This window comes from Paenibacillus sp. sgz302190, from assembly GCF_059820445.1.
In genome coordinates this window covers 56,822-113,962 of the sequence record NZ_JBZYAO010000014.1, presented here as the reverse complement: position 1 = coordinate 113,962, position 57,141 = coordinate 56,822, and the positions used below count along the sequence as shown (strand labels likewise).

Sequence of the window (57,141 nt, the reverse complement as noted above, 5' to 3'; positions counted from 1 at the left end):
GCCAAACGGCTGCTTATTACGACGGAGTGGCCCATCGCCCAAATTGCCGAGTATGTCGGCTTTTCCTATACGCCCTACTTTTCAAGCTGCTTCCAAAAGAGCGTCGGACTGCCCCCGCTCCGGTTCCGCAAGCAGTATTTTGCGCTGGCGGCGCGCTGATTACCGCGATGCTACGTCGCGGGCGCGGCGGGTTGCGGCGCTGCGCGGCAGGTATCATGGCGGGCGCGGTGGGTGCGGCGGGTGCGGCGGGGTGTGGTAGGTGCACGGCGGGAGCAGGCAAGGCTACGCCGCGGGCGCGGCGGGGTGCGGTAGGTGCACGGCAGGATCATCAGGCAAGGCTACGCGGTGGGTGCGGCGGATTGCATCGCAGGATCAGACAAGGCTACGTCGCGGGCGCGGCGGATTGCGGCCGGTGCACGGCAGGATCAGGCAAGGCTACGTCGCGGGCGCGGCAGGTGCACCGCAGGTATCAGGCAAGGCTACGCCGCGGGCGCGGCGGGGTGCGGTAGGTGCACGGCGGGTTGTGGCGGGTACACGGCAGGTATCAGGCAAGGCTAAGGGGAAAGCCTGCGATTGTGCAGGAGGCTTTTGGCGAAAAGCCTGCGGTTGTCAGAGTGTCGAGAAAGTCGCGACACTTTGTCAGGGCAGCCGGAGGGGGTAGCGGCTTGGCAAACTTAAAAGCCTGCAAAAGTGCAGGCTTTTTCTGTGCATGAGGCTCATTTTGAGGAAAAACCTGCAATTGTGCAGGAATTCCCGATAAAAATGAGCCTGAGCTCGTGCTGCAGCTAAAAAGCCTGCACATTTGCAGGAATTTTTCGCTGAAGGCGTATCCGCGAGCAAAAACCTGCACTTTTGCAGGCTTTCTCCGCATTTTCAATCAGATGTTCTGTCAGACTGTTGAGAAAGTCCAACTGAATTCCCCTCAGATCAATTTGTATGCGGGTGGCTCTCAGCTCGAAGAGGAAAAATTGATCTAAACCGATCTGAGAAGGGGTATTTCGGCTCGCTGCCAGCGCATGAACGGCTGCGCCGTCTTTGGGCGGCTTCCCGGGGGTCGCTGCGTAGCAAAAAAACCGCCGCCGGACCCACGATGGATCCGGCGGCGGCCTGCCTGCAACGCTCTTTTATACCTCGCGGCTTGTATGCCACTTGATTTCCCGAATAAATTCCGCAACCGATTCATGCAGGCGCGCGGCAATTTCTTCATCCAAAATGGCCTGCCCCTGCTCGCCCCAAGTTACCTGCTTATCGAGCACGTAAACGCCCTGCAAAATGTTTTGCGCGCCCAGCGAAGACAATACCGGTTTGAGCGCATAGTCGATCGCCAGCAAATGCGCGATCGTTCCGCCGACTGCAAGCGGCAGCACGATTTTGCGGTCGAGCCCTTTTTGCGGCAGCAGATCGAGGAACGCTTTCAATACGCCCGTGTAGGAAGCTTTGTACACCGGGGTAGCGACGAAAACGGCATCCGCTTCGGCAACCAGCGCGTTAGCTTTGACAATCGCCTCGCTGTCAAATTTTGCATACAGCAAGTCCTCGGCCGGAATGTCCCGCACTTTAATCCATTCCACTTCCAGGCCTGCTTGGAGCAGCTCGCTTTTGGCCGTTTCAATAACGCCGTGCAGACGGGATGTCGGGGTCGGACTTCCGGAAATAATAACCACTTTTGCCATGCCAGTTCACTCTCCGCATGTGATAGTTGATGAAAAAGAGACTCCGCAGCTTTGTTTGTAATCAAAGGGGGGAGTCTCCAGAGGTCCGGTCGACTTGCTCGTATTAATTCACAGTAAATAACTTGGTTTTATCTTACCACCGGCATTCCGGCCCGTCAACCATTATTTGCACGCCCCCGGCCGCTCCAGAGGCTTGCGGGCAGCTCCGGCCGCCGGCCGCACTAGAAAAAGTTCCAGCCCGGCAGCCATCTAAGGAAATGCGAGTAAGCCGCAGGAATAACCATGCCCGATAAAATCGGGTAAAATAGCGCGAACATGACGAACACGGCTCCCAAATATCCGTACACCCATCTCCGTCTGCCGGCGGTGGCGGATTCCTGCATGTATCCCTTGATGTAGTAAGTCAAAATCAAGATGAGGAACGGCACCATCGCGAAATAATGATAAATAAAAGTCAGCCGCGGCACGAGCATCCACGGCAAATACTGCGAGCCGTAGGCGATGAGCAGCATGCCCAGCTTTTTATCGCGCCGCTTCACTGCGACATAGAGCGAAACGATCACCGCGGCGAAGCCGGGCCACCAAACAAGCGGGTTGCCGAACGATATGATGCTGGACAGCATGCCTTCCGGCAGCATTTTGCCTTGATAATACCAGATCGGCCTGAGCATCAGCGGCCATTCCCACCAAGGCGAAGAGAAGGGATGCGTCGCGACGAGATCTTTGTGGTATTTGTACATGTGCACCTGATAAGTAACGACATCCTTCAGGCTGTGGCCCGGACCCGGCACCATCATGAAAGGGATATAGGACAGCGTGTAAATAATCGCAGGCACGATAGCGAACATCAGGATGCAGTAAGCCAGCGTAAGGAGCGTATACTTCGGAAAAAGACGCCTCACCTGCTGCAGCCTGCCGCGGTCTTCGTCCGCAAGCGTCTCGCCTTCCAGCGCGCTCCGCGCAAGCCGGTATTCGCGGAAGCGCTCCAGGAGCGTCAGGAACAGCAGCAGAGCGAGCCCTGCGCCGCCGTAGATGACGATCCATTTGGACGCGGCGCCGATGCCGAAAAACAAGCCCGACAAGCCGAGGGGCACGAGCGTCTTCCACAGCCGTTCCCGATAAAAGCTGAGCGTCGTGTAGCGGTACATGAAGTAGAACATCAGCATGATGAAAAACACGCCGTACACATCGATCGTAGCAATCCGCGTCTGGGCAAAATGCATGAAATCGAACGTCATCAAAAACGCGGCGATAAACCCGAACTCGGAGCGTCCGAACATCCTTTTGGCAAACACGTAGATGACAGGAATCATGCCGATTCCGAATACCGTGCCGACGATTCTCCAGCCGAACGGATTCAGCCCGAACAGCCAAATGCCGAGCGAAATAAGTATTTTCCCAAGCGGAGGGTGGGTGCTCTCATACGGTTCGATCTTGTGAAGATGCTCGTAGGCCGTCCGCGCGTGATAAATTTCGTCGAAATAGCTGCCTTCCATAAACGTTGGCGTGTACGGAACTACGGCCGGCTCGTCGAACACGTTTTCCGGCTTGCCCTGATCGGCGGGGTTCGCCTCCTGTGCGGTCACCGCTTGAACCGGCACAATCGTGCTGCTGCCGTCGGCGAAAATGCCGACTTCATGCAGGCGCAGCCCCGAACTTTCCAGCGAATCGGCCGTAATTTTCACGTATCTCGCCTGTACTTTCGGCTCCACCGTATTCCAGGTTAACACTTTCGTGTGATCGGATTTGACGGTCGTTTGCTGGCTCCACGCTTGGCCGTCCGTGGAAAACCAGAACGAATACGAGCCCTCGCCGACGCCGGCAAAGCTGTTGATCCTCGTAATGCTGCGCGTGCTGCCGAGATCGGCGACGACCGCCTCTCCCGTCTTGGCAGGCTTCCAGAACGTGACCGGATCCTCGTGCCCGCCCAGACGGTACAAGGCGATGATCGAATAAACCAAAATCAGTCCGCCCAAATACCAGGCATCTTTTTTGGAAAAAAAGCGCCCTTTGCCGCTTCGCTCCAGTTCGTCCTCCGCAGGCTGGAAAATCGTTTTCCAGCGGTCGGCAGGCTCGCCCTCCTCGTTCTCCGCCCCGGCATCCGTCTGCTGTGCCTGGCCTTCGGGCTTTTCGAACGTTTGGTGCTGTACGAAGTACCGCCATCCTAATACAGCCGCGTATGCAAACAAAATAACGTTGACGGCCGAGACGACGAGCATCAGCGGATCGAAACGGGGGATGTGGTAATCCTGATGGAAGCTGCGCAGCAGCACATCGGCCACGTTGATAAAATGCGTAAGGCTGAAGCCGATAAACAAGCCGAGTACCCGCCTGTCCTTCAAATAAATGAAACTCGCCAGCGCCAAAAGCAGCCCGTAATGCAAATACCGCTCGTGCATTTTGGTCGAACAGATGAAAACGGCCGTAATGAACAAAAATGCGACATACAGCAGCGCCCCCTTCCGGTCTTTGCTGCGGATGTACAAGTAGCAGCAGTAAAGCAGCGATGCGGCCATCAGCACCCAGCCCAGCGATTGGTACGATACGTGCAGCATGCTTTTGGTCATTTCGGTAAAATTGCCGCCCAACAACGCCATGAGATTAAACGCATTGAGCGAAGCGTATGGATATGAAGACAGTGTGCTTATGTACAGTTCGAACAGCCAGCCGTACCCTCTGCCGATGGCAAAAGGCAGCGCCAGCACGGCTATCGTGGCCGCGCCGCTCAAGCAGCTTAATGCGAATGTCATCCAGCTGCGCTTTTTGATGACGTCAATCAGCAGGAACGGCCCGAACAGCAGCGCCTGCGGCTTGAGCAAAATCGCCAGTGCCAGAAATACCGCAGCCTGCGGCAGCTTCCCCTTCTGCTGCTGCAGCAAGGCGGCGAGAATGAACATCATAAAAAAGGAGTCGACCTGCCCCCATACCGCCGAATTGACCCACATCGCCGGATTGAACGCGAACAATGCGGCGAGTCCGAGAGCGGGGAGCCAGGCCCGGCTGCCGCCTCCAACCTTGACGGCGATCCGGTACACGGCGTAGGCCAGCCCGATATCGGCGAGCATCGCAGGGAGCTTCAAAATCGTCAACGATAGCCCGCTTTCCCATGGAATATGGAACAGATGATGAATGAGGCCGATCAGGTATAGCACATACATATACCCAGGGGGGTAATCAAGAAAAAAATTGGCGGCATCCGTGTACAATCCCGAAAGACCTGCGGTATATGCGCGGTCCGCCCAAGCCATAAACGTGCGTACGTCCGTATCGTAACCGGTCCATACCGGTGCAATGACGATCCGCAGAAGCAGCGCCAGGATTAACATGCATCCTAGCAAAAGGTGCCTTTTTGAAGCCAAGCTTTGAATTTGCCTGAATCGGCTGAACATGCAGCAATCTCCTTTTCCCCAACATGACTATATCCATTATACCCGCCGCTTCCTCCGCAGAAAAGCATGAGAAAAGAAGCACCGACAACAGGTGTCAGTGCTTCGGTTCAAGTTTCTCGATGCGTTCGCAAATTTCATGCAGCCACTCGTAGTCATGAGTCAGCGATGCGCACAACGATAAATTATCCAGCTTCAGCCGGTTCCACACATACGTCGCGTTCGCTTCCAGACACAGCATCAGCTCATCCTGCTCCGCCTGGGTCAACTCGCGCGCTCTGCGCATTGTCCATAATTCTGCCATACGTTGATGAACGGCCAACATGATCCGACATCCCCCTGCCCAAAAAAATTGCTGCTATTATGCATTATGGACAAAGAATGCCGGTTTATAACCCGGAGGCCAAAACTGCCGCACAGTTTTGACGTCATTGCGCCTGCCGGGCGCCAACCCGCTCAATCACGCTGCCGAGATCCATATCCAGCATGGAGTTTAATGTCAAATGGACGCCCGCAGGCGCCTCCAGACCGCTTGTAACTTCGTTCGGGACGACGACGCATTTCATGCCCGCGCGTATGGCGGCCAGCGCACCGTTCGGCGAATCCTCAAAAGCGACGGCTTCTTCCGGCCGAACCCGAAATTCGGCAAGAACCTGAATGTACAATTCGGGGTCGGGCTTTACGTTTTGCGCATCCTCATGTGTGCGGATACAGTCGAAATACGTTTTCAAGTTCCACTTTTCAAGAAACGGAAAAATCCAGTCCTTCGGCGCACTTGACGCAAGCCCGATTCTTAGCCCCATCTCCCGCGCGCAATCCAAATACTCTCGCACCCCCGGCCTCGTTCCTTCATTCCCGAACAGGACATCAAACTTGTCCCGCCTCAGCTTTCTCAGCAGCTCCCGATCATGCTGAACGCCTGTCTGCTCCTGCAAATAGCGGTAGGGGTCAAAAGTGTCGGCATCCCCTCCGATTCGAGTGCAATAAAGCGCAAGCGGCAAATCTACTCCGTAATCTTTCAAAAGCTCCCGAAACGAATAGTATTCAAAAGTTTCCGTATCCATCATAAGTCCGTCAAAATCGAAAACTACCGCTTTAATCAAAAATAACCGCTCCTCCGCAATTTGCTTTATTACGGTATCACTGTACCATTTTATCTAACTAAAGTAATGATAAAGTAAATCTTCGCGGTTGTAAACTGCGAGTCAGGCGTGGGATTCGCGTCACTCGGGATTGGGGGGCTTGCCCCCTGAGTACCGCACCACGCGCTGGGAACCGCTCGCGATACGGCGGGGGTATGGTGGCGGTGCATCGCTGTGTCACGGCTGCATAGCGTTACCGCATGGCGGTGCTATGGCGGCATAGCGGTACTGTATGGTGGTGCTGCATGGCGGTACTGCATGGCCGTGCTTCATGGTGGGGGGCATGGCCGGGCTACATGGCTGTACGGGGTTACTGTCTGGCTGGGCTACTTTGTGACAGTGCGATGGCGGCATAGCGGTGCTGCATGGTGGTGCTGCATGACCGTGTTTCGTGGTGGGGGCATGGTGGCGGTCGCATCTTTTGGTAGCGGTTTCAAACACTTCGTCGTGGGCCAATGCTGGAGCATAGCTCGGTTCGCCCGCCCCGGCAGCCGTTCTTGAACCTGCCTGGACTCGGGCGAGCCGAAAAGCCTGCAAAAGTGCAGGCTTTTTCACTAAAAGTGGCTCGTTTTGGCGAAAAGCCTGCGATAGTGCAGGAATTTTCGCTGAAAATGAATCTGAGCCCATGTTTGCGGCGAAAAACCTGCACCTTTGCAGGAATATTTCGTCCCAAGCGCATCGTCGAGCAAAAAACTGTACTTTTGCAGGTTTTCCTCACGCTGCCATGCATGCCATGCCACGCCAAGTATCTGCCGCTGCCTCGAGCCATTGCAGAGCTACGCAAGGCCAGGCCAAGTATCTGCCGCTGACTCAAGCCGCTTTGCCGGGCCGACCCGGGCTGTGGCGCCGCATGGAAAACCCGCCCTCAAAGCCCGGGCGGGTTCGGCAAAAAACCCCCTTTCACGTCCAACATTCAAGTTGTACGTAAAAGGGGGTTCGCGATTTATGCCGGCGAAGCTACTTCATCTTCTCCCGAAGATGCGGCGTCTGTGCCCTCCAGGAAAAACTGGACGAGTTTGACATGCTTTTTCAGCGATTTTTCGTGAATCAGGTTGATTTTGCCGTTATCGAGCGTTCCGAATACGTAAATCAATTCCTCATTATCGTGCGACCAGTCGAAGCCTTCGAGAATGCTCAACGACTGCGTCCATTCCTCGTTGTACTGTCCCTCCGGGAATAAGAACCGGTTGGCGTACAGCGCGATGCTTTCCTGAATGACGCGGTTGGCGGAAGTGTACGAAGCCAGTCCCGGCTGTTCAGGCATCATCGGAAGGATCGTGTTAAAGAACTGATGCAAAATTTCCACGTAGGTGGACGGGTCTTGACGAATTTTGCGCTGCAGCTCGTAGGAAGGCTGCATTCTGCCGGAGAACAGCATCGTTGCCGTCGAATACAACCAGCTGAAGCACGTAAAGTTGCGGTTGAACGCCGTCAAGTTGCTGCGGCGCTCCACGCCGGCCGCTTTGAGATAAATGTTATGGTCCACTACCTGCTGAATGACCAGATTGAGCGGATCGATCGAGTCGAAGGAATGGCCCAGTTCTTTGCTCACAAGCTGTACTTTGGAGTTAATATCGCCGAACAACTGCTGCTCTTCTTCCTCGGACAGGCCGATATAGATTTGCACGGCAAGCTCCGTTTCCATCAAATCCAGCCGTCTGCCTTCCAACTGGCTCACAACGCCTTCGGTTTGATCCACTTCCTGTTTCAGCTCGGCATCTTCCGGAAATCTGCGCTGTTTGATTTTTAACAGAGCGAGCTTTTTCTCGTACCGCCGCACTTCCTTTTGCATCTGGTCGTTGACGTAACCTAGCGCCAGAATCCGGTGCTGCCCGTCGAGGATGCTCAATTTGCTGCCGTGTCTCAAGAGAAACTCCTTGTCGCCCTTGGACAGCTGGTTCACCTCGCGCAAAGACAGCGTTACCGGTCCGAAAAATACATGATCCAGCTCGCGCTCCTGCAAATACGTAGAAATTTTCCGTCTTTGCATATTGCTGAGCTTCCGTTGAACCATCGGATCGATCATCGTGTAGTTAAGCAAATCCTGTACGCGAAGAGCGACCGTGGCCAGCCCGAATTTGTCACAAAATGGATGAATCGTCATCCGCAAACGCAAACCTTCCATTAGCCCGCATCCTCCTTATCGCTGATGAGAAAAACATTTTGCTCCTGGTAGAAGCCTTTGATGAATTGATATGCTTTCATAATCCGCGAACGTCTTGGAAGACGGTCCTTTTCATCGCCCGCATAAATGCCGTTCCAGTTCACATGCGGCAATATTTTCAAAGCGTGCTCCAATGCGTACCGGTTGAATTTCCCGGTTTTTGTCGCTTCTTCGTGGATGAAGTGCGCCAGCGCGATTTGAATGTTTTCGCTCCAGACCAGCTCGCCTTTGGTCGGCGTCGGCAAATAGTTTAGCAATCCGCTGAAATAAGAAGCCGCTAACGACACATGCTCCTGCAGTTCCTTGTCTTCGTATTGATACCCGTTGTTTCGCGCCGCCGATTTCATCCGGCCTTCAAACAGAGCGACCAAAATTTCAATCAGCAGGTGATAGGAAAACAAATATTCAGGCGCTTTGCCGCGCTCGGAAAACATATCAACCGTCAGCGTCTGCATAGCCGGCGCTTTGGCGGCCAGCTCCGTTGCGGCGACATGATAAAATCTGCGCTGATCGCGAAGAACGGCCAGATTTCCGCCGATTTTGCGCGGAAGCTTGTTGATGTCGGAAAATAACTGGCGCTCTTGCCGGGCGTTAATGTCCAAATAAGTCATCGTCGAGATCGGGAATGCGTACAATCTGCGCAGCTTCTCCGTAATCTCTTCCATTTTATCGTATTCCCGGCGGTCTTTGGCCCGCGCCATTTGGCTTTGCAATGTTTCCATAATGCGCTGAAAAGCGGCCAGGCGATGCTGTCCGTCGACGACATACAGCTTTTCGATTGGCTGCAAGCGAAGCATCCGCTGCTCCTCGTCATAATGGCCCGCTCCCCGTGCCGAAAAAATAATGCCGGGGAAATAAATCGGCTGCCGGTCTTCCAAATACAAATTGACATAATCGATCAGTTTGGACAGATTGCGCGGAATAATCGCGCGCTGCACTTCCAAATCCACTTCATAGATCGAAAACAGCTTGCTCATCGGCAATGTTGCAGCTATGGTAGGCTGTCCGAAGGTATGCCCCAATGTTCCCGGGATTTCTACAAACGTTGAATGTTTTTGCTCAGCCAAGAGCTCGGATAATGAATTAATAGCATCCATCATAGGTACCCCTTTCAAATCAATATTCGATACGGTTCTCTTTCTCCTATTTTTTCCAAAAAATCTTAGTTTCATTCTATTGAACGAAGCCATTCTCCAATTCGGCGCGCGGCTTCGAGCAGCCTTTGCTCATCCTGTACGATGGCGATTCTGACAAATCCCTCCCCCTCTGCCCCGAAAGCGTCTCCGGGAATGACGACAACGCCTGCGCGGTAAAGCATTTCCCGGGAAATTTGTCGAGAGGTCCAGCCTTGCGGCACAGGGGCCCAAATAAACATGGTCGCTTTGGGCGGACGAATATGCCAGCCCGCTTCGGCAAGCGCTGCAAGAAACGCGTCTCTCCGGCTTTGGTAAATCCCGGCAACGGAATGCTCATTTTCCATATCTTCTTCCAAAGCTGCAATGCCTGCGGCTTGAACGGCCTGAAACACGCCGTAATCGATATTGGACTTAAGCGTCTTCAGAGCTTTCACGGCTTCGGCATTTCCCGTCAAAAAGGCGATCCGGCAGCCTGCCATGTTAAAACTCTTCGATAGCGAATGAAATTCGACGGCAACCTCCTTGGCTCCTGCAATTTCAAGAATGCTCATCGGCCGATATCCGTCAAAAGCCATCTCCGAGTACGCCAAATCATGCACAACGAGCAGTTCGTGCTTTTTCGCATAAGCGACCAATTGTTCGAAAAAAGCCCGGTCTGCGACAGCCGCCAACGGATTGCTCGGATAATTGAGCAAAATAAATTTCGCCTGCGCAGCGACATCCGCCGGAATATCGTCCAGCTTCGGCAAATAATCGTTATCTGCGCGAAGCGGCACAAGATACGGTTTAACCCCGGCCAAAACAAGGCTTGCGGAATAAATCGGATAGCCGGGATCGGGCACGATCGCCATATCGCCAGGGTCGCATAACGCCAGCGCCAAATGCGCCAGACCGTCCTGGGAGCCCATCAGCGTTAAAATTTCATCGGCCGGATCGAGTTCGACGCCGAATCGGTACCGATACCATTTGGCCACCGCTTCGCGAAACTCCGGGCTTCCTTCCGAGGAAGGATAGCCGTACAGCTTCGGGTTGCCCACAGCTTGCGCAATCGCTTCGAGAATCCGCTTTGAAGGCGGCAAATCGGGACTGCCGATACCTAAATCTATGACGTCTACCCCTTGGTTCATAACCTCTCTCTTCCATTCGGCTACCTCTGCAAAAATAGCCGAACCAAGCCGGGTCAAACGTTCGGAACCTTTAATCTTCATGGACAAAAACCTTCTTTTTATTAATTAACGTAATAAATCATTTAATATGTTCTACAAACCCGTTCCAATTCCTGTCTGATGAACTTGCCTGATCATAAAGAACAGGAAGGCCGCAAGGGCCAGATAAACAGCGCCGAACGTCCATCTGGTGCGAACCGGGACATCGTAATATTCGTTAAGCTCGTCGAGCGGAACGAAGTCGATTTTGACATGAATGCCCAAATGCAGCCCGTATCCGTTGTCCGTGCGTTCGATGCCTTCGATCTCTTTGTGCAGATGCTCGACTTTCACGACGGATACTTTCTTGATCAGCGCTTGTCTCGGCAAATGCAAATAGCCTTCGAACCCGATGGCTTGCCACCACATCACGATTTTTTGGCTGCCTTCGGCCTGCGCGTCCAGCTCGGAGAAAGTCGTAAACTCAAGCTCGCGGGTATGGCCTTCGCCGGGAACGATCATGCCGTGCTGCAGCAGATGCTCAGCATTAAACTCGAAGCGCGTGTTCGCCGATCTGACTCCGCCTTTATTCCTGTTTTTCACATATTTATTATACAAATCCCATGCAAACATCAACCAAATAATGAAAAACAAGATGCTCTCCATATAGTAAATGACGACAAGCCCGCCGACAAGTCCGACAAGCCAGAGCCAGCGGGTTACGGCGGTGGAAATTCTGCCTCCGTCAAGCGGATGTATCGGCAATAGATTGATCAGATTGAGATAAAATCCAAGATACGATATGGAAACAAGAAGGGGAGAGCCGACAGCCACGCCAAGTCCAAAGGCGGCTACCGCACCGACAGTCCCGAGAATGGGCCCGCCAATCCCGATGAAAGCCTCTGTGGCCGCATCCCTGGGATGCTTTTTCATCGTGATCAAAGCTCCCAAAAATGGAATGAATACAGGGGCTGTGACGGGAAGTCCCTTGATTTTGGCCGCAAGCACATGGCCCAGTTCATGAATAAGAATCATAATCACGATTCCGATGGCAAAAGGCAGCGGCGCCATGATCGCGTAAGCTCCTATGCTGATAAACATGCTGATCACGACTCCGCCGAATTTCCCCAGTTTGAGCAGCGGCAGAATCAGCTTGGCCTGCGATACAAGAAACATTCCGATTGCGCCAAGCACCCAGAATGGATTTTTACGATTCGGTTTGCCCGATTGCGCCATGGCTTCACTCCCTTCCCCATACCGCCCCGTAGTCCTCTTCCTTGAACCCTACGGTCACTTTGCTGCCGTCCGTTACGATCGGCCTCTTGATCAGCCTGCCGTTAGAGGCAAGCAGTTCCAGCATATCCTGCTCGGACATGCCCGGCAGCTTGTCCTTAAGTCCCATTTCCTTATATACTTCTCCGGAAGTATTGAAAAATTTCTTGATCGGCAGTCCGCTGTCAGCCAGCAGCTTGGCCAGTTCCGCAGAGGAAGGCGGCGTGTCGAACAATGGGACATTTTCCGCGACGTCCACGTCATGCGCCTTCAACCATTTTAACGCGCTGCGGCACGTCCCGCATTTATCATAACAAAAAACTTTTACTCCCACGACGCTATTTTCTCCTTTTATTGCGATAATGTATAACTATTCTTAAAATTTTGGGCCAAACGGGCGGGAAAGTCAAGTTGTACTTGCTTTTTCGGACAGTGCAAATAACCATTCGGAAAGTCCGATTGGTTTTTGCATGCTATGCGATTCGCGGCCTACGCCCTCAGCCATGCCTGCAATTGGGCCAGATCCGCCGGCAGCGGAGCGCCAAATTCCGCCCATTCCCGCGTCCCGGGATGAACGAATCCGAGCCTGAACGCGTGCAGCGCCTGCCTGTCGAGCAGCCCGGCAACCTCGCGGGCCTCGTCGCTTTCCGCAAAGTCCGGAAGCACATACATTTTGTCTCCCAGCAAGGGATGGCCCAAATGTTTCATATGCACGCGGATTTGATGCGTTCGCCCCGTTTCCAGCCACAGCCGGACCAGAGCGGCATTGGCATACTGCTCGACCACCTCGTAGTGAGTGACGGCCGAATATCCGACAGGCGTCACAATCCGCACGTGAGGCTGCTCGGGGTCGCGGTCGATCGGCGCATCGATCGTCCCTTGCTTTTGGGCCACATCGCCCCATACGAATGCGAGATACTCTTTTTTGACCGTATGCCTGATCATTTGTTCGGATATTTGCTGGTGAACGTAAGGAGTCTTCGCAATGGCGAGCACGCCGGACGTCTCCTGATCGAGCCTGTGGACCGGACGAAAGCGGCAGCTGATCCCCATTTGCCGCCAATGATGCACGACGGCGTTGGCAATCGTATTGACGTAATGCCCGTGCGTCGGATGTACGATGATGCCTGCCTCTTTGGCTACGATGAGCACATGCTCGTCCTCGTGCAAAATGTGGAGAGGCAGGTCCTGCGGCAAAATATCTTCCGATTCCTCCTGCTCCATCCTCACTTCAACCCTGTCGCCTGCGGCTACTTTGACACTGATATACTGTCTGGCGCCGTTCACCGTAATGCCTTGCTCCGTCAGCTTCAGGCGGGATAGCAGCTTGCGGGAAACCATCAGCCTGTTGTGCAAAATCGTTTTCAGCAGCATGCCCTCTTCCTCGGGAGGAACGACGTATACCAGCGGCTCGTAGTAGCTCATGATTTGCGGCGGAATACGTGCCCGCTGCGCTCGTACTCCACGTCTGCGACACCTTCGCGGAAATTCGCCGTACGGGCGACGGTAAAGAACAAATCGGACAAACGATTCAAATACCGCCGTACTTCCGGATTAATCTCCTGCGTGCGGGCCAATGTGACCACCCGGCGCTCGGCCCGGCGGCATACCGTCCGGCAAATGTGGATCGCGGAGGATACACGGCCGCCGCCCGGCAAAATAAACCGCGAAATGTCCGGCGTCTCCGCATCGTACTTGTCGATCCAGCCTTCCAGCGCATCGACCATGTCGGATGTGACTTTGTAGGGGCGGATTTCTTTTTTCAGTGTAGCCAGATCCGAACCGCAATCGAACAGCTCGTGCTGCACCTTCAGCATATCCTCCAGCAAATCTTTGAATTTGTCCGGGTCCATGAAGCTCATCGCTTGCCCGAGATAACAATTCAGCTCGTCTACGGTCCCGTAAGCCTCAACCCGGTCATCGTCCTTGTCGACTCTGCCGCCGACTACGCCGGTTTGCCCCGCATCCCCCGTGCGCGTATAAATTTTCATCAGGCTCATCCTCCTTTATTGCCGCTTCGATACATGTATAATCTCATAAATGCGATTCATATCCAAATGCCGGCGCACATGATCGGCCAGCCGGTCAAAAGCGGCTTCCCGCCGCTGCTTGAAGCCCGGTCCCGCTTCCAGCGGAGCAAGCCCTTTTTGCCTGCGGATCTCGTTCAGCCAAGCTCTGCGCAAATCGTCGTTATGCAAAATGCCGTGCAGGTACGTCCCCCAGACGCGCCCTCCGAAAGCGGAAGCCCCGTCGCCGTGCAAATCGTCCCGACCCGCAGGAAGCGCATCGGCCTCATGCCGGGCTTTCACCCGAAAAGGCGGCTCCACGTCTTCGACATACGAGGTTCTGCCCATGTGAATCTCATAGCCGTCGATCGCGATTTCCGGCCGGGCGGCCGCAAACAAGGCGCTGTAGCCCTGCACCTGAACGGTGCGCTTGTCGGCCGTAAACACGGTCTCCGTCGGCAAAAGCCCCAATCCTTCAAGCTCGGGATAGTCGGATTCGAGACCGTCCGGATCGAGCAATCTTCGGCCCAGCATTTGATAGCCGGCGCATATCCCCGCGACCCAGCCCCGCTCTGCGAGAGCAAACCGCACAATGCGCTCGGCAAGCCCCGATTCCCGCAAATAACGCAAATCGTCCATCGTGTTTTTGCTGCCCGGCAGCACAACCGCATCCGGCTCCCCCCACTCCGACAAATGCGAAATGTAGCGGAAATGAACGTCGCTCTCCTCCTGCAGCGGATCGTAATCCGTAAAATTGGACAGCCGTGGCAGACGGACGACCGCGATATCAAGCTTGTCCGCCGGCCGGGGCCGCGAGACGGGGTCCCGCTCACGCTTCGCGCGCTTGGCGTCGAGCGAAGCAGAATCCTCATCCTCGATGCCAAGCTGCGGCATATAGGGAATGACGCCCAGCACCGGCTTGCCCGTACGCTCCTCCAGCCAGTCGAGCCCCGGTTTCAGCAGAGTGATGTCTCCGCGAAACTTGTTGATGACGAACCCCTTCACCCTGTCCCGCTCTTCGGGCGTCAAAATGTCCATCGTCCCGACAATCGATGCGAACACCCCTCCGCGATCGATATCGGCCACGAGCAGGACCGGGCTGTCCGCCCAACCCGCAAGCCGCATGTTGACGATGTCGCGGTCCTTCAGGTTCACTTCGGCCGGACTGCCGGCGCCCTCCAGAACGACGAGATCATAGCCGCTGCGCAGCCTTGCGAGCGCGTCTTTCACAATTTGCTCGGCCTGCGGCAAATACGTTTCCCGGTACGTCCGCGCATCCAGATCCCGGAGCGGCCTGCCGTGCACTACCACCTGGGCGACCATATCCTGTTTGGGCTTGAGCAAAATCGGGTTCATGTCGGTCGTAGCCAAAATGCCGCAAGCGTCGGCCTGAACCCCCTGCGCCCTGCCGATTTCTTTGCCGTCGTAAGTGACGTATGAATTCAGCGACATATTTTGCGATTTAAAAGGCGCGGTGCGCAAGCCGTCCTGTACAAAAATGCGGCAGAGTGCCGCAGTTAAAATGCTTTTACCGACGTCGGACGCCGTCCCCTGGATCATCAATGCAGCCGCATACGGCGTTTTATCGCTCATCGTCACCGCCTCTTTCCCGTAACGTCTGCAGCATGGAGCGCAAACCTTCGACCAGCCGTTCGTTCTCTTCCCTGAGCCGCACCGCCACCCGGCAGTAACGGCGATCCAGCCCTTCAAACAAGGACGCATCCCGGATTAAAATGCCCTGCCGCCCCATAACCTGCTGCGCTTCTTTCACGGTAACGCCCGACTGCTTAGGAAAGGCGAACAGCAAAAAGTTGGCATCGCTCGGCACGACTTCCAAACCGAGCCGCTCCAGCTGATCCGTCAGCCACGGCTTTTCCGCCGCAAGCCATGCTCTGCTCGCCCGTTCGAACTCCTCATCGTCGAGCACCGCCGAACCGATCAGCTGCGCCAAGTAGTTCACGCTCCACTGCACCTGCATCGCCTTCAGCTGTGCGATCCAGTCCGGATGCGCAACCACGAAGCCGAGCCGGATGCCCGGAATGGCGTAAAATTTCGTCATCGAGCGCAGGACGAACAAACGTTTGCTATCGGCCGCCGCCCGCAGCATCGAATGCTCGCGCTCGTCCGGCACGAAATCCATGAACGCCTCGTCGAGCGCCAGACGGACGCCGCTTTGTTCAAGATCGCGCAGCACCCGGCGGGGAATCAGTTTGCCCGTAGGATTGTTCGGATGCCCGAGAAAAAGCAAATCGCAGAACGATTTCGCCGCGGCCACATCCTCTTGCTGCAGCACGAACTCATGTTCTCTGTGCAGCGGAATGGAATGAACCGAGCCGCCGGACCCCAGAACCGCTTCCTCGTACTCCGTAAAGGACGGTCTCGCCAGACCGGTAACGACCGTTTTAAGCGCTCTTGCCACAAGATCGATCAGCTCCGCAGCTCCGTTGCCGACCAAAATACTTTCCGCAGGAATATCGTATTTGCGGGACAATTTGCTGCGCAGCTCGCGCACCGCAGGGTCCGGATATTTTACCACATCCTTCCATCGGCTGCGCATAATATGCTCAACGACGGAAGGAGGCCCGAGCGGATTCATATTCGAACTGAAATCGAGAAACTGTTCTTTCGGGCGCCCGAAAGCCTCTTCCGCCGTCCACACATCCCCTCCGTGTCCAAAACGTTCCAGCATCAAAACTCACCTCTCTATATGTGAATGAAGACCGCAGCGGCAGCCAGCAGGAGCAAAGCCTCCAGCAGTTCGTTCAAAGCGCCGTACGTGTCCCCGGTCAATCCCCCAAGCTTGCGGCTGATATAACCGGCAATGCCGCAGCCGGCCATGAACGTCCCGAGCGCAAAGCCCGCGGTTATCGTCCAGACGTTCAAATACTCGGAAGCTGGAGCTGCGGACGCATGGACCGCCAAAACCGTAAGCGATGTCGCAAGCAGCGCCGCCGCCGTACACATGGCCACGTCCTTCCGCCCTACGCCCTGAAATAAACTGCCGAGTCCGGATTCGCGCCGGGCGTAAGGCCATCCATAGATCGCTGCGGCCATAAACCAGCGGCTCCATATCGGAATGATCGCCAGCAGCATGCCGCCCGTCAGCCGAACACCAGCGGAAGGAACGTCCAGCAGCGTGTAAAGCAGCGAGAGCTTCAACAGCAAATGCAGAACGCACACGATAACCCCCATCGCGCCTACCCTGCTGTCTTTCATAATTTCCAGCATCTGTTCGCGCGGTCTATGGCTGAGTATGCCGTCCGCCGTATCCATCAAACCGTCCAGGTGCAGACCGCCGGTGAGGATGACCCAAAGCGCGAGAAGCAAGACCGCCGCCGGAAAAGCGGGAAGCGCCAGCCTTAAGCCCGCTCCCGCACCGGCGAGAAGCAGCCCGATGACTGCGCCGGCCAGCGGGTAAAAAACGACGCTTCGCCGAAACACCTGCTCCGTATAAGCAATCTGCACCGGAACCGGCAGTCTTGTCAAAAACTGAAAAGCTGCAATGAGTCCATGCAGCCAGCCTACCACAACATCGCGATTGCGCATAGCATTCCTCCCATCGCGGCAAAACTGACGCCGTACAGCATCCGTACGGCGAGTACGATATCCCGCTGCGTCCGCTCCCGCAGCGGCCAGCCGAGGCGCGCCCGCTCGCTCTTGGCGCCGCCGTAGACGTTCAGCCCGCCCAGCTCGATCCCGAGCGCTCCGGCTACCGCCGACTCGGGAATCCCGCTGTTCGGGCTGGGGTGCAGGTGCGCGAAGCGGCGGATCGCTGCCGCTGCCCGCTTCGCCGAAAGCCCCGGCTGCAGCAGGGCGACGAGCACGAGCAGGAGGCCGGTCAGCCGGGCCGGAATCCAGTTCATGACGTCGTCCCAGCGGGCCGACGCCCAGCCGAATTGGCGGTACTTCTCATTTTTGTAGCCGACCATCGAATCCAGCGTATTGGTCGCCCTGTAGAACATCGCCAGCGGCGCTCCGCCGAGCAGCGCATAAAACAGCGGGGCGATGACTGCATCCACGATGTTCTCCGCCACCGTCTCGACGACGGCCCGCGTCAATTCCGCCTCCCCAAGATGCGCGGTATCGCGGCCCACGATGTACCCCGTGTACTTGCGGGCGTCGTCCATATTGCCGCTGCGCAAAGGCACGGCCACCAAATATGCCGCATCCTTCAGCCCTTTGACGGCGACTGTCGTCGAAATCAGCCACGTCGACACGGCATACCCGAGCCATTCGTGCACCGCTCGGGCGGCCAGCACGAGCAGCAGCGCTGCGCCGAAGCCGAGCAGCACCGTGGAGAGCGCCAGCAGCACGCCTTTGGCCTTCAAGGCCGCTCCCCGGAGCAGCCGGCGCTCCATGAATTGAATCCACCTGCCTATGTAGACAACCGGATGCGTCAGCCATTTGGGATCGCCGACGATCCAGTCGAGTGCGAGAGCCGCCGCCGTCATGACGGCCAGCTCTTTCCAAGAATATACCCACCACATTGCCGTTCCCCCGAAGCTATCCTGCCAATGCTCATATTCGTCTTCATCGAAAATTCCTGCAAAATCCAGACTGTCGAAAGCCTCTCGCCTGTTGAAAAACCCCCAAGCCGGTGTCGATAGCCGCAATCTGCCTGGCAGTGCGAAAAAACCTGCAAAAATACATGAATTTGCAGCCTTGATCCGCCAGCCACGAACAATTCCTGCAATTGTGCAGGCTTTTCGCCGCATGACATGGACTCAGGTTGATTTTGGCAAAAATTCCTGCACTTTCGCAGGCTTCTCACCAAAATGAACCATTTCCGCAGGAAAAAACTGTACTTTTGCAGGTTTTCTCCTGTCCTGACGAGCAAACCGTCTCATGACCGCCTGCCATGCAGCCGCATAACGTCGATAGCCACTATCTGCCTGACGGTGCGAAAAAAACCTGCAAAAATACATGAATTTGCTACCTTGATCCGCCAGCCACGAACAATTCCTGCAATTGTGCAGGCTTTTCGTCGTCGGACATGGACTCAGGTTCATTTTAGCGAAAATTCCTGCACTTTCGCAGGCTTTTCGCCAAAACAAACCGATTCTGCAGGAAAAAACTGTACTTTTGCAGGTTTTCTCCTGTCCTGGCCTTGCAAACTGTCTCATGACCGCCCGTCATACAGCCGCGTAACCACGCCAGGGGAGGCACAACCGGGAGCGCGCGGCTGCGCCAAGCATTAGGCGTCCCCTCTAGTGTCGTCACTTTCTCGGGCAGCCTGATAATCGCAGGTTTTCTCCCCGCCAAGCCGCCTTGTCCCCCCACTTCAGCGCCACGACCCGTGAGGAGAGGCGCAGGTTGGGAAAGAGCGGGGGCGGCCCTTTATCAAGCTTGTTGTTAGTCATCTTCCGCATCTAATCCAGCCGGTACGCCCTGCTTTTCAACTCGATCGGGATTCCGGCCGTCACCAGGAACACCTCGCCGCACACTTCGGCCAGCCGCTGGTTCATCCGTCCGGCCAAATCCCGAAAGCGTCGTCCCAAAGGATACTCCGGCACGATCCCGTCCCCGACTTCATTGGTGACGAGCACCAATTGTCCGCTGTAGGAGGACACGGCGCGGACGAGTTCCTCGATTTGCGCCATAATCGCTTCCGGCTCGCTCTCATGGCGCAGCAGCCAGTTCGACAGCCACAGCGTCAGGCAGTCGACCAGCACCGAAGCTTCCGCGCTGCGCCCGTCCGCCTGCAGCCGGAGCAGAAGCTCCCGCAGCGCATACGGCTCCTCCAGGGTTTCCCACGGAAACCCCGACTCCAGCCGCTGCCGCTGATGCAAACTGACCCGCTCCCTCATTTCCTCATCGTAGATTTGCGAGGTCGCGATATAAATGCCTCTGGCGCTGCCGCGCATCGCCAGCCTCTCGGCGAAGGCGCTCTTGCCGCTGCGCGCGCCGCCTGTTACCAATACTGCCATGATCGGACCTCCCGCACCCGCTCGGCTCAAACTTCCTACGAGCGGGACACGCCCGCGCTCTCGAAAGTCGCCATCTCCCGCATAATTTTGCTTGCGGCATCGATCAGGTTAAAGGCAAGCACCGCGCCTGTCCCCTCGCCAAGCCGCATATCCATTTGCAGCATCGCTTCGAGGCCGATCGCCTGGAGCAGCCGGGCATGACCCTGTTCGTGCGACAAATGCGAAGCGAGCATGTACGGCGCGCACACCGGCGCCAAGCGGCTGGCCACCAGCGCAGCCGCCGAAGAGATGAAGCCGTCGATGACGACCGGGCAGCGGTTCTTCGCCGCTCCGAGGATGACGCCGACGAGACCGGCGATCTCCAGGCCGCCGACTTTGGCCAGCACGTCGAGCGCATCGTCGGCATCGGGGGCGTTCACTTCCAGCGCTTGTTTGACGACGGATTGCTTGTGCAGCCATCTGGCATCGTCAATGCCGGTGCCTCGCCCAACCGCCATCCCGGCATCAAGTCCGGTCATCGCGCAAAGAATCGCCGCGCTCGCCGTCGTATTGCCGATTCCCATATCCCCTGTAGCAAAAAGCCGGAAACCTTTGCCGGCAAGCTCGTCCACCACTTCGATCCCGGCCATAATCGCCTGCTGCGCTTCCTCACGCGTCATCGCCGCTTCGCGGGCCATATTGCGCGTGCCTTTGCGCACTTTTTTCGATACAAGCTGCGGATGCTCCAGATCCGCGTTTACACCGATATCGACGCAGACGACTTCCGCCCCGGCATGCCGCGCCAGCACGTTGACGGCCGCGCCGCCGTGCACGAAGTTCAGTACCATCTGCGGCGTCACTTCCGCCGGAAACGCGCTGACGCCTTCCTCGCAGACGCCATGGTCGCCGGCCATCACGATGACGGCTTTTTTCTCGAATACAGGCTTTACTTCACCGGTAATGCCGGCTGTCTGGCACGCGATCGCCTCCAGCTTGCCCAAGCTTCCCGGCGGTTTCGTAAGCTGATCCAAATGCCGCCCGGCCAGTTCGGCGAACTCCTGATCGATCGGTTGAATAGCGCTGATTTCTTGATCTAATCTAGACATCATTTCATCCCTCGCATTTTCAGTTATTTGCCGGGCTGCAGCAATATTTGCGGCGCCCGGTTCAACGGATGCTCCAGCACGATCGGTTCGGTTCCGTACACCTCTGCGATCAGCCTGCTCGTTATAATTTCCTGCGGCGTCCCTATGGCCGCCGGCTTGCCGTCATGGACGACGAGCAGCCTGCTGCAATACTGCGCAGCCAGGTTCAAGTCATGCAGCACGGCTACGACGGTCAAACCCTCTTCCCGCTGCCATGCCCTGACATAATCCATCATCTGGATTTGATATCCGATGTCCAAAAAGGTCGTCGGCTCGTCGAGCATCAGCAGCCTGGGCTGCTGGGCCATTACTTTGCCTAGCGCTACGCGCTGCCGCTCGCCCCCGCTGAGGCGGTCTACCGTGCGGCCGATGAGCGGTTCCAGATGGAGCTTCTCCACGATGCTTGCAATCAAATGCCCGGCATTCTGCGAATCTTCGCCAAGCCAGTTTTGAAACGGGTACCGGCCCATCTCCACGACCTCCCGCACGGTGAAGCCGACAGGCGGCAGGGCGTCCTGCTGCAGCACGGCGAGCCGGCGGGCCAGCTCCTTGCGGCTGTAGGAAGCCACCGGCCTGCCGGCCAATCGCACATCGCCTGCGGAGGCCGGGTCGATGCCCGACATGATCCGCAGCAGCGTCGATTTGCCGCTTCCGTTAGGCCCGATAATGCCGAAAAATTCGCCCGCTTCGACCTCGAAACTCATATGTTGCAGCACCTGCTTCCCGTGGAAGCTTTTCGAAACGCTTTCGACTTGTATCATCAAGATCAACCTCTCTGCGCTTTCTTATCTTTGTTCAACAAGTAAGCGAAGAACGGCGCCCCCAAAAAGGCGGTAATGACGCCGAGCGGTATTTCCGTCGGGCTCAGCAGCGTGCGGGCCAACGTATCCGCCCATAGCACATAAATTCCGCCGCCGAGAACGGATAAGGGCATAATCAGGCGGTAATCGGGGCCGACCAACAGGCGCACCAGATGCGGGATAATAAGTCCTACAAAGCCGATAACTCCGGCCACGGATACGGCCGCCGCCGTAACGAATGTCGCAACGATCAGTGCGGTCAATTTCGTCCGTTCGACATTGACCCCGAGATGGGCGGCTTGGCGCTCGCCGAGCGCGAGCAGGTTCAGCGATCTGGCCAAGCCGATCAATACCGCAAAGCCGATAAGCAAATAAGGCGTTACCAACGCCGCGTAGGACCAGCCCCGCAATGCTAGGCTGCCCATCAGCCAAAATACGATTTCGTTAATGACTTGGTTGGATAAAGATACCATGAACGCAACGATCGAGCCCAGGAACGCCTGCATGACCACGCCTGAGAGAATGAGCGTCTCCAGCTTGAGCTTGCCGTCGATTTGCGCCAGCTTCAGCACGAGCAGCAGCGAAATAAGCCCGGTACCGAACGCCACGGCCGGAATCGACCATTGCCCAAGCCAAGAATACTGCAGCCCGAAATAAATCAGAAAAGCTGCGCCCACCGAAGCGCCCGAAGATACGCCCAGCGTGTAAGGATCGGCCAGCGGGTTGCGCAGCACTCCTTGAAAAGCCGCCCCCGCTACCGACAGCGAGGCGCCCACAAGGATGCCGAGCATGACGCGGGGAAGCCGGACTTTCATGATGATCTGCTCGGAAGATTGCGGCCAATCCGCTTCGATTCGCTCTCCCAGCCACGGAATGTGCTTGCCGATAATACCGGCTATTTGCAGCACATGGACATGGGCCGTGCCCAAAGACAAGCTGATCAGAATAGAAAGAAGAAGGAGTAAGACTCCTACTCCTCCCCACAGCATCAGTTTTCTTTTCATCTACTTCACCAGTTCGGGGTAAATCGCCTTGGCCATGGCAAGCAGGCCGTCCGTTATTCTTGGGCCCGGGCGGCTGAGCAGATTTTGATCGATGCCGACAACCCGGTTCGTTTTCACGGCTTCAATCTGATCCCATCCGCTGCGTTCGCGAATGATCGCGTCGAGCGTTTTTTTGCTCTTGTCATCGGTCACGCCGGCCGCGAAAAGAATGACGTCGGGGTTTTGCTGAATGATCTTCTCTTCGCTAATTTGGTACCAGCCCTTCTTGTCCCCTGCAACATTGACGCCTCCGGCCAGTTGAATCAGCTCGTCCATAAATTCGCCGCTGCCGACCGTCCAGCCTGCGCTGAATTCGACGTAGACCTTTTTCTTATTGGCCTGCTTCACGTCTTTCACGGCGCTGACCACTTTCTGGCGGTCCGCTTTCATTTTGTCCGCCACCTGCTCCGCCTGTTCCTGATGATCCGTAATGACCCCGAACGTAAGCACGTCGGCAATGGCGTCGTCGAGCGTCTTGGGCTCCACTTTAAACATATTGATATTCATCGCGCGAAGCTTTTCCACAGTGTCGGCCTTCATCGAAACGCCCGTGAAAACGATGTCCGCATTAGCAGCGATGACCGCCTCTTGATTCGGCTTCGTAATGCCGCCCATCTTCGGCTTCGATTTCGCCGCCCCCGGATAATCGTCCAGGTCCGATACGCCGACAATCTGATTGTCGAGCCCTATAGCAAAAAGCGCTTCCGTCTCGGCGGGCGATACGGATACGATCCGCTGCGGCGCCTTGTCAAACGTAAATTCTTTTCCCGTCGCATCCTTGATTTTGAGCGGGTACTGCGTCTTTTTGGACGCTTTGGCGGTTGACGCAGCCGTCGCCGTCGCGGACGGGGCTTTCGTTTCGCCCGCTCCCAGCTTGGCCGGGTCCGTCAGCTCCGGCTGCTTCTCCACTGTCTTGCCGCAGCCTGCAAGACTGATTGCCGCAGCTGCGGCAAGAGCCAGCAGCGCGGTCTTTTTCCACAAGCTCACTTTCATCTCGCTTTTCTCCTTTTCCTCGTCCGTCAGGACTTCCAGGACTTCCATCCTGCCAAAAAATCCCCTGCCGTTTCCCGAAGGAACAGCAGGGGACGATAAATCCAGGCAGCTGACAGCCGCCGGCTGCTCCCTGATTTAACGCCATCCTTTTCCTCGAAGGAAGTCGTGTACGGCACCATAGGCAGGTCTCCTGACTTTCGGGTATCGAGCTTCCCCGCCTTCCCATCCCCTAAATCGGAACAGTGGCATCATGAGGAACATTCCCGGTTACAGTGGCGGGACCGCGCCGGATTTGCACCGGCTTCCCTTTTAAGCGGCAGCGCCCGATCGATCGGGCACAGCTGCCGGCACCTGTGGCTGCATAGCTACAACATTCAGTATCTCTTTGTCGATTATAGATGAGTTTCCCGGCATGTACAAGCCGAAGGCGAATTACTTCGCGGCGATGACCTTCAGCACCTGCTTGGCCTCATCGATTTGTTTAAAGTTTTGTGGAATAAAGGCGGTTAGCCCTTTGCCCTCCAGCCCCTGCTCTTTCAGCCATTTGTTGCCTGCCATCGGAATGCCGTAAAGATGCTTTTCCGCCGGCTTTCCGTCCTCGGCTAGTTCCATAACCCCATCCGGATAATCCTCCGGCTTGATCACGTCGTCAAGAGCTACGAACCCGGCCTGCTTGGACAGCGCTTTAAACTGTTCGTCCGGCAAAATAAGAATGCCGTTGCCGCCGGCGGCAAGCTCGACAATCATTTTTTCCATCGAAAAAATCGGCGTTGAGACGAACTTTACGGTCGGCTTCTCGCCTACCTTGGCCGCAAGGGAAGCTTCCAGCTTGTCGCCGATTTCCGAAGGAAATCCGTTCGCTCCCATGGCGAAAATAGGCACATCAGGCTTCGGGCCTCCGCACCCGGCCAACAGCACCGCCAGCATGGCGATGCTCACTAAAAGCAGCTTGATTCTCATGCAGTTTCAATCCTTCCGAAGTTTTGTACGGTCATAAGAAAAGCCGGCTCATCACCGACTTTTTTTGCCTCTATTCATATATTCGTTTATTTTTTGATCGAGGACTGTGCTGAGCTCGACGACGGCTTCGGAAGTCATTTCCTTGCCTTCGACAACCATCTGTTCGAGCATCCGTCTCAAAGAATGAATCTCTTCTTCGAGCGGACTCAAGGAGGCGGATTTCTTAGCATGCTTGATCAACCAGCTACGATCGGAATCATCTTCCCGAATTTGGAAATGTTTGTTATATGAAGCAAGTTGATATTCCATAAAAGCCATGCTCTTCCCTCCTTACCTCAAGGATACCAGTTTTTGTCCCTATTGAAAATATCTTTTTAAAATGTTTTACATTTTTTTGATGAATTTTCCTATTCGTTCTAATGCTTCATTTAGCTGGGAAACGCTATACGCATAAGAACAGCGCAGGAAGCCTTCTCCGCCAAGCCCGAATACGTGTCCGGGAACTGCCGCCACCTTCGCTTCGAACAGCAATCTTTCGGCAAATTTCTCCGAAGTCATCCCCGTCGCCGCAATGCTCGGAAACGCGTAAAACGCGCCCTGCGGCTCGTGGCATTCGAGCCCGATCTCGCGAAATCCTTTGACGATCAGGCGCCGGCGCTGATTGTACGATTCCATCATGCGGTCTTTCTCTTCCAGCCCGTTCTTGAGAGCTTCGTGGGCGGCCACCTGCCCCATAATCGGCGCGCACATCACCGTGTATTGGTGAATTTTGGTCATCGCGGAAATCAGGTCGGAGTGCCCGCACGCATATCCCATGCGCCAGCCCGTCATGGCGAACGCTTTGGAAAAACCGCTCACAAGGATGGTCCGGTCCTTCATTCCCGGCATGGCCGCGAAGCTCACATGCTTTTGTCCGTACGTGAGTTCCGCATAGATTTCATCCGAAATGACGATCAGGTCGTTCTCCTCGACGACTTTGGCGATCGGCAGCCAGTCTTCATAAGTCATAATGCCGCCGGTCGGATTGCTCGGATAGCACAAAATCAAAATTTTGGATCGGGGCGTTATCGCCGCTCTCAGCGATTGCTCGGTCAGTTTGAACTGGTCTTTGGCAAATGTCTCGATGCCTACCGCTTTCCCCCCGCTGATGGTCGTGATGGGCGAGTAAGAGATGTAGCACGGCTCGGGGATCAAAATTTCATCCCCCGGCGTAATCAGCGCCCGCAGCGCGAGGTCGATCGCTTCGCTTCCTCCTACGGTCACCAGCACCTCGTCGCCGGGCTCGTAGCTTACCTGGAACGAATTGTGCAAGTATTCGGCAATCGCCTCCCGCAGTTCCGGTATTCCCGAATTCGGCGAATATTTGGTCCGGCCCCGCTCCAGCGAATATACGGCGGCTTCGCGAACGTGCCAGGGCGTGGAAAAATCCGGTTCCCCGACCCCCAGCGAAATAATATCTTCCTTGCTGTTGCTGACCAGATCGAAAAATTTGCGAATGCCCGATGGCGGGATCGCTTTTACCATAGGAGCCAAATAATCCGTCATCGACTTTGGCTTGCGGACCGTCGGTTCATCTTTAATCATGGCGAAATTCTCCCTTACGGCGAGACGAGCATTCGGTGATCGTCCTCTTGATCCTCGAAAATAATGCCGTCCTGTTTATATTTTTTCAAAATAAAATGAGTTTTCGTCGACAGCACGCGGTCGATTGGCGAAAGCTTGTTGGAAACGAACGAAGCGACTTCCTTAAGCGATCTGCCCTCGATCTCGACGAGCAGGTCGTAGGCGCCGGACATCAAATAAACGGATCTTACTTCCGGATATAAATAAATCCGTTCCGCAATCGCATCGAAGCCGCGGCCGCGTTCCGGCGTAATTTGCACTTCAATCAGGGCCGTAACCTTCTCATCATCCACCTTGCTCCAATTGACAACCGTGGCGTATTTGACGATGACCTTATCCGCTTCCATCTCGCGTATCGCCTGCGCTACCTCAGCCTCCGGCGTTCCCAGCATGGTGGCAATCAGTTCCGCGCTGCGGCGGGCGTCTTCCTTCAATATTTCGAGAATTTTAAGCTTCAAAGCATCCATGGTTAACCCTACCTTTCGTTGGTGGAAATATGTTCATCTTTCAATCTTACAATGAACTGCTGTCCGAATTCAATCCTGGCGGAGCAAAAGCATTTTACAAACCGAGCCTTCCCAATTTACAGTCGTCTAACATTCGCTTTATATAATGAATTTCGAAGAGAACATAGACAAAAACGTAGGGAGAGAAACCATTTTGTTAAAAAAAGGATCTTTGATGATGAGCGCAGCGGCTCTGTTGATTTTCAGCGGCTGCGGAACTAACGGACAACCTGCAGCAACGCAAGGCGCGCAATCGACACCCCAATCGTCTCCGAAACAAGAATCCGCAAGCCCGGTTTCCGGCAAGCTTTCCTTCTATACATCCCAACCGGAGGAAGATGTGACCAAACTAGTGGCGGCATTCAATAAGAAGTATCCCGATGTGAAGGTCGAAAGCTTCCGTTCCGGCACCGAGGAAGTAACCGCCAAAATTCAGGCGGAAAACCAGGCCGGCAAAGTCCAGGCGGATGTGCTTCTGCTGGCCGATGCGGTAACTTTCGAAGGGCTCAAGAAGCAAAATTTGCTAGGCTCCTATAAATCGCCGGAGTTATCCAAAATTCCGAAGGATCTCGCAGACCCGGACGGCATGTACACGGGCACGAAAGTGATGGCGACCGTACTGGCCATTAATACGCAAAAAGTAAAAACGCCGCCGACCTCCTGGAAGGCGCTGGCGTCCGCTGAGAGCAAAGATGCCGGCATCATGCCGAGTCCGCAGTACTCCGGCGCCGCAGCATACAACGTGGGCGTATTGACGCGTACCGACGGCTTCGGCTGGGACTTCTTCAAAAACCTCAAGGCGAACAATACGTCTGTCGTAAAAGGCAACGGAGCTGTGCTGAACGCTGTAGCCGGCGGCGAGAAGTCGTACGGCATGGTGGTCGATTATTTGGTAGCCCGCGAAAAAGCCAAAGGCTCGCCGGTCGATCTGATCTACCCGACGGAAGGCGTGCCCGTCATTACGGAGCCTATCGGCATCATGAAAAATGCCGCCAACGAAAAAGCGGCCAAAGCATTCGTCGATTTCGTACTGTCCGAAGACGGCCAAAAAGTGTCCTCCGATATCGGGTATACGCCGATCCGCGAAGGCGTCGCTGCGCCGAAAGGGCTGAAGAGCATTTCCGAATTCAAAGTGATTTCCTCGGATATTACCAAGCTGGCGGAAGCCCGCGACGCGGATAAAAAACAATTCAGCCAAGTGTTCGGACAATAGGAAGCGGAGCGCATCATACATGTCGGATTCAGAACCAACTCAGCTTGCGAGGGAGAACGGCAGGGTCGGCCCTGCCCTCCCCGGAAGCTTTTCCCGAATCGCAAAACGCATTGCCGCAGCGCTGCTCCTGCTAGTTCTTGCAGTGCTGTTTGTCGTCCCGGTCGCCAAGCTTGTCTATTTAAGCGCGCAGGGGAATGCCGGACCGACGTTCGAGCATTACGCCGAAATGCTGCGACAGGCCCGTTTATGGAAAACGCTGAAAGATACGTTCGTTATCGTCGCAGGCTCTACCGTCGTATCCTGCATATTAGGCGTCGTAGCCGCCTGGTTGATAGCCTATACGGACATTAAGCACAAAAAGCCGCTGCATATGGCGATGCTGCTCCCTTTAATACTGCCGTCCTACGTCTTGACGTTGTCCTGGTCTTCGTTTATGGGCAATCAAGGGGTAATCGCCCAGGTGCTGCACGGGTTTAGCCCCGATATGAAACCGTGGAGCATGTACAGCTACGGCGGCATTATTTTCGTTATGGGCATTCATCATTTTCCGCTCGTGTATCTCTTGACGGTGGAAGTGCTGAAAAAAATTCCCCGCGATCTGGAATGGGCGACACGAGCAAGCGGTGCGGGCAAATGGAAAACGTTTTGCCTCATCACGTTCCCCCTCGCTTTGCCTGGCCTGACAGCCGGAGGGCTGCTCGTTTTTCTCGCTTCTTTGGACAATTTCGGAATCCCGGCTTTTCTCGGCATTCCTAAAAACATTTCGGTTTTGAGCACACTCATTTATGAGGAAATTATCGGATTCGGCCCTTCCGCATTTGCCAGAGGGGCGGCTTTGTCCATCATGCTTGGCATTATCGCCATTTTCGGGACACTTTTGCAATGGCTTGCCGTCCGAAAAATTAAAGCCGCAGACTCGATCGTCATCGACAGCAGTCCTCGCTATTCGCTTGGCAAGTACCGGGGATCGGCGACGTCGGCCGTCTGGGCCGCTTTGGCTCTGATCACCGCCGTTCCCCTTGTATCCATGGTCGCCATTTCTTTGAAGAAAGCGTATGGAGTCCCGTTCAAGGCGGCGAATTTAACTTTGTCCAACTATCGGTACATCCTGTTGGACAATCCGAAAGTGTGGCAATCGATCCAAACCAGCCTGTTGCTGTCCGTCACTACATTCGGCATCTGCCTCGCGCTCGGGTCCCTGCTCGCTTACGCCAGGGTGCGCAACCCTTCCTGGGTGACCAAATCGGCGGAGCTCGCCGTCGCCCTGCCTTACACGCTGCCGGGAATCGTATTCGGCTTATGCATGATTTTCACCTGGATGGAGCCGATTCCCGGCTGGAATCCCGGCATCTACGGCTCGATCCGGATTTTGTTCATCGCTTACGTATGCCGTTTTCTCATTTTGCAAGTAAGAGCGGGCATAACGGCTTTCACTCAGATCGACGTTTCGCTGGAGGAAGCGGCCCATGTTTTCGGCGCCGGTTTTTGGCGCAAGTGGGTTTTCGTGCTTTTGCCGCTGCTGCTGCCAGGGCTGCTTAGCGGGGCGTTTCTTGTCTTTTTGACCGCATTCACCGAGCTTACGGTATCCGCTCTGCTGGGGTCCACAGGCTCGCAAACGATCGGGGTGACGATATTCAGCTTCGAACAGGCTGGCAGCACCTTGTACTCGACCGCTCTGTCCAGCTTGATCGTCGTTCTGATCCTGCTCGGAGTGATCGTTCTGCAAATCCTGCAAAAGCTTCAAACCAAAAGAGGAGTCCAGCAGCCATGAGCATTCAGTTAATCGAAGTCAGCAAATCATTTGGGAGCTTTCAGGCGCTCAAATCTTTGAATCTCGCTATAGCCGAAGGGGAGTTCGTCGCCATACTCGGTCCGTCCGGCTGCGGCAAAACGACGCTGCTCAGACTGCTTGCCGGATTCGAGCAGCCGACAACCGGAGAAATTTATATGAATCAAACGCAGGTAGCGAAGCCCGGCTTCAGCCTGCCTCCGGAAAAACGCAAAATCGGCATGGTGTTTCAAGCTTTTGCCCTTTGGCCTCACATGAATGTGACGGAGCATGTGCGCTTTCCGATCCGTCACCATAAAGGAACCCCTGCTTCCATTCGCAGCAGTGAGCAGGACCGCATCGCCGGCGTGCTGCAAATGGTCGGCTTGTCCGAGCACGGCAGCCGTATGCCCCACGAACTGTCCGGCGGGCAAAAGCAGCGGGTGGCGATTGCCAGAGCCATCGCCGCCGAGCCTTCCCTCCTGCTGATGGACGAGCCGCTCAGCAGTCTGGATGCGATGCTGCGCATGGATATGCGCAGGGAAATCCAGGCGGTTCATAGACAGACCGGCACCGCCATCGTGTACGTCACGCACGACCAAGGAGAGGCCCTGGCTATGGCGGACCGGATTGTCGTGATGAAAGACGGGCGCATCGAGCAGGTCGGAACGCCGCAGGACATTTATTTGCGCCCCGAAACCGAATTCGTCGCCAAATTCGTGGCCAAAGCGAACCTGGTTCGCGGACGCTGGAACCGAGATACGTTCGTGCCGGCAAGCTCGGACGGCACCGTGCAGTGGCTCGGCCGCCATGTGGCCGGCCATTTCAAATCATGCGGCCTGTACCCCGTCAGGCCGGATCAATTTGAGCTGTGCGCCCCTGAACAGCCCGGCATTCGCGGCGAAATCGCGAACATCCAGTTTCAGGGCAGGGAATATCACTATCATATTCAGTCGGAAGACGGGCAATGGGAGATAAGCTCCCCCATGCAGTTCCAACTGAATGACAAAGTCTCGCTCCGGCTGCTGGCCGACGAGCGTTAAGAGCCACGCGGGCATGGCGCAGACTTTTGCGGACATCCGCAGACTTCCGCGAGCATTCGCGCAGGCTCCCGCAGACTTCCGGCCAGCATTCGCGCAGGCTTTCGCGGGCACCCGCAGACTTCCGGCCAGCATTCGCGCAAAAAACCTGCAAAAGTGCAGCTTTTTGCTCGTTGCTACGCCAAGCAACGGAACATTCCTGCAAATGTGCAGGTTTTTCATCGAACATCCGGGTTCAGACGTATTTTCACCGGAAATTCCTGCACTTTCGCAGGCTTTTCGCCAAAACGAACCGCTTTCATAGAAAAAGCCTGCACTTTCGCAGGTTTTTCCGGTTACCAAGCCCAGCCGATTCATAAAACTGCCGCCGGTGCCACCTCAAGCGCTCGTTCCGCTACCTTTATGCGGCCGGACGAACAACACAAAAAGAACCACGAGGGACACTAATCCCTCATGGCTCTCTATAAGCTCTAGACGCTGTAGCAATATTTGCTTTCCGCCTTCAGCAGCTTATTTATATTCCCTTCGACCTCCCGGTGACGGTAAGTAGGCAGCACATGGACTTCAAGGCTGTCATGCAAGCAGCCGATTCCGATCAGGTCTTGGTTATCATAAACAGATATCACACAGGCGGAGCCGTTGACGCTCACCTTGTCCGCCGGAGCTTCCCCGAGCATCATGCATTCTTTTGTATATGCTTGTATGAATGCCGCAAGCTGTTCCTGCCCGGGTAATTCATTGACATAAGCGATTTTCACTGTTAACTCCACCTTCCGAACAACTTTCTCTTCTCTATATAATTATACACTATGATGTATAAATATTCAACACCTTCAAAAAAAATGATTCCCTGAAAGCAGCCGTACGCACGCAGCCCAAGGAACCATTTTTTTTCAATAAATGTCCATGCTCAAATATCGCTCGCCCGTGTCCGGCGCGATGCACAACACTCTCTTGCCGGCGCCCAGCTTGCGGGCGATTTGCAATCCAGTCCACACCGAAGCGCCGGCAGAAGGTCCCACCAAAATGCCTTCCTTGGCGGCCAAATCTTTAGCCGTCTGAATCGCGTCCTCGTCGGAAACTTGAATAATCTCGTCGTAAACGCCGGTATTCAAGTTTTTGGGCACAAAGCCGGGACTTGTCCCAACGAGCTTATGCGGGCCCGGACTGCCTCCCGACAACACCGGCGAACCTTTCGGCTCGACGACATAAATCCCGATCCCCGGCAGTTTCTCCCTCAGCACTTCCCCGGTTCCGGTTATCGTTCCGCCTGTTCCTGAGGTAGCTACAAAAGCGTCCAGCCGACCGTCCATCTGCTGCAAAATTTCCACAGCCGTCGTCGTCCGGTGAATATTCGGATTCGCCGGATTCTCAAACTGCTGCGGGATAAAACTGCCGGGCATCCGCTCGCTCAGCTCGATGGCCTTGCTGATCGCGCCCGGCATCCGCTGCGCCGCGGGCGTCAGAACGACCTCTGCTCCGTAAGCCTTGAGCAGATTGATGCGCTCTTTGGTCATGTTGTCCGGCATGACGAGAATGGCTTTGTACCCTTTGGCCGCCGCGTTCATGGCCAGGCCGATGCCCGTATTGCCGCTCGTCGGCTCAATGATCGTAGCGCCGGGCAACAGCCGCCCGTCCTTCTCCGCTTGCGCGATCAGGTTGTAGGCTGCACGGTCTTTCACGCTTCCGCTCGGATTGAAATATTCGAGCTTCACGTACAGCTCCGCGTCATCGCCATCGACAAGCCGCCGGATGCGCACGACAGGCGTATCGCCGATCAGTTCTGTAATGTTGTTTACCATTTTACGATGCGCCAAAGTTCGGCCTCCCTTCCCCCAACCCAATAAACCTTTACCAACCATTTTTATCGGGATTACCGCGGAAGTCAAGCTTTATTTAGCGAAAGCTGCCTGCGCATAAAAAACCAGCTGACCAACGGGGAACTCCCAATAATCAACAGCAGCACATTCAGCACCATTGGGGCTCTGCTCCAGGATACGACCGCAATGAACAGAAGAACGCCCAGCACCCGCCCGGCATTGAGGGATAGCTCTCTCAATACGACATACTCTTCCCGCTGTCTCGCGCTGCTGTCCTCGGAACCGATCAAATCAAATACTTCGGAAACCATCGGAATGGTGTACAGCGGAAGAAAAAGCGAAACGCCAACCCCAAAAATCAACAGCGTGGCAAAGCTCATCTTCCAAAAAAAGGGCAATATGACGGCCACGATCATCGCCGCTCCCGCAAGCATTGCCCACTTTCTGAAACGCGGCTTAATATAGCGCCCGGCCACCCAAAAACTGATCAGCGAAACCGCGGAATTGATCAGCACAAAATTGCCCAGACTCGCTTCGCTGGAAGTCGAAATATACACGAGCAGACCGATCATAAACCCGAATACGCCCTCCCTGAAGCCTTGGGCGACAAGCGCCAGACTGACACGCTTCCATGGCGTCTCCGCTTGTTTGAGGCAGCGAACGGGAAGAAACCATTCATAAGTTCCCTGAACTTTTCTTTTTTTCAAAAAAAAGCTGACAATGACTCCGAGCACAAAAATGCCCAGAGAAATTGAAAAAATAAGGCGATACCCGATCTTGTCGCCCATGGACACAATCAGCATCCCGGATATCCACGGCGCAACAATGCCGGCCCCGGAACCCAGCAGCCCTGCCCAACCGTTGAAACGGTCCCGGCTGTCCGGGTTGGTCACTTCAAAGTAAACGACGTTAAAAGCGAGCCAAAACAGCCCCGATGAAATCCCCTGAACGATCCCCAAAACTACGATGTAATGAATGCTGCCACGCCCGAGCCACAGTACCAGCATATAAAAACAGGCGGAAACAGCCACTCCTGCGCGCAAACAATTCATTTTATTATGCTCTTTGACCCATTTGCCCGCAACCCAGAACGTCAGCGACATCGTCAAATGCGTTACCAGCGTGAACCAGCCGATGAGCGCGTAGTCATTTTTGGCTTTCCATAAGTACACGCCTACGAACGTGCCGGATAATGCATTGGCAACCCCGAACAGCGCATTCACAGCCAATAACAAAACAGCTTGGGCATTTAGCCGCCCTTTTTTCTTCCGGCCCTTTCCGGCTCTGTTAACCTCGGCATTTCCGCGATCTGCAAAGTAATTGCCGCTTGCCGGACCCCGACTCCATCCGGGATGAATCCGATGTCCGCTATCATTGTGCTGCAAGGCTGTTCCTCACCTTTCCCCTGGATTGAATTAGCTTTAGTTAAGCTTCCCCAATCGAGTGAAAATATGAGCCGGCAAAAAGAAACGAAAAACCGAATCCATAACGGATTCGGCTTGTTATTTACTTTCTTTGATGGCTTGCACCATCAGCATCCGATCGGTATCGGAAAGCAGCTTCTCCACTTTAAAGCAGGACGGGCATACGTACACATCTAACGAAAAAGGAGCTTGTATGAATGCTCTGCCTATCGTTTTGGAAATATGGGGATCAAAACTTTCCCCTGACACGGTCTCTTTGCCGGCCAGCAGCATAAATTCGTGGCAGCCCGAACATTCAGGCGCTTCTTCCTGCTCATCCGTAACGCTCTGCACCGCTTCCCCATAACGGTCAAGAGGCTCATCGAAGCCTTCCCAGGCTGCGGTGAAATCTTCTTCTCCCTCATCCGGCTCTTCTTCAAAGCGCAAAGGCTGACCTGTCTGTTTCACCGTCAGCTGGATGCTGCGGTAATCTTTCAGTTCGTTAAAGCAGTGCGGACATTCGTCCTCAGGGCCGATTTCCGGGTCCCATACAATTTCCGTCTGACACCAGGGGCACACGACTTCTTCATTGGCGCTCATTTCGTAATCCTCCACATCATTCACAAACCTATTTCATTAAATAATATACTCCTAGCGCCACAAAAACAAATGCAAGGGCAAACAAGCTGCCCCATAAGTATTTCATTGCTTAGCCCCTCCCTAGGTTACGCATGCTCCGACCACGTAAGAGATCGATACGGAAATCGTCAAGGAAAGGAAGCCGACGGCACGATTATCTTTTTTAATTTCTTCGTCAATTTTAAAATACGGCGTTAAAAATTCAAAAATAAAGTACGCGACAAGCAGCAGCAAAAACCCGTACCCCGCCCAAATCAATGAGTGAATCATCGTGTCGTTGTTCAGGATCGAAAAGCGAAACAGATTGCAAATGCCGAAAATTTTACCTCCGGTCGCCATCGCGACGGATAAATTGCCCGCCTTGATTTCAGCCCAATCATCATACTTCGTAACGAGTTCAAACACAGTAAGAAACACCACAAGTGCAATGACGGCCACGGCGAAAAACGCCAGAGTGCCCAAATACGGGTTACTGAGCAATACATCCACCTCTTCGTTCATATCGACTCCTGCCTTCCTTACAAAAGGTCGAAGAGACTGAGCAGTACTCAGTCTCTCGCAGGTGCTTCCACATTATATCATTAAGATTGTTTTTTTTCAGCAATCTTTGCTTTCAGAGCAGCCAATTCATCGTCTACGCCGTCCGATTTGCCGAGTTGATCGAGCTCATCGTCGAGGCTGCGGTTTTTCGCGCGAATTTCGCCGCTTGCTTGCGCTTCGGCTTCCATTTGCAGCACTTTTTCCGTCATCCGGTCAAAGCCTTTTGCCGCATTATCCGTACCGAAGCCGGACATCGCCTGATTGATTTGCTTTTGTGCTTTTGCAGACTCGGCGCGAGCGATCAGCAGGTCTTTCTTGTTTTTCATTTTGCTGAACTCGTCTTTCATTTCAGTCAACTGGTTGCGCAGCTGATCCGCGTTAGTTTTGGCGATATCGTATTGACGTTTCAACTCGTCAAAACGCTCTTGATGCTCTTTCTTATCCTGAAGAGCGCGGCGGGCAAGATCCTCGTTGCCTTGCTCCAGAGCTTTCATCGCCTGCTCAGTGCGTTTGGTAACCATTTCTTCGGCTTCTTCGTACTGCTGCTTGAATTTCTTCTCGATCGCAATTTGCTTGGCAACTGCGGATTCGGCTTCCAAAATATCTTCTTCCATATCGCGCAGGAATTGGTTCAGCATTTTCACCGGATCTTCCGCTTTGTCAAGCAGGTCGTTGATTGAAGCCATAGTCATGTCGCGCAGTCTTTTAAAAATTCCCATTTGTAAATTCCTCCTAGTTTTGAAAATCGTCTATGATTGGGTATTGCAAATTCTCTTTTGGTCACCGGTGCTTACACTCATTACATACGCAAATGCTAAAGGCGGAGTTTCAAAAAGTTTTTATTTTTTTATGAGTTATTTCAACTCAACTACAGTGACGCCCGTTCCGCCTTCGTTGTAGTTGCCGATCCGATAGTTTTTCACATGTTTATGACGTCGCAAATAATCCTGCATCCCGGTACGAAGCACGCCTGTGCCTTTGCCGTGTATCAAATAAACTTGGCCGAGGTTGGAAAGGAACGATTCGTCCAGGAACCGATCGGCCTCGATGAGCGCCTCCTCCAAATTGAGGCCGCGCATATCGAGCTCGGTGCGCACATGATCGTCGCGCGACCTTTTGACAGTCGCGACGGTTTGCTGCACCGCTTTTTTCGGTGCAGGGGAACCCGTTTTTTCAAGGTCGGCCAAGTTGACCTTCATTTTCATAATGCCGAGCTGCACGATCGCTTCCGTGCTGCTGGCAATTTCCACGACGTGACCCTTCTGGCCAAGGTTCACGACCCGCACTTCATCGCCGGCCTCGATCTGCTCAGGCCGCTTCTTTGCCGCGCGAGCTTCGCGCTTCTCGCGCAGCTCCGGCGCCGCCTGGTCCAACCGGCGGCGCGCCTCCACGAGCCGGTGATCCTTGATGGCACCGGCTTCTTCCTGCGCCATGCGCCGCAGCTCGGCGATGACTTCGTCCGCCTCGCGCCGCGCCTTGGCGACGGCCTCGCGCGCTTCGCGCTCGGCTTTTTCGAGCAGCTTGTCGCGCTGCTCGTCGAACTTCGCCTTCTGCGCCTCCAGCTCCCGGCGCAGCTCGTCGGCCTCTCGCCGCAGCTGCTCCGCGCTTTGGCGCTCGGCCTCCGCCGTAAGGCGGTTTTCCTCAAGCGATGCGATCATCGATTCGACGCGCTTGTCCTCTTCGTCCACCTGACCCTGCGCATGCTCGATAATCCGGCTCGACAAACCCAGTCGCTGTGCGATAGCAAAAGCGTTGCTTCGCCCCGGGACGCCGACAAGCAAACGATAGGTCGGACTCAGCGTCTGGACGTCAAATTCCATACTTGCATTGATAGTCCCCTGCCGTTGGAAAGCGTAAGCTTTCAGCTCCGTATAGTGAGTCGTAGCGATGATTCGGCAGCCCATTTGATGGATGTATTCTAAAATGGCAATCGCCAGTGCAGAACCTTCGGCAGGATCCGTTCCCGCCCCAAGTTCATCCAGAAGAACGAGGCTCTTCGGCGTCATATCCCGCAAAATGCTAATAATGTTCGTCATATGGCTGGAGAACGTACTTAAATTTTGCTCAATGCTTTGCTCGTCGCCGATATCGGCATAAATCGCATCGAACACGCATAACTGGCTGCCTTCCTCAGCCGGCACAAAAAGCCCGGACATCGCCATCAGACTAAGCAAGCCGACAGTTTTTAAGGACACCGTTTTACCGCCCGTGTTCGGTCCGGTGACGATGATCGTCTGATAGTTGTTCCCCAGCTCCAAATCAAGGGGGACAACCGCATTTGCAGCAATCAAAGGATGCCGTCCCCGCTTGATTTTAATAAACCCGCGGTCATTAAGCCTCGGCATCGTAGCCTTCAACTCTCTTGCCAGCCCCGCTTTGGCAAAAATAAAATCAAGCTGCGCAAGCAGCTCCACGTCGGAAACGAGCAATTCCACATTTTCCGCCACCAAAGCTGTCAGGGCACGTAAAATTTTCTCAATCTCGGCTTCTTCTTTTAGCTTGAGCTCTCGGATTTTATTATTCAGCTGAACGACCGATTCAGGTTCAATGAACAACGTTGCACCGGAAGCGGATTGGTCATGAATCATACCGCCAAAATTGGAACGGTACTCCTGTTTCACCGGAATGACATACCGGTCGTTTCGGATCGTTACGAGCACGTCCTGCAGCATTTTTTGAATGGATGGCGTGCGGATCATTTGCTCCAGTTTTTCCCGTACTCTCGATTCCCCCGTGCGAAGTTCGCTTCGAATCCGGCCCAGCTCCGGACTTGCGCTGTCGAGTACTGCCGCATTTTCATCGATACAGCTGTTGATTTTGTCTTCAACAGGCTTGTTTTCAGACAGCAAATCAACCTGTTCCTTCAGCATCGGAACTGAATACTCCTCGTCGACGGCCATGACGAACCTTTTTAGCCTTCTTGTTCCGAACATCGTCGTGGAAATGTCAAGAAGCTCCGCCGGATTGAGCGTCCCGCCGATTCTGGCGCGATGCAAAGCCGCGCGAATGTCACGAATTCCGCCAAACGGCGCATTGCCCTTCAGCCGTTCGATGTTCACCGCTTCATCCGTCGCTTGCAATCTGAGCTTCACTAGTTCAAAATCTCCGATAGGCTCCAAATGTTCGGCAGCCTCCTTGCCGAGAGAAGTCGATGCATGATGACTCAATTTATGTAAAATCTTTTCATATTCCAATGTTTTAATAATCTTCTTGTTCAATTGATCTCCATCCCCTTTTCACTATCCTTTATTATAAACCAAAGCGATAATGATTAGCTATGCAGACAATCGTTATAAATAATTCCGCTGCCTATATTTTTTCTGATTTCGTGCATACTAAGCTGTGCACCTGTTGCCAAAAGAAGTACAACCTTCAAGCACCCAATCGGCACCATGACTGTTAGGCAAAACCTTTCTCGCAACAGCTTCGTTTCATATTTACATGAAGGAGGGATGTGGATGCATTTCCTTGGTCATTTGGTCAGGTTCGTTGTATCCGCTGTGGTTTTGATGTTTGTCAGCTGGTTGGTGCCGGGTTTTCGAGTCGGCGGTTTCTGGAGCGCTTTTTTCCTGGCTCTGGTCATTGCCCTTGCCGCTTGGATTATTGAAGGAATCTTCGGCAAAAAAATTACTCCTTTTGGCAGAGGAATCGTTGGCTTTTTGGTGAGCGCTCTTGTAATCTGGATAGCGCAATTCATCGTAAGCAATGTTTCCATAAGCATGATAGGTGCGATTTTAGCAGCTTTAGTCATCGGGATTATCGACTTGTTCATTCCTGTCAAAACCCCTTTCGAACAAGGTGCGGCAGGCAGAGAAAATCGGTAATTGCGAATGCTAAAGTCCAAAAAAGATCGGCCTGCAGCGTATCCATTCGCCGGGTCGATCTTTTCCTTTTCACGAGTTTGTCACTGCTTTTTTGCAAAAGGTCGTGTAAAATGGGTTTTGTACTTAATCCAGTTTTATGGAGGGGTTTACACGATGAAAAAATTACTCGTTCTCGCAATGGGAGTTTGCCTAATCCTCGCACTTGCGGCTTGCGGCAGCAAAGATCAAAAAACAGCCGAGTCGACAAATGGAGCAGATTCTGCACAAGGCACAGCACAAGAAGTCGTAGTTAAAGCAAGCAACTTCAAATTTGATCAAGCCGAGTACCGAGTTAAAAAGGGAGAGCCAGTAAAAATCACCCTTGATAACACGCAAGGCGCTCATGGTATCCAAATCAAAGACTTCAAAGTGAACTTGGACAACAACAAAAAAACGTTAACTTTTACGCCCGATAAAGCCGGCTCATTCCCCATCATCTGTTCTATCATGTGCGGATCCGGACACGCTGAAATGAAAGCAACCCTTATTGTTGAATAATTATTCTTTTTCCCATACAGCCTTATCGCTTTTACTGCGATTGGGCTGTTTTTGATATTCACTTATTTAATGGACTTGATGATACCGCAAAAATCGCGGATATTGAAAAACCGAAATACAGGCATCGACCCATTTGGAAAGCAAAACATCCGTATTATGGAGTACAAGCCCGGAACTTTTAAAAATAAATGAGGTCAAGTTAACTGCTCCCTTCAACGGAAACTTCGCCGCGAGCTGTCGAGCAGCAAGCTTTTGAATTAACTCCGCTTGATTATGGGAAGTCGCGGCGGTCATTTGTCGTTTAGAAGCTGCCGATTCATTAGCTTTGGGAGAATCTATTCGATCATATCGTTTATGCAAAGCGCATTGAATTTTATTCAACATAAGCCTTGCAGTTCGATAATTCACATCAATTTGTTGTGCTAATGCAGAAGCGGTATAGGTTTGTTCAGTCCGAATAAGCAAGTATATCGCTTTGAACCATGTTAACAGCGGAAGTTTCGATTTATGCATAACCGTGCCTGCGGTTAACGAAACTTGCGTTCTGCATTCTTTGCATTCCAACAAGTTCCTCGTACGAATCCTGAAAAATTCCGTATGATCACAGCGAGGGCAGCAGAATCCATTCCTCCACCGCTTGTTCATTAAGTACTCTACACAATCTTCCTCACTGGTAAACATCCGATCCAAAGATTCCACCGAAAAGTCCATTCTCCGCCCTCCCCAAACAGGAACAAACATTCCCTTTTATTCCATTATACAGAATATATGTTCGTATGTAAAGAATAAATTGTCCCCTATCTCATCGAGCTACATCGTTCTAAAAAAAATTCTGTAGTATCTGCAAAAACTCCGCACCGCGCGCAGTGCTTGGCGTCACCTGACGGTGGTCAACCACTTTTAAAGCAGGCGAAAACCACCATGACGATAAATCGCACGTGTGCAGCTCCCAGTGCGCGTTGTTGCTCTGCATGACGGTGGCCGGTCCACCACATACACCACAATTCTGTAATATCTACAAAGCCTCTTGTCGGTCAGGTAAAGCTGCTGAGAAACCAAAAATACCCCTGCGCCCGATTCCGGGTACGTGTGCAGCTCCCAGCGCGCGGTGTTGCGCTGCTTGACGGTGGTCGGTCGACCACACATTGTGCTTAAATATCAAATACTTTGGAAGTGAGTCGCTTGACATGCCGGATACCAGAAAATCCCACATTCAATGTAATCTTGAATAGATCTGATCTTTGGGCCAGATTGGGAACTGGATCGCCTCTTATGTGAAGGGAAGTATTTCAAATAAGGTTCTGGCAAGTGATGGGGTTAGGTCCCATCAATTTAAAGAGATGTGTTCCCAAATAAGGTCTCGGCTAGCGAAAGAGATGTGTCTCCAAATAAGCTCTCGGCTAGCGAAAGAGGAGTGTAGCCCGTCAAGTGATTTCGGGTTTTTGTGTGGATTAGTATGTTTTGGTGATTTGGATTTGCTGCGTTTGCTTGGGTTGCTTAAGGCAGGCAGGACCGATGCTTTGTTTTGGTCGTTGCATCGGCGGCTTTTGGGGGTGAGGTCGTGAAGAGGTGCCGACACTCTGTTTTTGTAGATGACACAGAAAATGCGTTTTGTTGATAAGCTGCCCCCTGTCCCTCGGGTAGGAAAGAGGCAGCTTTTATACGGAGATTCCTTGCTTCCATAATTCTTGGAGTTTTCCGGCAATGCTAGGGAGTTCGTTAATGAAGTAGGGGGCTATAGTTGAGCCGGACAAAAGCTTTTGCAATCCGTCTGACGGGGCTATCGTTAAGACGTTGACGGCAATAACGACGATCAGAAGCGCTTCCGCCAAACCAAGTAGAGCTCCGCTCCAGCGATTGATGAGGTTAAGTCCCGGCGTTTTGGCGATAACGTTCAATGTTTTGCCTATGATGCTTATTGCAAGCCTAGTTCCGAAAAACAGAATGGCGAAGGCCAGCGCATTGAAGATATAAGTATCCAGATTCAGACCTTTAACGATAAATTCATACCGTTGATAGTTCTCGTATGCAGGGACCGGAACTGCAAGGCGCAGGATCGGGGCCACGTTTTTATAAAAGAAGAACGCAACCAGGTAAGCAAGCAAAAAACCGGAAAGCGATACGATTTGCGCAATAAATCCTCTGAAGTAACCGAAAAGCAATCCGAGGGCTACTACTGCCAAAATGATGTAATCCAAGTTATTCATGTGCACGGAGATTACCTGCCGGGACCATCTGTTTCGGCCAGTTCGATCCATTCATTGTATTCGTTCTGCAGTTTCGTGTATTCCTCCCGCAGTTCACGGTATTCAACCCGTACTTTGTTCAGTTCTCTTTGAAGCGATTCGTCCTGCAGAGTTCGCTGCGCGAGCTCTTTTCTTTCCGCTTGCACTTGCTCCATAAGCTGCCTTCTTTCATTCTCATACATTTGCCCCACCTCTTCATGATGCTCTTTATGCCGCATATTCAGATCATTCAGTTGGGCTTGATATTGCTTGATTATGGATTCCATTTCTGCGCCGTGTCTTTGCAGCAAGGCTTCTCTCTCGGAGCGGAATTCATGGGCCGCGGATTCTTTTTCCGCCTGCAGCTGTCGGACTGCCGTTTCTTTTTCTTCCTCGTTTTGTTTGACGATAGCTTCTTTCTCTTCATGGTTTTGTCGGACTATTGCCTCTTTTTCTTCTTGGCTTTGTTTAATGATGACTTCTTTTTCTTCTTGGCTTTGTTTGATGATGACTTCTTTTTCTTCTTGGCTTCGTTTGATGATGGCTTCTTTTTCTTCCTGGCTTTGTTTGATGATGGCTTCTTTTTCTTCCTGGTGTTGGCGGATCAATTGCTCTTGTGCGGCCTCCTGACGGTCTTGAAGCTGCTTAAGCTGGTTATTTTGCTCGTTGATGAGTAGAAGTTTGGCTTCGTGCTCCAGTTTTAGCTCATTGAAATTCTGGAGCAGCTGGTCATACCCTTTCTGTGCTTCTTCATGCTTTGCTTGTTCTTGGCGAAGCAATTCGAGTTCCGTGTTTATCCGAAGATGTTCATCGGCCATGTTAACGGCAGCCAGCACGGCAATTCTTTGCGAATCCAGGCGCGGGTATCCTTTGGCGATACGAAACATTTGGTCGTTCACGTGCTCGGCGACGCGCTTCATATAGTTGGTGCTCGTACTTGCCATTAGTTTGTATTGGTTGCCGTATATTTCAACGGTTATTTTAGTCTTTTCTTCAGCGCTCACTCTTTATATCCTCCCTTAGATGAAAGGCTGGTCCTATCGACAACAATTCGATAAGACCAGCCTGATTTCCTGCCTCAACGCTATAAGTCACACTATTTTCTTAGCTCTGCTTCAAATTGCTGTTCAAGGGCTTGAACGACCTTTGCATGGAGGTCCGTTACTTCTTCATCAAGCAATGTCCTGTCGGCATGGCGATAAATCAATGCGAACGCTACGCTCTTTTTGTCGGCTCCCAGTCTTTCGCCCGTATAAATGTCAAACACCTGGATGGATTCCAGCAGTTCGCCTGCCACTTCGCGGATCGTGTTTTCCATATGACCGACCGGAACGTTTGCGTTCACAACGACAGCTATATCTCTGCCGATTGCTGGGTAACGCGGAAGAAGCTTGTAGGCAATCGAATGGGTTGCCGCGGCCATTAACGGCCCCATCTCGACTTCGAGAACGTAGGTATCGTCAAGATCGCGCTGCTGCTGAAGCGCGGGATGAAGCTGGCCCGCTCTTCCAATAAGTTGTCTTCCCCCTGCGCCATGCAAGTAGAGCTCGGCCGTGCGGCCCGGATGGAAGCCCTCAGGAGCTGCAGAAACGTAATCCAGGTTTTCAATTCCCAAATAATGAATTAGACGATCGAAGATCCCTTTTAGATCAAAAAAGTCGACGGACTCCGATTTTTGCCCCCAATGCGGCTGGCGGCGTTTGCCTGTCATGGCGATTGAAAGAAGCAGCTTTTCTTGCGGCAAAGCGGTCAGGACGGACTCTTCGCTGACAAAAACTCTGGCCATCTCGAACACAGCCACGTCGTCGTTGCTCCGGTTGCGGTTGTAGCTGACAACCTCAAGCAAATGAGGCAGCAGGCTTGTGCGCAATTGGCTGCGCTCCTCGCTCATCGGCATGGCGAGAGGAATTGGTTTTGCTGCAGGATAGAGGCCTGCAAGCAGCGAATTTTGATCGGGGTGCGTGAAGGAATAGGTAATAACTTCATGCAGCCCGCTTTGTGTCAGGAGATTCCGCGCGATGCGGCGGATCGACTGCTCTTTGGTCAATGAGCCGGGAGTCGTTACGCCGCTCATGAGTGTCGTCGGGATGTTGTCGTAGCCGAAGAGGCGTGCAACTTCTTCGATCAGATCGACATCCCGGGTAATGTCTCCGCGGCGGCTCGGAACGTGAACGAGCAGCTGTCCGTCGTCCGTCTTAACGAAGGTGAAACTGAGACGCTCCATGATTTTCTCGATCTCGGCCAGCGTCAGCGCGGTGCCGAGATAGTTGTTGACGCGGTCCACCGCAAGCTCGATACGGACCGGCTGGTGCGATCCGGCGACGGCTTCGACGATGCCGTCGGCAACTTGGCCCGCTGCATACTGAGCCATCAGGGCCGCAGCGCGGTTCAAAGCCGGAAGCACGGCCTCCGGGTTGACTTCTTTTTCGAAGCGAAGGCTTGCTTCGGAGCGCAAGCCAAGCTGGCGGGACGTGCGGCGGACGGAGCTGCCCGCGAATCTCGCGGATTCCAGCAAAATCCGCGTCGTGCTCTCGGTCACTTCGGAGTTGGCGCCGCCCATTACGCCCGCAAGCGCGACAGGCTTCGTGCCGTCAGTGATAAGCAGCATGTGCGGCTCAAGATTGCGCTCCACATCGTCCAGCGTGACCAGCTTCTCGCCCGGCTCGGCAAGCCGTACATCGATGTGGCCGTTGTTCAGCTGATCCGCGTCAAATGCATGCAGCGGCTGTCCGTACTCTAACATCACGAAGTTCGTGATGTCGACGATGTTGTTGATGGGGCGGATGCCCGCGGCCATCAACCGGTTTTGCATCCACAGCGGGGAAGTGCCGATGCGGACGCCCTCGATGAGGCGCGCCGCATAGTGGGTGCACTGCTCCTTCGCTGTGATGTTCACGCTGATGCGGTCCGCGGCTCTAACTGCAGCTGCTTCCGCAGCTTGCAGCGCGGCCTCCGCATCCGGCAGCTTGACGCTGCGGTCGAGGATCGCAGCGATCTCGTGCGCCACTCCGATCATGCTTAGCGCATCGGAGCGGTTCGGGGTCAGATCAAGCTCCAGCACCTTGTCGCTGATCGCCAGCACTTCAAGGATAGAGCTGCCTACAACGGTATCCTCAGGAAGGACCAGAATGCCTTCCTGGATTTCTTTAGGCAGCAATTTATCGTTCAGCCCCAGTTCTTTGGCTGAACAGATCATGCCTTGCGACTCCACGCCGCGCAGCTTGGCGCGTTTGATTTGCAAGCCGCCCGGCAGTTCGGCCCCTACGAGAGCTACGGGCACTTTTTGCCCTGCGGCTACGTTTTTTGCGCCGCAGACGATTTGCAAGTCTTCGCCTTGCCCCGCGTCGAGGATACAAACGCTGAGCTTATCTGCGTCCGGATGCTTTTCGCGCGATTTTACATAACCTACGACTACGTTCGTCACACCTTTGTTGCGATCCTCTACGATATCAACTTCAATCCCGCTGCGGGTCAGTTTTTCCGCCAAATCCTCCGCCGTATAGCCGGATACGTCTACATATTCCGATAACCATTGATAGGATACCTTCATGGTCTCATTCCTCCTTAAAGTTTTGCCGCCGCAAAATTTGCATGGCAAGCATAAGTTTCACTTTATGCCTACACGTGCAAGAATTGCTTCAAGAAACGCAAGTCGTTCGTATAAAAATGGCGAATGTCCTCGATGCCGTATTTCAGCATGGCGATCCGTTCAACGCCCATGCCAAAGGCAAATCCGCTGTACTCCTTCGGATCGTATCCGCCCATTTCAAGTACTCTCGGGTGCACCATGCCGGCGCCAAGAATTTCAAGCCAGCCGGTTTGCTTGCACGTTCTGCATCCTGCGCCGCCGCACATGGCACAGCTTACGTCCACCTCGACGCTCGGCTCCGTGAACGGGAAAAAGCTCGGACGCAGACGGATTTTGGTCTGCTTGCCGTACATTTCCTGAACGAACTGCAGCAGCGTTCCTTTCAAGTCGCTCATCCGGATATTCCGGTCGATCACAAGACCCTCAATTTGCGTAAACATGTGCGAATGGGTCGCATCGTCATCGTCGCGGCGGTACACTTTGCCCGGGCAAATAATTTTGATCGGCACTTCGCCCTTTCGTTTTTCCATGGTGCGGACTTGCACGGGGGAGGTCTGAGTGCGCATAAGAATTTCTTCCGTAATATAGAAGGAATCCTGCATATCCCGGGCCGGATGATCTTTCGGCAAATTCAGCGCTTCAAAGTTGTAGTAATCCTGTTCCACTTCCGGACCTTCCGCCACGGTATAGCCCATCCCGATGAAGATGTCCTCAATATCCTGAATAACTTTGTTCAAAGGATGAACGGCACCTTGCTGCGACGGACGGCCCGGCAATGTGACGTCGATCGTCTCGGCGCGGAGACGGTTGTCGGTTTCCTGCTGCAGGTAGGCCGCTTGTTTTTGTTCAATTACGCTTTCAATGGCCGCGCGGACATCGTTGGCAACCTGTCCGATGACAGGGCGCTCTTCAGCGCTCAATGCGCCCATACCGCGCAAAATTTCCGTTAACGGTCCTTTTTTGCCCAAATATTTGATTCGCAGGTCGTTCAGTTCCTGCTGGCTCTGAACGCTTCCGAGCTCTTGCAGCGCTTCCTGCTTTAAAGCCTCTAACCGCTCTTTCATCGAAATCCCTCCTGAAATTAGTCCCTCAAACGCAGAACCTTTAATAAAAACACAAAAAGGCTTTCCATCCCCGGACAAGGGACGAAAAAGCCGTGGTACCACCCTAATTAGACCCGGACTTGCTATGCACAAGCCGAATCTCACTTCATTGCGGATAACGGACGAACCGTCCGGTTCTCTCTACTGAGGCCGTGGCTCCATAAGCCCCAACCTGTTCAAAAGACTGCTCGGGAGCGAACTTCGGCAGCCTGATTCCCGGGGCAAGCTCTCAATCTTCGGCTTTCCCTCCCTGTCAAGAAGCACTGCGTACTCTTCTCCGTCAAAGCATTTACTCGTATATTTATGAGTAATTATATGCAAGATACGCCTTATATGCAAGTGGGCATTCTTCATAATCGAGTTAAAAGGTTTGACATATGCTGCGAAGCGGCTTATAGTTTATTTAAATAATTTAAATATTATATCATCTAAAATTTAAGCATTATAATAAAGGAGGACTGCTATGGACGAGTCCATTCACGCATATACGGACCGGTTTCGGACCGCTTTCGAAATGACTCACCGCAAATTGGGCCATGCCGTACTTTCGAAGCTGGATTTTGATATTACGGGGCCTCAGTATTTCATGCTTTTTATCATTAAAAAAGAAGGCCTCATCAAGCAAACCCAGCTTTCGGACAAATTAGGCGTCAAGCCCAGCGCGATTACAGTGATGATCGACCGGCTGGTTCAAAACGGTTACGTCATTCGAAAACATCACGAAACGGACCGCCGTATTGTGCTTGTCGAACTGACCGAGTCGGGCGACCAAATCGTGCAAAAAGCGATGGAAGTTCACAAGGAAGTCTCGGCGCAAGCTTTATCGCAGCTCTCGTCTGAAGAGCTTGACATTTTCGTCAAGTCATTTGAAAAAATCGCTTCATACTTCGCCGTAACAGTCTGAGGCATAGAAAACAAGGAGTGAGTAGAGTGGAAAACAATCATACGAAGACATCCGGTCCGCTTGAAGAATCCGCATCGCCGGCCGTGAAAAACCGCGGCCTTTTGTTGACAGGCTTGATCATCGCCATGCTTTTCGGGGCGTTGGACGGAACGATCGTGGGCACCGCGATGCCGCGCATCGTCGGGGAGTTCGGCGGTCTCGGCCTGATGGCCTGGCTGACGACTGCGTATATGCTGACCTCGACGGTCGTCGTGCCGATCGCGGGCAAGCTGGCTGACCTGATCGGCCGCCGCGTCGTCTATGTGACCGGGCTGATTATTTTTATCGGCGCCTCCGCCCTGTGCGGAATGGCTCAAAATATGACGGAACTGATCTGGTTCCGCGGCTTGCAAGGAATCGGCGGCGGCATTATGATGCCGATGGCGATGATTATTATTGGGGATTTGTTCAGCGGCAAGCAGCGGGCCAAATGGCAGGGCGTCTTCGGTGCGATCTTCGGACTGGCGACCGTAATCGGCCCGCAGGTCGGCGGCTGGATCGTAGACTCCCTGAGCTGGCGCTGGGTCTTTTACATCAACCTTCCCGTAGGTATTCTCGCTACTGTTTTGATCGCGATCGCTTTGCCTAAGCACAAAGCTGCCGGCAATGTAAAATTCGACGTGCCCGGCATCGTCACCATGATTATCGGCGTCGTCAGCCTGCTGCTCGCTTTAACTTTCGGCGGCAAAGATTACGCCTGGGCTTCCTGGCAAATTATCGGCCTGTTCGCCATTGCCGTCGTATCGCTAACCGCCTTCGCCTTTATCGAAAACAGGGCCGAAGAGCCGATCCTTCCCGTCCGCCTGTTCAAGAACAGGACGTTCACAACGATCAACGGCGTCGGGTTTCTGATGTACGTCGGCATGTTCGGCGCGATCATGTTCGTCCCTTTGTTCATGCAGGGCATCGTCGGCATCAGCGCCTCCGCTTCCGGCACCGTGATGACGCCGATGATGATCACCATGATTATCGCGAGCATGGTTTCCGGGCAGTTCATTCACAAAGTCGGCGTGCGCAGACAGATGCTGATCGGAATGATCATTATGGCGGCCGGTTTCCTGCTGCTCGGCACGATGGGCATGGATACGACCAAACTGACCGCTTCCGGCTACATGCTTATTCTGGGTCTTGGCATGGGGCTTGTTATGCCGATTCTTACACTCGCGCTGCAAGAAAGCTTCCCCAAATCCGAGCTTGGGGTCGTAACGTCTTCGAGCCAGTTTTTCCGGCAAATCGGCGGTACGTTCGGGATGACGATTCTCGGCGCAATTATGAATCATAAATCGACAGTGCTGCTTGAAGACAACTTAATTCCCGTCATCAAACAGCTGCCTGCGCAATCCGGCCAAATGGCCGGCCAGTTGACCTCGATGATCCATACGAATCCGCAAGGGCTGTATTCTTCGCTGCTCAGCCCCGAGACGCTGGCCAAGATGCCTAAAGAATTCGTGGACAATTTGCTGCCGATTATCAAAAATGCGCTTGTCGCTTCGCTTCACCAAGTATTTTTTTACGGATTGGTTTTCGTGCTGCTGGGCGCCGTCGTTACTTTCTTTATCGGCCCGATCAAAATTTCCAACCCAAAATCCAAAAAAACGGAGGCGGCGGCTCCCGAGCCCGCCTAATAAAAAAAGCTCCCAACCGGATTCCGCCGGAAGGGAGCTTTTTGGGTTTTATTCGATTTTGCCCATATGATTAAGCGGAAGAAGCCGGAATACGGCTTTGCCGATAATGTCTTTTTCCGGCACAAAAGGCGTCGGCCACAAATGCGAATCGTAGCTGTCGTTCCGGTTATCGCCGAGGAAAAAATATTCGCCCGCAGGTACGGTCACTTTGTCAAACGTATAATTCATCGCTTCTTTCACATACGGCTCGTCCACCTTTGCCCCGTTGCGGTACAAAGCGCCGCCCTTCACTTCGATCGTATCACCCGGCAAGCCGATAAGCCGTTTCACATAACGGTCCTTATTGTCCGGCAGAGGAGGCCAGAACACGACGATGTCGCCGAATTCAAAATGGGTGAGCGGCTTCATTTTCTCGACAACCAGCTCGTCCTGCAGCTGTATGGTCGGCAGCATCGACCCGGTAGGGACGCTCATCGCCTGGGCCACGTACGTATTGACGAACAGCGCGAGGACCACCGCAAAAGCGATGCTGGGCACCCACTCTTTGACGAGGGACAGTAGCTTTTTCTTCATGGCTCTCTCCTTTGTGAACATGATAAGTCTTACTGTAAACGATAGCAGCCCGGCAAACATTAATCTGACATAAAAATGTTAAAGAAAGCGTTGTTTTTGACACGGCATTCGCTTTGTCGTTTAATGAATTTGGATACCCTTATAAGGAGAGTGGTCGAAATGAAATACCGCAGACTCGGAAAAACGGATTTAAAGGTTTCCATCATAGGCGTAGGCACCTGGCAGTTCGGTGGAGAATGGGGACTGGAGTTCACGCAGGCGGAAGCCGACGCTATTCTGGATAAGGCGGCCGAACTCGGCATCAACTTGATCGATACGGCGGAGTGTTACGGCGATCACTTGTCCGAATCGTTCATAGGCGACTATTTGTCACGGCGCAAGCGTGAGGATTGGGTCGTAGCGACCAAGTTCGGACATCACTTCCACGAACGGTTCACCAGAACCGACGATTACTCCGCCGGAGATGTTGTGAAGCAGTTGGACGCTTCGCTCAAAGCGCTGCGGACCGACTACATAGATTTATACCAATTCCATTCCGGTCCGGACGCCGCATTCGACAACGACGAGCTGTGGACGACGCTGGACAAGCAAATTCAAGCCGGCAAAATACGCCATTTGGGCACCTCGATCGGCAGCAATGCCAACATCCACCAAACGGACGCGTCGACCAAGGTCAACTCGCAGGCGATCCAGGTCGTTTACAACCGGCTCGACCGCGTGCCGGAAGAGCAAGTATTCCCATCCTGCGAGCGCCAGGATTTGGGCGTTTTGGCCCGGGTGCCGCTCGCCAGCGGATATCTTAGCGGCAAATACAAGCCCGGCGCCGTTTTCGATACGACGGACGTTCGGCACCGCCACGATCAGGAGAGCACGCGGTTGAAGCTGGAAGAAGTGCAGCGCATCCGGCAGGAAGAGGTTCCCGCGGGCATGGATATGGCCAAATGGGCGCTTGCATGGTGCCTCAAGCACCCGGCCGTGACCGCCGTCATCCCGGGCTGCAAAAACCCTGAGCAGGTTGCCGCCAATGCAAGCGCCGTCGAGCTGATCAGCGACAATCACCCGCAAGCGTGGAAACAATAAGGCTGTAAAGCAATCGCTGCAGCCGCCCAAAACGAAAACGGCCCTCTGGCAAAAGGGCCGTTTTTTCTAGTACACGATAAAATCCTTATGGTACACGGTTTCGTTATCTTCCATGTCCATTACTCTGACTTCCAAATCCCAGTTGCCACGGAAAGGCAAGTATGCGCCCGAAGCTGTGTAGCTATATTTGACAAAACCGTAAGACTCCTCCTGCTTCTCATCGGCAAAAGGCTGCAAAGGAATTTGAATCGGAGCGATATCCGTATCGTCCGTATAATGCAGAATCATTTGCACCTGCTTTGGCTTGCCCGCCTTCTCCGGAAGAAACACCTTCGTTTCAAAAGCGTTCGCTCCCTGCGCCTTCGGGCTAATGCCGGCGGACATGTGCACCTTGTCCCCCATAACGTGCCACACCAAAGGCTGATTGGAAGGGATGGGAGCCATGTAGGTAATCAGCCCGACCAAAATCACGATAACCGCCATCAAGGCGAAATCGATTTTCACCCACAAGTAAGCCTGCGGGGCCTTCCGCTTGCGCACATACATGCGGATTAAGATTCCGGCGACAATGACCAGCAGGACCGCCCCGATTTTCACGAGCATCAAAATTCCCCATGTCGTGTAAAGCAAGTAGTGCAAACCGGGCAAAAACAATAGAATCGATGCCGCGCCTGTCAATGTAAGAACGATGATCGACACGAAAGCCATTTTCGAGAATGCTTTCACAAAATCAGGCGTCTCTTCGCTGCGTTTGCGCCACTTGACGAGCAGGAGCAGCAGCCCGCCGGCCCAAAGCGCCGCGGCCGCCAAATGAATAAAATCCAGCGTAACCGTTGCGCTGACCGGTGAAAAGGACGCGGCATGGCCGCTGAAGCTTTTGGCGGCCAGCAGGGCGAGCGCCCACAATATATCAAGCCAGGCCAGCCTGCCCACGATCGCAAAACCTAAACATGAGAGCACCAGCAGCAGCAGCCAGCTGATCCCGATACTCGTCGCGCTGAACAGCTGCCACAGCTCCTCCGCTCCTCCGCCGCCCAACAGATCCTCGATATGCGTAAAAATTAGCAGCAGCAGCGCAAGCACTTGGGCCCGCTGCAAATTCAATGTCCAGGCGGATAAAGATTTCCGCGCTTCGGCTCCCCCTCTGCGGTCGATCCTTAACCAAACGACCCAACCTGCCAGCGCCAGCACGGCCAAATACCACAGCCCGCGAACCGCGTATTGAATCATAATCTTGTTGCTCCACGAACCGGTAAACTCATGCTGATGGTTGACCTGACCCGCCGGAAGCTGAAGCTTTTCCTCTTGCGGCGGATTGCCGACCGTGATCGGATAGCTGCCCCCAACCGGGTGGCCGTCCTCCGAAATCACATGATAACTGACCAAATAGACGCCTTCGGAAAGCTTCGGCAGCGCAAGGACCATACCGGTGTGCTCCGGGTTCATGACCGCCTTGCTTTTGGTAACTTCGCTGCCTTTGCTGTTGAGCACCTTGATGTAAAAGAGCCCCTCATCCAGTCGTTCATTGAACGTAACGGATATTTGGGCGGGCGAATCCTTCAGCGTACTGTTTGCTTCCGGTACGGCTTGTACCAGCGAGGCATGGGCCAGTGCCTTCTGAGGGGTGGAAATCATCCCCAGAATAACCGCTGCGAATGCCAGCAAAACGACCGCCAGCCGAAGCTTGGCAAGCCGGTTATAACGATTTCTTATCATCATTCAACCTCTATTCCGAAATGGGCTTGCGGCCGGCGAATCCATCTTGCCTACTATGATAATAGCGGATGCTTTCTTCTCCCTGCCGCCAGCACAAAAGCACTTCTTCGCCGTCGATCAAAGCCGGGAAATCAACGAGTCCCATATCGATGTCCTTCAGTTCCACTCCCTTGAGCTGAAACCCTTGAATATGTCCCCGCGCCTCGATCTGAATGAATTCCAGTTCCGCTTCCATAAAAAAGAACGGATCTTCTCCATCCCCAAGCTGCTCTCCCGAGTACTCCTCCTTGCTTTGGCGAAGCGCCCGGTATTTATCCTCGAATTGCCGTTTCAACGCTTGTACGGCCCGCAGTTCCTTGTCGATTGCAGGCAACAGCTCATTCGCCTGCTGCAAAGTAAAATATTTTCCCGACACTTCCGGCACCTCCTACTCTCGATTCTATCAAAAAACCGGCATGACTACGAACCGTGTCCATGCGCCTCGTCTACATGCGTGACCGACAATTCCGCATAACTGACTCCTTTAAGAACCTGAATGCGCTGTTGAAGCGTCCGGAGCAGACGTACTTTTCCCCGAACGACAAGAATTTCAAGACACTGCTGATGATTCAAATGAATATGCATGGTGGAAATAATCTCATGATGATAATCGTGTTGAAGCTCTGTCAGCGTAATCGGCAGGTCGCTCACGTGATGATCGTAGACCATTACAATCGTGCCCGCCACCGTTTCCTCCTCCTGCATGGAGCTGTTTACGAGCAAAGCTTTGCGCACGAGGTCCCGTATCGCTTCCGAACGATTGTCGTAGCCCTGCAAGGCGATCAATTGATCGTATTGTTCGATCAACGACTGCGGCATCGAAATCCCGAAGCGGACTAACGCATCTTTATCGGACATAGAGTGAAGCCTCCTCTCCAGGCAAACTTTTATTGCAGCAAAAAAGGAACGGGCTCGGCTCCCATCCCCTTATTTACGGCAGCTTCATTAAGCGGCGAACCCGTATTTCCAATTCCACCAAAGAGAACGGCTTGGTCATATAGTCATCGGCGCCCATATGGTAGCCTTTGAGCAAATCGTCTTCCCGCTTTTTCCCGGAAAGCATCAGCACTTTCATGTGTCGCTGCGACAGAACGGGATTCGTTTTAAGCTGCTCCAGCAAGTTGAAACCGTCTATTTTGGGCATCATTCCATCCAAAATGCAAGCATCGAACGATTTCTCCAGCAGCATCCGGTAAGCAGCTTCGCCATCCGAAGCAAGCGTAATATCTATAGGCAAATGCTCCAAGTGAGACGTCAAAATCGAGCGCAAAATGTGATCGTCGTCAACGATAAGCAGCTTCTTTCTGGCTGGAGCGTCGGGCGCGGGCTTGGATTCGCGGTCCGTTGCTTCCGCATCCCGGGCGGCGACAACGCGATTCCTGCCCTGCTGCTTCGCCTGGTACATCGCATTGTCCGCCCGGTCGATCCACTCCTCCATGGCCATGCCTGGCTGCCATTCCGCTATGCCTGCGGAAAAAGTAATGGAGAACGTCTGCCCTTCATTTTGGGCGACGGGATTTTGCCGCACTTTGTCCAAAACGTGCTCCAAAGCTTGTACCGCTTGCCCGGCTGAAGCACCCGGCATAGCGATGACAAACTCCTCGCCGCCGAAACGCGCGAGCAAGTCGGTTGACCGCAGATTCACCTGCAGCAAATGCGCCAATCCCTGAAGCACCAGATCTCCGACATGGTGCCCGTACGTATCGTTAATCGATTTGAAGCGGTCGATATCGATAAAAGCAAGCGAAATCGGCGCCGGATACCGCTCAAGTCGTTGCAGCTCCAAACCGATCTGCAGATCGAAATAACGGCGGTTGAACGCGCCTGTCAAAGGATCGCGAAATGCGAGCTGCTCGAAATTTTTCGTCCTTTTCAAAATACTGTAGATCCGCGCCGCCAACTCCTCATACTGAAAAGGCTTTGTTACGTAATCGTCGGCCCCGAGATGAAAGCAGCGGACTTTGTCATTCAAGTCGTCGCGCCCGGAAAGAACAATGAGCGGGAGCCACTTCAACGTCGGATCTTCTTTCAAATATTCAAACAGCTCATATCCGGATTGCGGGTACATGAGCAAATCCAGCGTCACCAAATCATAGTTATGCTCGCGCAGCAGCCTCTTGGCCGATTCAACGTCCGACGCTTCATCGACGATACATTCGTCAAGCTGCAAACGGCGGGTCAAATAAGAACGCAGCACTTCATCGTCGTCGACGAGCAGAAGACGGCTCTTTAACGTTCCGAGCAGCGTGCCGCCTCCCGGCTTTTTCTGTTCGTCCAGTTGAAGCTCCGTCTCGCAAATATCAAGCTCCATGCTCAACTGCAGCAGGGATCGCCGGCTAAATGCAATGTTATCGTCTACGGGGGACAGCATGATCACGGACGACGCATTCTCGCTCGTCATCGATTGGCTCCATTCCCAGCAGTGCACCAGCTCTTCCGCCAGCTTGCCGATCCGGTGGTAGCCAAAAATCGGCGCGCTGCCCTTAAGCGTATGCGCAATCCGGTAAAACCTGGCCACGGGATCAAATTCAGGCTGCACTTGGATTAAACGCAGCAGCTTCTCCATCTGGTCCAACTGTTTATGGAGCTCTTGAACGAACAGCTTCCTGCCCTGCCGCAAAATTCTCGCATCTTTGTCCGACGCATGTTCCTCATTGATGTTGTTCATCGTGTTCGACCACCCTTTATCTTTGAGGAATGAAGTCCTCCCGTATACTGTGTCAGTTTTTCAGCAAATGTCCAACCGTCTCCAGCAATTGAAGCGGACTGAACGGTTTCACAATGTAGGCTGTGACGCCGGCCGCCTTCGCCTTTTCCTTATCTTTGTCGAGCGCCTTGGCGGTAAGCAAAATCACGGGAATGCTCCGGTTGGCATTGTCGCTTTTCCGCAGCCATTCACATACCTCGACGCCGGTTCGCTCGGGCATCATGTAATCCAAAATAATTAAATCGTAAGATTCCTTTTGCAGCCGGTCGATCGCTTGCAGGCCATCTTCGACCTCCGTAATTTCGTAGCCGTCATCCGATAATGTTTCCGTGAGCAAAAACCGCAGCGCCACCTCATCGTCAGCCAGCAAAATCTTATGCGCAGACATGAATGCTCTCCTTATAACATGTATTCGTGCCAATTATATCATTTTATCCTGTACTTTTTCCACGAACCGCCGGCAATTTCCTTAAGTCCTGTGACATCTTTCCAAACATAGACCCAGCCTTCCCGAAGGCCGCTGATATCCGTCACCCACACGCGTTCGTATTCATTTTGCCCGCCAAGTCCGTAGTAGTCCTCCAAAATGTCCATCGCCTTCAGTCCCTCCTCGGTCACTTCCAGCCACTCACCGACGACCGTCCCTTCTGAAAAAGCCTCCCGTTCGTCATAGAGCGCAAGAGCCGGATAAGCGCCAACGTCGTACAAACGCCCCCGGACTGCCCCCGGCTGAACGGACAAAACATGCGGTGCCGCTACATGGTGATTGCTCTCCCCTGCCAAAAGCGTGCCGTAAACAAAAACCGAAACTATAAGACACCCCTCCTTGCCGAACTAGGGTATGAAATTTACTATACATGTACGTGCACTGCACGAAAAAGTGTCAATAAAAAAAACAGCAACTCATTAGTCGCTGTTTTACGCTTGATTTGTAGTCAATTCACGGGTTTTGACAATAATTTTGCGGATGCTGTCTTCCGAAAGATGGAAAACTTTGATCAGCTCCATGACTGTCGATCCGTTCTGGTACATCCGGAAAATCTCGCGGTTTCTTCGTTCGATAATAATCCGGGTTCCGTTATTTTCACCCCATCCGGCGCGTTTCTGCTCCTTTTTGGGAATGTATATGATCTCACCTTGGATGTACTCCTGTAATTGTTTTAATAGGCTAGGGGGAAGAACGTCCTTGCCGTTCTTGTAACTCATGGATGAAAACCTCCTCAAATATGTCGATCTTAAAAGAATTCGCCTTATTTGCCGCGGTAGTTTTCATCGCCCCTGCACCTCCTATCATTCTGTAAAAAGGAATTAAAAAAACACGATAACGTATCGTGCCTGTTGTTTGTATATTCAATTATACAATAATCAGGTGAATGGTTATTCCACGAATGATATTCAGTTTAAGAGACGAGCACCTCTGCGGCTGCCGCTGCATTCATCATTGCTACCATTGTGTTTGCTGTATTCATGTGTATACTGCACTCCTTTCACCTTGGAATTAGTAAAATGTAACATTTTTATTATATGTTAAAAGCTTCACTCTGTCTACTTGCGATCGAATCTTTATTATAGCGGAGGCCTTTCGGCCTCCGTGAATGATTGCCTCTGCTTACGCAGAGACCACCTCTGCTGTTGTAATCACTTTGATCACTCCTTTCCTGAGGAATCAGCCGGCCGGCTACTCTTCCATTAACTCACAAACCAAAACTTTCCTCAAGCGAAAGAATCATTATAACGAATCTTTATTGGAAGGCCCGGTGGAGGGCACGCTGTTTCTCGGCGAACGCCGTTCTGTCGTATCTGCAAAATCGCCAAGGGGTAGTGGGAGTTAGTCAGCCAGGGGGGAGTAGGATTTAG

At 53.5% G+C, this 57,141-nt stretch carries 55 protein-coding genes and 1 riboswitch (1 of these 56 running past the window's edge); of the genes, 10 read left to right on the top strand and 45 right to left on the bottom strand.

What is annotated here, in order from left to right; all coding sequences use genetic code 11:
- Window positions 1-159, top strand: partial view of a helix-turn-helix domain-containing protein gene (locus tag AC6RNO_RS17345; protein WP_497106175.1) — the 3' end only. It extends 714 nt beyond the left edge of the window; the window shows 159 of its 873 coding nt (coding positions 715-873); its start codon lies beyond the left edge, outside the window; it ends in the stop codon at window positions 157-159.
- A 965-nt stretch (window positions 160-1,124) separates the two neighbouring features.
- Here AC6RNO_RS17345 and ssuE read toward each other — a convergent pair.
- From ssuE to AC6RNO_RS17325, 4 genes are all read right to left on the bottom strand, one after another.
- Window positions 1,125-1,673, bottom strand: a complete 549-nt coding sequence (gene ssuE, locus AC6RNO_RS17340; protein WP_497106174.1) for an NADPH-dependent FMN reductase — start codon at window positions 1,671-1,673, stop codon at window positions 1,125-1,127.
- 221 nt (window positions 1,674-1,894) lie between these two features.
- Entirely contained in the window at window positions 1,895-4,999 is a 3,105-nt protein-coding gene (locus tag AC6RNO_RS17335) for a glycosyltransferase family 39 protein (protein WP_497106173.1), read from the bottom strand.
- Between the two features lie 157 nt (window positions 5,000-5,156).
- The gene (locus AC6RNO_RS17330; RefSeq protein WP_474687100.1) at window positions 5,157-5,384 is read right to left on the bottom strand and encodes a DUF7667 family protein; all 228 of its coding nucleotides are present in this window, start codon (window positions 5,382-5,384) and stop codon (window positions 5,157-5,159) included.
- A gap of 103 nt (window positions 5,385-5,487) precedes the next feature.
- On the bottom strand, window positions 5,488-6,162 hold the full coding sequence (locus AC6RNO_RS17325) for an HAD-IA family hydrolase (protein WP_497106172.1): 675 nt from the start codon (window positions 6,160-6,162) through the stop codon (window positions 5,488-5,490).
- A gap of 494 nt (window positions 6,163-6,656) precedes the next feature.
- On the opposite strand from AC6RNO_RS17325, the gene AC6RNO_RS17320 reads away from it, so the two are divergent.
- Window positions 6,657-7,010 carry a hypothetical protein gene (locus AC6RNO_RS17320; RefSeq protein WP_497106171.1) on the top strand — a complete coding sequence of 118 codons (354 nt, stop codon included), beginning with the start codon at window positions 6,657-6,659 and terminating at the stop codon, window positions 7,008-7,010.
- 134 nt (window positions 7,011-7,144) lie between these two features.
- On the opposite strand, the gene AC6RNO_RS17315 is transcribed toward AC6RNO_RS17320, so the two are convergent.
- From AC6RNO_RS17315 to AC6RNO_RS17215, 21 genes are all read right to left on the bottom strand, one after another.
- Entirely contained in the window at window positions 7,145-8,326 is a 1,182-nt protein-coding gene (locus AC6RNO_RS17315; RefSeq protein ID WP_488437895.1) for a DNA sulfur modification protein DndB, read from the bottom strand.
- The gene (locus AC6RNO_RS17310; protein ID WP_497106214.1) at window positions 8,326-9,462 is read right to left on the bottom strand and encodes a DNA sulfur modification protein DndB; all 1,137 of its coding nucleotides are present in this window, start codon (window positions 9,460-9,462) and stop codon (window positions 8,326-8,328) included. Before AC6RNO_RS17310 ends, AC6RNO_RS17315 begins: the two co-directional genes overlap by 1 nt.
- A gap of 71 nt (window positions 9,463-9,533) precedes the next feature.
- Window positions 9,534-10,709 (bottom strand): LL-diaminopimelate aminotransferase, encoded by a 1,176-nt coding sequence (locus AC6RNO_RS17305; protein WP_488437894.1) that lies wholly within the window; start codon window positions 10,707-10,709, stop codon window positions 9,534-9,536.
- 51 nt (window positions 10,710-10,760) lie between these two features.
- A complete protein-coding gene (locus tag AC6RNO_RS17300) occupies window positions 10,761-11,882 on the bottom strand; it encodes a site-2 protease family protein (protein ID WP_488437893.1) in 1,122 nt (373 codons plus the stop codon).
- A gap of 4 nt (window positions 11,883-11,886) precedes the next feature.
- A complete protein-coding gene (locus AC6RNO_RS17295; RefSeq protein ID WP_497106170.1) occupies window positions 11,887-12,252 on the bottom strand; it encodes a Spx/MgsR family RNA polymerase-binding regulatory protein in 366 nt (121 codons plus the stop codon).
- A 155-nt stretch (window positions 12,253-12,407) separates the two neighbouring features.
- Entirely contained in the window at window positions 12,408-13,343 is a 936-nt protein-coding gene (locus AC6RNO_RS17290; protein ID WP_497106169.1) for an RluA family pseudouridine synthase, read from the bottom strand.
- Window positions 13,340-13,909, bottom strand: a complete 570-nt coding sequence (locus AC6RNO_RS17285) for a cob(I)yrinic acid a,c-diamide adenosyltransferase (RefSeq protein WP_488437891.1) — start codon at window positions 13,907-13,909, stop codon at window positions 13,340-13,342. The genes AC6RNO_RS17290 and AC6RNO_RS17285 overlap by 4 nt, the downstream gene beginning before the upstream one ends.
- 15 nt (window positions 13,910-13,924) lie before the next feature.
- Window positions 13,925-15,517 (bottom strand): cobyric acid synthase, encoded by a 1,593-nt coding sequence (locus tag AC6RNO_RS17280; protein ID WP_497106168.1) that lies wholly within the window; start codon window positions 15,515-15,517, stop codon window positions 13,925-13,927.
- Window positions 15,507-16,613, bottom strand: a complete 1,107-nt coding sequence (cobD, locus tag AC6RNO_RS17275) for a threonine-phosphate decarboxylase CobD (protein ID WP_497106167.1) — start codon at window positions 16,611-16,613, stop codon at window positions 15,507-15,509. The genes AC6RNO_RS17280 and cobD overlap by 11 nt, the downstream gene beginning before the upstream one ends.
- 14 nt (window positions 16,614-16,627) lie before the next feature.
- On the bottom strand, window positions 16,628-17,470 hold the full coding sequence (gene cobS / locus AC6RNO_RS17270) for an adenosylcobinamide-GDP ribazoletransferase (RefSeq protein WP_497106166.1): 843 nt from the start codon (window positions 17,468-17,470) through the stop codon (window positions 16,628-16,630).
- Complete coding sequence (gene cbiB / locus AC6RNO_RS17265; RefSeq protein WP_497106165.1) at window positions 17,446-18,411, bottom strand: adenosylcobinamide-phosphate synthase CbiB; 966 nt, start codon at window positions 18,409-18,411, stop codon at window positions 17,446-17,448. Before cbiB ends, cobS begins: the two co-directional genes overlap by 25 nt.
- Window positions 18,412-18,648: 237 nt before the next feature.
- The gene (locus tag AC6RNO_RS17260; RefSeq protein ID WP_497106164.1) at window positions 18,649-19,047 is read right to left on the bottom strand and encodes a hypothetical protein; all 399 of its coding nucleotides are present in this window, start codon (window positions 19,045-19,047) and stop codon (window positions 18,649-18,651) included.
- Between the two features lie 246 nt (window positions 19,048-19,293).
- The gene (gene cobU / locus AC6RNO_RS17255; RefSeq protein WP_488437885.1) at window positions 19,294-19,851 is read right to left on the bottom strand and encodes a bifunctional adenosylcobinamide kinase/adenosylcobinamide-phosphate guanylyltransferase; all 558 of its coding nucleotides are present in this window, start codon (window positions 19,849-19,851) and stop codon (window positions 19,294-19,296) included.
- Between the two features lie 35 nt (window positions 19,852-19,886).
- Complete coding sequence (cobT, locus tag AC6RNO_RS17250; protein WP_488437884.1) at window positions 19,887-20,939, bottom strand: nicotinate-nucleotide--dimethylbenzimidazole phosphoribosyltransferase; 1,053 nt, start codon at window positions 20,937-20,939, stop codon at window positions 19,887-19,889.
- 20 nt (window positions 20,940-20,959) lie between these two features.
- Window positions 20,960-21,736 carry an ABC transporter ATP-binding protein gene (locus AC6RNO_RS17245; protein ID WP_488437883.1) on the bottom strand — a complete coding sequence of 259 codons (777 nt, stop codon included), beginning with the start codon at window positions 21,734-21,736 and terminating at the stop codon, window positions 20,960-20,962.
- A 5-nt stretch (window positions 21,737-21,741) separates the two neighbouring features.
- Entirely contained in the window at window positions 21,742-22,779 is a 1,038-nt protein-coding gene (locus AC6RNO_RS17240) for a FecCD family ABC transporter permease (protein ID WP_474685098.1), read from the bottom strand.
- Window positions 22,780-23,859: a helical backbone metal receptor gene (locus AC6RNO_RS17235; RefSeq protein WP_497106163.1), complete on the bottom strand. Its 1,080-nt coding sequence runs from the start codon at window positions 23,857-23,859 to the stop codon at window positions 22,780-22,782.
- Window positions 23,860-23,974: 115 nt separating this feature from the next.
- A riboswitch (cobalamin riboswitch) is annotated at window positions 23,975-24,181 on the bottom strand.
- 62 nt (window positions 24,182-24,243) lie between these two features.
- Window positions 24,244-24,771, bottom strand: a complete 528-nt coding sequence (locus AC6RNO_RS17230; RefSeq protein WP_474685100.1) for a hypothetical protein — start codon at window positions 24,769-24,771, stop codon at window positions 24,244-24,246.
- A gap of 51 nt (window positions 24,772-24,822) precedes the next feature.
- On the bottom strand, window positions 24,823-25,089 hold the full coding sequence (locus AC6RNO_RS17225) for an aspartyl-phosphate phosphatase Spo0E family protein (protein ID WP_474685101.1): 267 nt from the start codon (window positions 25,087-25,089) through the stop codon (window positions 24,823-24,825).
- A gap of 66 nt (window positions 25,090-25,155) precedes the next feature.
- Complete coding sequence (locus tag AC6RNO_RS17220; RefSeq protein WP_488437881.1) at window positions 25,156-26,355, bottom strand: aminotransferase class I/II-fold pyridoxal phosphate-dependent enzyme; 1,200 nt, start codon at window positions 26,353-26,355, stop codon at window positions 25,156-25,158.
- 14 nt (window positions 26,356-26,369) lie between these two features.
- Complete coding sequence (locus tag AC6RNO_RS17215) at window positions 26,370-26,861, bottom strand: Lrp/AsnC family transcriptional regulator (RefSeq protein ID WP_474685103.1); 492 nt, start codon at window positions 26,859-26,861, stop codon at window positions 26,370-26,372.
- Between the two features lie 214 nt (window positions 26,862-27,075).
- Between AC6RNO_RS17215 and AC6RNO_RS17210 the strand changes: the two genes are divergently transcribed.
- The 3 genes from AC6RNO_RS17210 to AC6RNO_RS17200 are packed head-to-tail and all read left to right on the top strand — an operon-like array spanning window position 27,076 to window position 30,924.
- On the top strand, window positions 27,076-28,113 hold the full coding sequence (locus AC6RNO_RS17210; RefSeq protein WP_497106213.1) for an extracellular solute-binding protein: 1,038 nt from the start codon (window positions 27,076-27,078) through the stop codon (window positions 28,111-28,113).
- A gap of 19 nt (window positions 28,114-28,132) precedes the next feature.
- Window positions 28,133-29,884 (top strand): ABC transporter permease subunit, encoded by a 1,752-nt coding sequence (locus AC6RNO_RS17205; RefSeq protein WP_497106162.1) that lies wholly within the window; start codon window positions 28,133-28,135, stop codon window positions 29,882-29,884.
- The gene (locus AC6RNO_RS17200) at window positions 29,881-30,924 is read left to right on the top strand and encodes an ATP-binding cassette domain-containing protein (RefSeq protein ID WP_497106161.1); all 1,044 of its coding nucleotides are present in this window, start codon (window positions 29,881-29,883) and stop codon (window positions 30,922-30,924) included. The genes AC6RNO_RS17205 and AC6RNO_RS17200 overlap by 4 nt, the downstream gene beginning before the upstream one ends.
- Window positions 30,925-31,391: 467 nt before the next feature.
- On the opposite strand, the gene AC6RNO_RS17195 is transcribed toward AC6RNO_RS17200, so the two are convergent.
- The 7 genes from AC6RNO_RS17195 to AC6RNO_RS17165 form a co-directional block, all read right to left on the bottom strand.
- Window positions 31,392-31,679 carry a hypothetical protein gene (locus AC6RNO_RS17195; RefSeq protein ID WP_474685107.1) on the bottom strand — a complete coding sequence of 96 codons (288 nt, stop codon included), beginning with the start codon at window positions 31,677-31,679 and terminating at the stop codon, window positions 31,392-31,394.
- Window positions 31,680-31,814: 135 nt separating this feature from the next.
- Window positions 31,815-32,783 carry a cysteine synthase A gene (gene cysK / locus AC6RNO_RS17190; RefSeq protein ID WP_488437878.1) on the bottom strand — a complete coding sequence of 323 codons (969 nt, stop codon included), beginning with the start codon at window positions 32,781-32,783 and terminating at the stop codon, window positions 31,815-31,817.
- A gap of 23 nt (window positions 32,784-32,806) precedes the next feature.
- Window positions 32,807-34,126: an MFS transporter gene (locus tag AC6RNO_RS17185; RefSeq protein ID WP_497106160.1), complete on the bottom strand. Its 1,320-nt coding sequence runs from the start codon at window positions 34,124-34,126 to the stop codon at window positions 32,807-32,809.
- A gap of 117 nt (window positions 34,127-34,243) precedes the next feature.
- Window positions 34,244-34,744, bottom strand: coding sequence for a hypothetical protein (locus AC6RNO_RS17180; protein WP_474685110.1), 501 nt, complete (start codon window positions 34,742-34,744; stop codon window positions 34,244-34,246).
- Window positions 34,745-34,864: 120 nt separating this feature from the next.
- Window positions 34,865-35,284 carry a DUF350 domain-containing protein gene (locus AC6RNO_RS17175; protein ID WP_474685111.1) on the bottom strand — a complete coding sequence of 140 codons (420 nt, stop codon included), beginning with the start codon at window positions 35,282-35,284 and terminating at the stop codon, window positions 34,865-34,867.
- A gap of 80 nt (window positions 35,285-35,364) precedes the next feature.
- A complete protein-coding gene (locus AC6RNO_RS17170) occupies window positions 35,365-36,042 on the bottom strand; it encodes a PspA/IM30 family protein (protein WP_474685112.1) in 678 nt (225 codons plus the stop codon).
- Between the two features lie 135 nt (window positions 36,043-36,177).
- Window positions 36,178-38,541 carry an endonuclease MutS2 gene (locus tag AC6RNO_RS17165; RefSeq protein ID WP_497106159.1) on the bottom strand — a complete coding sequence of 788 codons (2,364 nt, stop codon included), beginning with the start codon at window positions 38,539-38,541 and terminating at the stop codon, window positions 36,178-36,180.
- A 240-nt stretch (window positions 38,542-38,781) separates the two neighbouring features.
- Between AC6RNO_RS17165 and AC6RNO_RS17160 the strand changes: the two genes are divergently transcribed.
- Together AC6RNO_RS17160 and AC6RNO_RS17155 are read left to right on the top strand one after the other, a co-directional pair.
- Window positions 38,782-39,147 carry a phage holin family protein gene (locus tag AC6RNO_RS17160; RefSeq protein WP_474685114.1) on the top strand — a complete coding sequence of 122 codons (366 nt, stop codon included), beginning with the start codon at window positions 38,782-38,784 and terminating at the stop codon, window positions 39,145-39,147.
- A 153-nt stretch (window positions 39,148-39,300) separates the two neighbouring features.
- Complete coding sequence (locus tag AC6RNO_RS17155; RefSeq protein ID WP_497106158.1) at window positions 39,301-39,684, top strand: cupredoxin domain-containing protein; 384 nt, start codon at window positions 39,301-39,303, stop codon at window positions 39,682-39,684.
- A gap of 66 nt (window positions 39,685-39,750) precedes the next feature.
- On the opposite strand, the gene AC6RNO_RS17150 is transcribed toward AC6RNO_RS17155, so the two are convergent.
- From AC6RNO_RS17150 to pheS, 5 genes are all read right to left on the bottom strand, one after another.
- The gene (locus AC6RNO_RS17150; RefSeq protein WP_497106157.1) at window positions 39,751-40,395 is read right to left on the bottom strand and encodes a transposase; all 645 of its coding nucleotides are present in this window, start codon (window positions 40,393-40,395) and stop codon (window positions 39,751-39,753) included.
- 947 nt (window positions 40,396-41,342) lie between these two features.
- On the bottom strand, window positions 41,343-41,891 hold the full coding sequence (locus tag AC6RNO_RS17145; RefSeq protein ID WP_488437873.1) for a CvpA family protein: 549 nt from the start codon (window positions 41,889-41,891) through the stop codon (window positions 41,343-41,345).
- Between the two features lie 11 nt (window positions 41,892-41,902).
- The gene (locus AC6RNO_RS17140; protein WP_497106156.1) at window positions 41,903-42,913 is read right to left on the bottom strand and encodes a cell division protein ZapA; all 1,011 of its coding nucleotides are present in this window, start codon (window positions 42,911-42,913) and stop codon (window positions 41,903-41,905) included.
- Between the two features lie 92 nt (window positions 42,914-43,005).
- Window positions 43,006-45,459, bottom strand: a complete 2,454-nt coding sequence (gene pheT, locus AC6RNO_RS17135) for a phenylalanine--tRNA ligase subunit beta (RefSeq protein ID WP_497106155.1) — start codon at window positions 45,457-45,459, stop codon at window positions 43,006-43,008.
- Between the two features lie 68 nt (window positions 45,460-45,527).
- Window positions 45,528-46,562: a phenylalanine--tRNA ligase subunit alpha gene (gene pheS, locus AC6RNO_RS17130; protein WP_474685120.1), complete on the bottom strand. Its 1,035-nt coding sequence runs from the start codon at window positions 46,560-46,562 to the stop codon at window positions 45,528-45,530.
- A 502-nt stretch (window positions 46,563-47,064) separates the two neighbouring features.
- Between pheS and AC6RNO_RS17125 the strand changes: the two genes are divergently transcribed.
- Both AC6RNO_RS17125 and AC6RNO_RS17120 read left to right on the top strand, forming a co-directional pair.
- Window positions 47,065-47,505, top strand: coding sequence for a MarR family transcriptional regulator (locus AC6RNO_RS17125; protein WP_497106154.1), 441 nt, complete (start codon window positions 47,065-47,067; stop codon window positions 47,503-47,505).
- Between the two features lie 125 nt (window positions 47,506-47,630).
- Window positions 47,631-49,169 carry a DHA2 family efflux MFS transporter permease subunit gene (locus AC6RNO_RS17120; protein WP_497106212.1) on the top strand — a complete coding sequence of 513 codons (1,539 nt, stop codon included), beginning with the start codon at window positions 47,631-47,633 and terminating at the stop codon, window positions 49,167-49,169.
- Between the two features lie 48 nt (window positions 49,170-49,217).
- Here AC6RNO_RS17120 and lepB read toward each other — a convergent pair whose 3' ends face one another.
- Window positions 49,218-49,742: a signal peptidase I gene (gene lepB / locus AC6RNO_RS17115; RefSeq protein WP_474685122.1), complete on the bottom strand. Its 525-nt coding sequence runs from the start codon at window positions 49,740-49,742 to the stop codon at window positions 49,218-49,220.
- Between the two features lie 159 nt (window positions 49,743-49,901).
- On the opposite strand from lepB, the gene AC6RNO_RS17110 reads away from it, so the two are divergent.
- Complete coding sequence (locus tag AC6RNO_RS17110; protein WP_497106153.1) at window positions 49,902-50,822, top strand: aldo/keto reductase; 921 nt, start codon at window positions 49,902-49,904, stop codon at window positions 50,820-50,822.
- 66 nt (window positions 50,823-50,888) lie between these two features.
- On the opposite strand, the gene AC6RNO_RS17105 is transcribed toward AC6RNO_RS17110, so the two are convergent.
- From AC6RNO_RS17105 to AC6RNO_RS17075, 7 genes are all read right to left on the bottom strand, one after another.
- Window positions 50,889-52,541 carry a copper resistance protein CopC gene (locus AC6RNO_RS17105; protein WP_497106152.1) on the bottom strand — a complete coding sequence of 551 codons (1,653 nt, stop codon included), beginning with the start codon at window positions 52,539-52,541 and terminating at the stop codon, window positions 50,889-50,891.
- 7 nt (window positions 52,542-52,548) lie between these two features.
- Window positions 52,549-52,953: a DUF2203 domain-containing protein gene (locus tag AC6RNO_RS17100; RefSeq protein WP_474685125.1), complete on the bottom strand. Its 405-nt coding sequence runs from the start codon at window positions 52,951-52,953 to the stop codon at window positions 52,549-52,551.
- Window positions 52,954-52,997: 44 nt separating this feature from the next.
- Window positions 52,998-53,435, bottom strand: a complete 438-nt coding sequence (gene nikR / locus AC6RNO_RS17095; RefSeq protein WP_474685126.1) for a nickel-responsive transcriptional regulator NikR — start codon at window positions 53,433-53,435, stop codon at window positions 52,998-53,000.
- A 73-nt stretch (window positions 53,436-53,508) separates the two neighbouring features.
- Window positions 53,509-55,245, bottom strand: a complete 1,737-nt coding sequence (locus AC6RNO_RS17090) for a diguanylate cyclase (RefSeq protein ID WP_497106151.1) — start codon at window positions 55,243-55,245, stop codon at window positions 53,509-53,511.
- A gap of 52 nt (window positions 55,246-55,297) precedes the next feature.
- Entirely contained in the window at window positions 55,298-55,672 is a 375-nt protein-coding gene (locus AC6RNO_RS17085) for a response regulator (protein WP_474685128.1), read from the bottom strand.
- Window positions 55,673-55,710: 38 nt separating this feature from the next.
- Window positions 55,711-56,097: a gamma-glutamylcyclotransferase gene (locus AC6RNO_RS17080; RefSeq protein WP_497106211.1), complete on the bottom strand. Its 387-nt coding sequence runs from the start codon at window positions 56,095-56,097 to the stop codon at window positions 55,711-55,713.
- Between the two features lie 105 nt (window positions 56,098-56,202).
- The gene (locus tag AC6RNO_RS17075; protein ID WP_474685129.1) at window positions 56,203-56,490 is read right to left on the bottom strand and encodes a CD3324 family protein; all 288 of its coding nucleotides are present in this window, start codon (window positions 56,488-56,490) and stop codon (window positions 56,203-56,205) included.
- Window positions 56,491-57,141: the final 651 nt, after the last annotated feature.

Bases quoted from the DNA above. Each gene is read 5' to 3' on its own strand.
- AC6RNO_RS17145 (WP_488437873.1), bottom strand. From the start codon at position 41,891: ATGAATAACTTGGATTACATCATTTTGGCAGTAGTAGCCCTCGGATTG.
- pheT (WP_497106155.1), bottom strand. From the start codon at position 45,459: ATGAAGGTATCCTATCAATGGTTATCGGAATATGTAGACGTATCCGGC.
- pheS (WP_474685120.1), bottom strand. From the start codon at position 46,562: ATGAAAGAGCGGTTAGAGGCTTTAAAGCAGGAAGCGCTGCAAGAGCTC.
- cobD (WP_497106167.1), bottom strand. From the start codon at position 16,613: ATGCTGGAACGTTTTGGACACGGAGGGGATGTGTGGACGGCGGAAGAG.
- AC6RNO_RS17175 (WP_474685111.1), bottom strand. From the start codon at position 35,284: ATGAACGAAGAGGTGGATGTATTGCTCAGTAACCCGTATTTGGGCACT.
- AC6RNO_RS17290 (WP_497106169.1), bottom strand. From the start codon at position 13,343: ATGAGCTACTACGAGCCGCTGGTATACGTCGTTCCTCCCGAGGAAGAG.
- AC6RNO_RS17205 (WP_497106162.1), top strand. From the start codon at position 28,133: ATGTCGGATTCAGAACCAACTCAGCTTGCGAGGGAGAACGGCAGGGTC.
- AC6RNO_RS17220 (WP_488437881.1), bottom strand. From the start codon at position 26,355: ATGATTAAAGATGAACCGACGGTCCGCAAGCCAAAGTCGATGACGGAT.
- AC6RNO_RS17075 (WP_474685129.1), bottom strand. From the start codon at position 56,490: ATGAGTTACAAGAACGGCAAGGACGTTCTTCCCCCTAGCCTATTAAAA.
- AC6RNO_RS17200 (WP_497106161.1), top strand. From the start codon at position 29,881: ATGAGCATTCAGTTAATCGAAGTCAGCAAATCATTTGGGAGCTTTCAG.
- AC6RNO_RS17330 (WP_474687100.1), bottom strand. From the start codon at position 5,384: ATGTTGGCCGTTCATCAACGTATGGCAGAATTATGGACAATGCGCAGA.
- AC6RNO_RS17155 (WP_497106158.1), top strand. From the start codon at position 39,301: ATGAAAAAATTACTCGTTCTCGCAATGGGAGTTTGCCTAATCCTCGCA.
- ssuE (WP_497106174.1), bottom strand. From the start codon at position 1,673: ATGGCAAAAGTGGTTATTATTTCCGGAAGTCCGACCCCGACATCCCGT.
- AC6RNO_RS17215 (WP_474685103.1), bottom strand. From the start codon at position 26,861: ATGGATGCTTTGAAGCTTAAAATTCTCGAAATATTGAAGGAAGACGCC.
- cobT (WP_488437884.1), bottom strand. From the start codon at position 20,939: ATGATGTCTAGATTAGATCAAGAAATCAGCGCTATTCAACCGATCGAT.
- lepB (WP_474685122.1), bottom strand. From the start codon at position 49,742: ATGAAGAAAAAGCTACTGTCCCTCGTCAAAGAGTGGGTGCCCAGCATC.
- AC6RNO_RS17310 (WP_497106214.1), bottom strand. From the start codon at position 9,462: ATGGATGCTATTAATTCATTATCCGAGCTCTTGGCTGAGCAAAAACAT.
- AC6RNO_RS17315 (WP_488437895.1), bottom strand. From the start codon at position 8,326: ATGGAAGGTTTGCGTTTGCGGATGACGATTCATCCATTTTGTGACAAA.
- cysK (WP_488437878.1), bottom strand. From the start codon at position 32,783: ATGGTTGGTAAAGGTTTATTGGGTTGGGGGAAGGGAGGCCGAACTTTG.
- AC6RNO_RS17085 (WP_474685128.1), bottom strand. From the start codon at position 55,672: ATGTCTGCGCATAAGATTTTGCTGGCTGACGATGAGGTGGCGCTGCGG.
- AC6RNO_RS17125 (WP_497106154.1), top strand. From the start codon at position 47,065: ATGGACGAGTCCATTCACGCATATACGGACCGGTTTCGGACCGCTTTC.
- AC6RNO_RS17090 (WP_497106151.1), bottom strand. From the start codon at position 55,245: ATGAACAACATCAATGAGGAACATGCGTCGGACAAAGATGCGAGAATT.
- AC6RNO_RS17235 (WP_497106163.1), bottom strand. From the start codon at position 23,859: ATGGAAGTCCTGGAAGTCCTGACGGACGAGGAAAAGGAGAAAAGCGAG.
- AC6RNO_RS17285 (WP_488437891.1), bottom strand. From the start codon at position 13,909: ATGAAAATTTATACGCGCACGGGGGATGCGGGGCAAACCGGCGTAGTC.
- cobU (WP_488437885.1), bottom strand. From the start codon at position 19,851: ATGGCAGTATTGGTAACAGGCGGCGCGCGCAGCGGCAAGAGCGCCTTC.
- AC6RNO_RS17305 (WP_488437894.1), bottom strand. From the start codon at position 10,709: ATGAAGATTAAAGGTTCCGAACGTTTGACCCGGCTTGGTTCGGCTATT.
- nikR (WP_474685126.1), bottom strand. From the start codon at position 53,435: ATGTCCGATAAAGATGCGTTAGTCCGCTTCGGGATTTCGATGCCGCAG.
- AC6RNO_RS17300 (WP_488437893.1), bottom strand. From the start codon at position 11,882: ATGGCGCAATCGGGCAAACCGAATCGTAAAAATCCATTCTGGGTGCTT.
- AC6RNO_RS17150 (WP_497106157.1), bottom strand. From the start codon at position 40,395: ATGGACTTTTCGGTGGAATCTTTGGATCGGATGTTTACCAGTGAGGAA.
- AC6RNO_RS17240 (WP_474685098.1), bottom strand. From the start codon at position 22,779: ATGAAAAGAAAACTGATGCTGTGGGGAGGAGTAGGAGTCTTACTCCTT.
- AC6RNO_RS17105 (WP_497106152.1), bottom strand. From the start codon at position 52,541: ATGATGATAAGAAATCGTTATAACCGGCTTGCCAAGCTTCGGCTGGCG.
- AC6RNO_RS17245 (WP_488437883.1), bottom strand. From the start codon at position 21,736: ATGATACAAGTCGAAAGCGTTTCGAAAAGCTTCCACGGGAAGCAGGTG.
- cobS (WP_497106166.1), bottom strand. From the start codon at position 17,470: ATGCGCAATCGCGATGTTGTGGTAGGCTGGCTGCATGGACTCATTGCA.
- AC6RNO_RS17320 (WP_497106171.1), top strand. From the start codon at position 6,657: ATGCTGGAGCATAGCTCGGTTCGCCCGCCCCGGCAGCCGTTCTTGAAC.
- AC6RNO_RS17335 (WP_497106173.1), bottom strand. From the start codon at position 4,999: ATGTTAATCCTGGCGCTGCTTCTGCGGATCGTCATTGCACCGGTATGG.
- AC6RNO_RS17230 (WP_474685100.1), bottom strand. From the start codon at position 24,771: ATGAGAATCAAGCTGCTTTTAGTGAGCATCGCCATGCTGGCGGTGCTG.
- AC6RNO_RS17280 (WP_497106168.1), bottom strand. From the start codon at position 15,517: ATGAGCGATAAAACGCCGTATGCGGCTGCATTGATGATCCAGGGGACG.
- AC6RNO_RS17120 (WP_497106212.1), top strand. From the start codon at position 47,631: ATGCTTTTCGGGGCGTTGGACGGAACGATCGTGGGCACCGCGATGCCG.
- AC6RNO_RS17225 (WP_474685101.1), bottom strand. From the start codon at position 25,089: ATGGCTTTTATGGAATATCAACTTGCTTCATATAACAAACATTTCCAA.
- AC6RNO_RS17180 (WP_474685110.1), bottom strand. From the start codon at position 34,744: ATGAGCGCCAATGAAGAAGTCGTGTGCCCCTGGTGTCAGACGGAAATT.
- AC6RNO_RS17170 (WP_474685112.1), bottom strand. From the start codon at position 36,042: ATGGGAATTTTTAAAAGACTGCGCGACATGACTATGGCTTCAATCAAC.
- AC6RNO_RS17160 (WP_474685114.1), top strand. From the start codon at position 38,782: ATGCATTTCCTTGGTCATTTGGTCAGGTTCGTTGTATCCGCTGTGGTT.
- cbiB (WP_497106165.1), bottom strand. From the start codon at position 18,411: ATGTGGTGGGTATATTCTTGGAAAGAGCTGGCCGTCATGACGGCGGCG.
- AC6RNO_RS17210 (WP_497106213.1), top strand. From the start codon at position 27,076: ATGATGAGCGCAGCGGCTCTGTTGATTTTCAGCGGCTGCGGAACTAAC.
- AC6RNO_RS17260 (WP_497106164.1), bottom strand. From the start codon at position 19,047: ATGAGACAGTTTGCAAGGCCAGGACAGGAGAAAACCTGCAAAAGTACA.
- AC6RNO_RS17110 (WP_497106153.1), top strand. From the start codon at position 49,902: ATGAAATACCGCAGACTCGGAAAAACGGATTTAAAGGTTTCCATCATA.